The following is a 55939-nucleotide window of genomic DNA, read 5'->3' on the forward strand; positions in this document are numbered from 1 at the left end:
CGAACTCACAAAGGACCAGGAATGGACACTCCGACTTCACTGCTGATTTTCCAGATCACCTGCTGCATTGGCTTGAGCCTGTGGCTGAGTATCAGCCTGATCAACAACCTGCAGGCCTTTGCCAGCTCAGCCGGGGCGATCGGGGAGACCATGTCGATGGCGCCGCTGGCCCAACCTCCCGCAATCAGCCTCCCTCTGCTGGTGAGAGCGATGACCTCTCACGCCATCCATCGCTTGGCCTTGTCGATCATAGTGCTGACACAGGCAGCCGCCGCTCTCGCGGCTTGGGTTGGCTGCTATGAACTGCTGCTTGGCGCCGGCTTGGAGGTGGCGCGGCCCTGGTTGAACCTGGCCTTGAGCGCAGCGCTCGGGTTCCTGCTTGCGATGCTGCTGGGCGGGATATGGTTCGGCTACTGGATCCGCCAGGAAGGGTTGCAACTGACCCATCTGCTGTTGATGGTCTGGATCCTGCTGCACTTCGTCGTACTGAATGTTCGGTGGAGTTGAGCGGCCCAGGGAAGCTTGCAGCATTTCAGTTAAAAGGAGCAACAGATGAAGATGATGATCGTAGGCGCCGGAAGAGGGTTGGGCCGGGCTTTGCTCGAAGGGCTCGGCAAGCCAGGGGACACGCTGATCGGCGTATCACGCAAACAGCCGTCAGACTTGGCCCTTGCCCCGGGCATCGACCTGCAGTGGGTCGATGCCGACCTTGCCAAGCCAACGGCGGCTGTAGCACAGATCGCGGATCGGGCACCTGCCGATCTGGATGTCCTGATCTACAACGTTGGCATTTGGGAAGAACACGCCTTCAGCGAGCACTATGCCTTCCTTGACGACAGCGACGAATCGATCACCAGCCTGGTCGAGGTGAATATCACAGCCACGCTGCTTTTGCTCAAGCGCCTGGTGCCCAAGTTGCTTGGTGCGCCCCGGCCGCAGTTGATCCTCACCGGTTCGACCTCAGCTCTTCGCCAGAGTGGGCGCCCCGAGGTAGCGTTCGGCGCCTCAAAGTTCGCCCTCAACGGCATGGCTGATGCGCTGCGCGAAGGTTTCAGGGATGACAACCTGGCGGTGACCGTGCTCCAACTGGGTTATCTCAATACCGACGACTCCCTGAACACGCCATTGGCGCAAGCCGCAGCACGTGGCGAGCGGCGCCAGGTACCGGTGCATGATGTGGTCACTATGGTCGACGCGCTGTTGCGCTTGTCCGGGGCTTCGTTCGTACGGGAGCTGATCTTGCCGGCTATCGGTGATGAGCGCTTCTGACGCCAAAGCACCGGAGCCTTTGCGTGAGGGTTCGGCTTTGATGTCTCAGTCGATGGAACTGAATCTTGGACCGCGTCCAGCAAGAAAAGAGGCAAGGAGCTAGGTCGTTGGGTCGCCTTCAAAATCGGGAGTCGCATAGGTCTTGAAGGCACCCAGTCAATGATGAGTCATTCAGCGCATCATGCCCAGTTCAGCATCATCCATCAGCGCCTTGGCCAACGCGCAAAGGTAGTGCGAAGCCCAGATCAACTGAGGTTTATCTTCCATCAATCCATCCAGAGTCATGTCCCGTGCATAGCCCATCAGCTCGGACGCCTGTTCACGGGCGCTTTGGCAAGGGATGCCGGCTTCGATGCGGAACAGCGGATGGGTCTGGTTTTCACCTTGGTAGAAGGTGGTTTTGCCGACGGTGAATTTGGTTTCTTCTGTGGACATTGTTCAGTTTCCCCAAGATTGCTTCAGCCTGTACGGGCCTATTCGCGGGTGAACCCGCTCCTACGGGAGCACGGCAGTCTTCAAGGCTGAGGGAGTGCCGGTGAGGGGGTAACCGCGAAGAGGCCGGCCCAGGCAGTACATCAGCGAGACGTCAGTGCGTAGTGCGAGGTTCAGTGGGCATCTGCACCTGGGCTATTGCGGACTCGAGCAAAGCTCTCAAGGTCTCCAGTTCATGCATCGAGGTCATCATCAGAATCGACGCGGGTGACTTGGGCTGCAGCAGCATTGCCTGATGCACGACAGTTGCAGCGCAAAGCGCGTAATCCGTGGCCTGGATCAGGGTGTCTTCAAGGCAGAGGGACCGGTGGGGTGGATCTGGAACGATCTTGAGCATGGCGTAACTCCAACGTCGGAAAGTGGAGCTACCTCAACCTTGCTGTCAAACAAGATGGTGGCAGCTGTACGCGGGTTGACAGACCGAGACGTTGGCACTCGGCGCACCACAGGGTGCCCACACGTACAGCCGCCATGAAAGCGAGCACATGAGGACAACGTCAGCGGTCTGTCAAAACCGGTCGCTGAATTGGCAGCGACAGGCCGAGACTAGGGCTGACTATTTCCATGTGCAACGAAAATCAGGCGCGAGGAGTATCTTTGGGAAATGGCCTACAAGGAAGGGGTAATTTCTGATTTTTCGACCCGCTCCCATTCCCCAAAACGTCGACAGGAAACATGCGGGCAAAAGAAAGCCCGCCGAGGCGGGCTAAGTACTATCACGTAGGGATAGCTTCATCCTGCCCAAGCCACTGTGAAAATTGGGTGAAAGAAAGGTCCCCATAACGTGATCATCCAGAGGGCCCCGCGCCCTTCAAAGCTCGGTTTTCTGCCGCTGGTGGCGCTGAAAGCGGGTAACCGCGATCTGGACGGCAGCTGCAACGAGGCACAGTAGGCCGACTTTCCAGCTGCCCTCCAGGCCGTAATGCTCGGCGATCTTCCCTGTGATGATGACGCTAACGAAGATGGCGAAAGGCAGGATCAGTTTGTTCATCGGGTCTTCCAGCAGGCTGCAGATGGCTCGGGTAAACATACAGTTCACCCAGTGGAAAGGCCGCGATCTTAGCAAATCCGGTTGCGGCGTTGTGGTCACTTCCAGAGCGGTTGCAAGGTGTGTTGTCTGTATCGCGATAATGGCAAAGGGTCAGTATGGACTTGCGCGACCCAGCCCTCGAAACTGATCCATTCGCATCTGGACCAGGGCCGGTCATGAATAACCTGCAACGCACACTCTCTCTCATGCTGCTGCTGGCAGCCGCTTCATTGACCGCCTGCGTCCCCTGGAAACGCGAACGCGCCGCCTACGCGGACCTTTGCGAATCCGAGTTCCAGTTCAAAGTGCCAGGCCCGCAGGGGGAGACCACCCTCTACCTGGAAACCTACCTCTACGACCACGCCGCCCTATGGGGCGAAAAGCGCTATGAGCAAAGCCTGTACGTGCAGTACCCGGGCGAGAAGTACTCACGGCAGGAATTCTTTGTGCAAATGATCGCCTACAACAAAGACCGCCAACGCCCGTCGACCGATGCCAAGCGTGGCGAGCCGCCGATACCGGTGCTGTACGACAGCCGTCAGGCTTACATCACCTTTGAAGACGGCTCGCGCCTGAATGCGCGGCCCGAGGTGTACTTGGGCATCAACGAGACCTACGACTTTCCGTTGGTGAATGAGAAGACCGCCCGGCCATCGCCATACGACATCAACAGCGATGAAGTGCACCGGATGATTCCCAGGATGACCAACAACAAGCGCTATGGCTCGGCTTATGTGATCTTTCAGACGGACAAGTTCGAGGCAGATTCCAAGTGGACGATTCATCTGGGGGCACTGGATGTGCAGGGCCGCAAGGTGCAGATTCCGCCGCTGAAGCTCTGCTATCACCCCGTGAAGAAATGGATCGGGATCGAGCCGCTCATGCGGCCTTGAGTGGAAGGTGTCCGCCATGGGAGGTGTGGCGGCGCTCGATCTCACCGGCAACACAAACCCACCGGCGAACACCTCCCAGCCCCCCCATTGCGAATTTCCTGGTTTCAGCTAACTTATACAAAAACCTGTACAAGCATGAGAGGTTGTACATGTATTGTAAGTGGCCCTTCACCCTGTACTTTGACGGCGCCTGCCCGTTGTGCGCTCGGGAGATAGCCTTCCTGCGCAGGCAATCGACTGGGGGAAAGCTCATCCTGGTTGACATCAGTGCTGATGATTTCGATGCAGGGGCGTTGGGCTTGACGGTTGAGCAACTGAGGTCATGCCTGCATGGAAGGTTCGCGAGCGGGCAGTGGGTTACAGGCTTGGACGCCACCTTGTGGAGTTGGCGTGCTGCCGATGTGGGCCTGTGGGTCGCGCCACTGGCTTGGCGTCCGCTACGTCCCCTGTTTTCGGTGCTTTACAGGCTGTTCTGTCGATTGAGGCCACACTTGGCCTGGCTACCACATCCCGATGGCGGGCACCGTTGTAGCGGTGAGGAGTCCAAATGTCACATTCGTTAGCCGAGCACTATCATGAAATCCTGGTCGGTATTGGTGAAAACCCGCAGCGCGAAGGGCTTCTGGACACACCCCAGCGTGCGGCAAAAGCGATGCAGTACTTGTGCAACGGGTATGCCCAGGATCTTCACGAGGTCGTGAACGGTGCTCTGTTCGAGAGTGAAAACGATGAAATGATTGTGGTGCGTGACATTGAACTCTACTCATTGTGCGAACACCACATGTTGCCGTTTATTGGCAAGGCGCATGTCGCGTACCTGCCAACAGGACGCGTGTTAGGGCTTTCCAAGGTTGCACGCGTAGTGGATATGTTCGCCCGTCGTTTACAGATACAGGAAAACCTCACGCGGCAAATTGCGTATGCCGTGCAGGAAGTCACGGATGCTGCAGGGGTGGGGGTCGTGATCGAAGCCAAGCATATGTGCATGATGATGCGCGGTGTAGAGAAGCAGAACTCGGTGATGATTTCATCCGTGATGTTAGGTGCATTTCGCGACGCCCCCTCGACGCGGCACGAATTCCTTAACCTCATTGGACGACACAACTGACGTCCGGTCCTGAACCGTCGCGAAGGGGCGCCCAGATGAATACCGATGCTACTGCTTTATCTCCAAGCCGCTTCGCTGTCCTGGGTTACGGCGGTCTGCTGCCGTTTATTGGTTTGACGCTGCTCATCCTTTTTTGGGCTGAATATCGAGCGTTTTTCTCGATGATGATGGTTGGCTATGGCGCGGTGATATTGAGCTTCGTCGGTGCCCTGCACTGGGGGTTTGCCATGACGTTGCAGAGTTTGCCCGCGAAGCAGCGTCAAGAGCGACTGGTGTGGAGCGTTATACCGGCCCTGATCGGTTGGGTTGGCACGTTGCTGCCTGTGCCGGTGGGGTGTCTGGTGTTGACCTTCGGTTTTGTCGGCCATCTTTGGCAGGATCGCAAACTGGCGCAAGCCGTGCCTGGGTGGTATCTGCCGATGCGCGTGCATTTAACGGCTGTTGCGAGCCTCTGTTTGCTGGTCAGTGCACTTTCGGTATCCGTTCATTTTTGAAACCCCCAGTAACCACCGCCGAACGCTGACGATCACTGCCGGCCGTGCTGACATGGGTTTGTGCAACCGACCCTGCATTACAGCTGCCTTCAAGGCCGTAACGCGCGGCGATCTTCCTGGCGATGACGACGCTGACGGTGATTTGTTTCTCAATGTGTGATCTCTCCCGCTCAGTCTTCGTCAAGAAGACTGCCCCTCGCCGTCGTCTGGGGATTGATACAGGGCCTTCCATGCAAACGCTGTTGAACGAGATTCTCGAAGAAGTACGTCCCTTGATCGGCAAGGGCAAAGTCGCTGACTACATTCCCGCGCTGGCTGACGTGCCGGCGAACCAGCTGGGCATCGCTGTCTATGGCAACGATGGCAGTTACCACTGCGCAGGCGACGCGCAGGTGCCATTCTCGGTGCAGAGCATTTCCAAGGTGTTCAGCCTGGTTCAGGCCATTGGCCATTCGGGGGAAGCCATTTGGGAGCGGTTGGGGCATGAGCCTTCGGGGCAGCCGTTCAACTCGCTGGTGCAGCTGGAGTTCGAGCGCGGGCGGCCGCGTAACCCGTTCATCAATGCAGGGGCATTGGTGATCTGCGATATCAATCAGTCGCGCTTCGCTGCCCCCACGTTGTCGATGCGCGATTTTGTCCGACGGCTTTCAGGCAACCCCCACATCTCGATCAATACCCGGGTGGCTGATTCGGAATATCAGTTTCGCGCGCGCAACGCTGCCATGGCGTACCTGATGCAGTCATTTGGCAACTTCCATAACGAGGTCGAGACGGTGCTGCGCAGTTACTTCAGTTACTGCGCACTGCAAATGAACTGCCTGGACCTGGCGCGGGCATTCTGCTTCCTGGCCAATGATGGGTTCTGCAAGCACAGCGGTGAGCAGATCCTGACGCGGCGCCAGACCCAACAAGTGAACTCGATCATGGCCACCAGCGGGCTGTATGACGAGGCGGGGAATTTCGCCTTCAGGGTGGGTTTGCCTGGCAAGAGTGGCGTGGGTGGCGGGATCGTGGCGATCGTGCCGGGGCAATTTACCGTATGCGTGTGGTCGCCAGAGCTGAATGCGGCGGGCAACTCCCTGGCCGGGATGGCGGCGCTTGAGCTGCTCAGTTCGCGGATCGGATGGTCGGTGTTCTGATCTGCGAACTCAGGGGCCATCAGGCGTCGCCTTGGCGGGTCAGAACGCGTACACCAACGTGGCCGTGGCGCTGCGTGGGCTGCCATACCAGCCGCGCGCGCCAATCGCCGTGTAGTAGGTTTTGTCCAACACGTTGTTGAGGTTCAGTGAAACGCTGGTCTGCGGCGTGAAGGCATATTGAGCCATCAGGTCGACCACGCTGTAGGGGTCCTGGGTGAACGTTTCGTTGTTGGGCCCGGCGCTCTTGTAATACTCGGTACCCTGCCAGCGCACACCACCCCCTACCTTCAACTGTGGCAGGGTCGCCAGGCGGTAGCTGGTGAACAGTTTCAAGGTGTCTCGCGGTATTTCAGTGTTCAGGCGGTCGCCATCCGAATCCTTGCTCACCGCATAGGTGTAGCTGGCCGAGACCTGCCAATCAGGCAAAATCTCGCCCGCCATTTCCATCTCGAAACCACGTGTCTTGGTACCCGATTCGGCACGGTAGGCTTGGTTGCCGTCTGGCGCCAGGTTGCTTCCGTCGGCTACCGCCAGGTTGTCCTGGTGCACCTCGAAAACGCTGAAAGCCGCGGTCAGGCGCTGGTCCCAGAACTCACTCTTCAGACCGAGCTCGTAGTTCACGCCTTCCAGCGGGTCCAGGTAGGTACCGTTGATATCCTTGTTGCTCTGCGGCTTGAAAATGGTGGTGTAACTGGCATAGGCCGACCAGTGCTCGTTGAGGTCATACACCAGGCCAAGGTAGGGCGTGACGACCCCGGTTTCGCTACGTGAGGTGCGGCTTGTAGCGCCGGACGACAGGGTGGTAGAGGTTTCGTCGCGTTTCCAGTCGATCAGCCGCGCCCCGGTAACCAGCGACAGGTCATCCGCCAGGCTCCAGCGTACCGAAGCCACCAGGCCGTCCTGGGTTTCATCCAGCGCATCTTCCGAGGACTTGGCATGGATGGCGTCTGGTATCGCCAGCGAACCGTCCCAGGTGTAAATGTTGTCGATGGTCTGGATCGCCCACAGCGGGTAACCGTCGTTGCGGTAGTAGGCGCGGTAGTGACTGGCCCCGAGATAGGCCTGGTGCTCGCGGGACGACAGCACGAACGGGCCCGACGCCGACAGGTCGAACGAGGTCTGCCGGGGCTCGCCGGCCCAACGCCCCGTCCAGGTGCTGATGCCACTGCCATCGGGATTGACGGTGCCGCTGGCCGCGGTGGCAAAGGCGTCGTCATAGCTGCGACGGCTGTGTTCGGCATTCAGTCTCAACTGCCAGCCGTTGTCCAGTTGATGCTCCAGCGTAGTGAATACCGTCTTGGTGCGACGCTTGTGATAGCTCCAGTCCGAAGCTGAATTGAACGTGCGGGAGGGGCTGAAGTGACTGCCATCTGAATTGAACATCGGGAAGCCGTGGTTGCCTGCCCCGTCGTTGTCCATCTCCTGATATTCCGCACCTGCTGTCAGCATCGTGCTGTCGGTGATGTCCCACTCCAGCACCCCATAGGCCACCTGCCGTTCCAGCGACTGGCGGTCGACGTAGCTCTGGCTGTCGGTATTGGAGGCGACAAAGCGCCCGCGGACATTGCCGCTTTGCGTCAACTTGCCAGAAACGTCCAGTTCGGTGCGGTAGTTGTCCCACGAGCCCGCTTTCAAGGTCAGCTTGCGTTGTGTTTCCAGGGTCGGCTTCTTGCGGATCAGGTTGACGGTGGCGCCCGGGTCGCCGGTGCCGGACATCAGGCCCGTGGCACCGCGCACTACCTCTACCCGGTCATAGGACACCATGTCGGAGAGGTCGTCCCTGAAACCAAAGGTATCGGGGCGGTTGATGCCGTCCACCTGGATGCTGCCGACCTCGAAGCCGCGCACGTAGATATGGTTGGCGTCGCTTCCGGCGGGCCCCATGCTGTCAACGACCACGCCCGGTGTCTGTTCAAGCACCTGGGCAACATCGTTCAGGTTCTGGTCTTCAATCTGCTGGCGGGTGACCACGCTGACCGATTGGGGTGTCTCGCGTGCCGACAGCCGCAGCCCGGTTGCGGTATTGACCGAGCCGGTGGTGTAGCTGCCGGTGCCTTCGGTGGTGGCACCCAGGGCCATGCTGGAGACGGTGGTTGCCGCAAGCTCCATGGCACCATCCTGTTCAGCGCTAACCAGCATGAAGCGCTTGTCGTCCGCTGCCTGCACCTGCAAGCCACTGCCTTGCAGCAGTTCTGCCAACGCCTGATGCAGTTCGTAATTGCCGTGCAGCCCTTTGCTGTGTAAGCCAGCGACTTCTTCTTGGCTGAAACTGATGACTGCACCGCTGGCGTCGGCAAACTGGTCGAGTGCGTGAGCCAATGACCCTGCCGGGATGCTGTAACCCACAGGCTCGGCCCAAGCATGTGCAGTGCCCAGCAGCGAGCCCGCGAAGCCGACCGCTAGCGCGGTTTGGCGAATACGGGTGGCGGGGGAGGAAAAGCGAGCGGACATCCATTGACTCCTTGCTGATCGAATACAAGTGCTCCCAGTAACAAACGTGTTGTTGACGGAAATACTTAGTAGCAAGGTGCTGATAGGGCTGAGGATCTACTTTGACAGTAATATCCTCATCGCAGCACAAGGCTGCTCCTGCCAGTGCTGTACAGGCTTTGAAACCGACATGCAGGCTCTCGGTACTTGCCCAGGGCAGCGTACGGACGGCGCCCGTGAACCCGCGCTTTCACCGGAAATGGAACCTACCGAAGATGACCCGCGAAGCGTTTGCTCCTTATCAGTGCCTTGCCACTGACTTGCTGAAGTATCTGCCGTCTGACCAGAATGATGGCTCCCACGACTTGGCCCATATTCAGCGCGTGTGGGTCAATGCGCACCGGATTCAGCGGGTAGAGGGTGGCGACCTTGAAATCTTGCTTGCGGCGACGGTGCTGCACGACTGTGTGGCGGTGGAAAAGCATTCGCCGTTACGTGGGCAGGCCTCGACGTTGTCGGCGAACAAGGCTGCATCAGTCCTTGCTGAGATGGGCTGGCCGAGCGGGCGTGTTGAGCAGGTAGTGCATGCGATCAAAACGCACAGTTACTCGGCGGGGTTGGAACCGCTGACACGTGAGGCCTGCATCCTTCAGGACAGTGACCGGCTTGACGCCATAGGCGCGGTGGGTATTGCCCGGTGTTTTTACGTCTCCGGGCGAATGGGGTCGGCGCTCTATGACTTCGAGAATCCTTTCGCGCAGCAGAGGGCGTACCAGGACGGGGCGTATGCCATCGAGCACTTCCAGACCAAACTGCTCAAGCTCGCCTCGGGCTTTAAAACCCAAGAAGGGGCTCGCCTTGCTGCCGAGCGTCATACCCGGCTTGAAACCTTTCTTACCCAGTTCATGGACGAGATTACCGGGGCAGGTTAGTCATGCCGGGCTTGTGCCGTCCTTGAATTCAGTCCGCCCAGCGCCACAGCGGCTCATCCAGCAACCCAACCCCCCGCAGCTGGGTTTGCCCTTGTATTTTTTCCAGCTCTAGCACATTGCACCCGTCACAGGCTGCCAGCGCGTTGATTAATGGCGCACTGTGCGATACCACCCAAACCTGGCTACGGCGTGATGCACGAATGATCAGCCGCGCCAAGGCCGGGAGCAGGTCCGCGTGCAGACTGGTTTCCGGTTCGTTCAAGACCATCAGCGATGGCGGCCGTGGTGTGAGCAGGGCGGCCATCAGCAGAAGATAACGCAGGGTACCGTCCGACAATTCAGCACCCTCGAGCGGGCGCAAAAGCCCGTGCTGGTGCAGCCGTACACTGAACAGCCCGCCAGGTGGCGCATTGATCTCCAGACGGCTGCCGGGAAACGCGTCATTCAGCGCTTCCACCAGATCCTCCACATCGCCAATTTCGATAATGGTCTGCAACGCCGAGGCCAGGTTGCGCCCGTCGTGATGCAGCACCGGCGAGCGAGTGCCCAGTTGGGGTTGACGGCAAGGCGCGTCACGGTCAATCCGGAAGTGATCGTAAAACCGCCAGCTGTTGATGAACGCGCGCAGGTCACCGATTTCCGGTGCCTGGCGTGGCCGGCCGACGATGTTGAAAAAGCTCTCGCCGCTGTCAGCATGCTGATCGAGCACTGCCCAGCGGTTGCCCTCGCGGGCGCGCACCAGGGCGTTCTTGCGCTCGACCAGCAAGGAAGAGGGCCGATAGGCGCCAGCGCCCCAGATGGCCTCGCACTTTATTTCAGGGTCGAGCATGAACGCGCTCGGATACGGCAGGGGAATTGGCAGGCCGAGGGTGATGGCAAACCCGAGGTCCTCGGTGGCAAAGCCCAGGCGCAGGCGCCTGGCTTCGCTCGGATGCTGGCCTTGGATGGGCACTTCGCCGCGCCGCATTCGTGCGCTGGTTTCCGGGCCAGCCCACCAGGTCGAATCCAGCCCGCCCTCACGGGCGAGGGCTTCGACTACGCCGCCCTGTGCGGTTTCGGCCAGCAGGCGCAGCGCCTTGTATAGGTTGGATTTGCCGCTGCCGTTGGCACCGGTCACCAGGTTGAGTTGGCCCAGCGGCAGCACCAGGTGGTTGATCGAGCGGTAGTTGCCGATGGCGAGGGTAGTGAGCATGCAGTGCTTCCCAGCGTGGACCAGGCGACCGATTGTGGCCGAAGCGTGCCTGCCTTGTCAGCCACCCCTGCTGAGGCTGTTGCAAGTGAAGCAGGCGTGCGCACCGTCTATAGTGTGGGGCAACCTCTCGCGCAAAGGATGCTCACATGGCCAGATCAACAATCATGACAGCCATTGTCACCTCATTGGCGGTGGCCTTGGCCTCTGGCCCGGTGCTCGCCGACCCGGGTAATGGCAAAGGCCAGGGCCAAGGTCAGGGGCACGGCAAGGGTCAGGCGCCGCACGCCCAGGGCCAGGGTAATTCGGGCGGCCACAAGCAGAGTGCCGGCGGCAATGACTGGCACGGCGGCCCGTCCATCGACCGTGGCGATGTATTGGGCATCCTCGGAGGTCACCGCAACTACTGGAGCCCGGGCCCGGCATTGCCTCCAGGCATTCAGAAGAACCTGGCCCGCGGCAAGCCCCTACCACCTGGTATCGCCAAGAAACTGGATGGCCGTCTGCTGGGGCAGTTGCCTCACTATGACGGGTATGAGTGGATGCAGGCAGGCGCAGACCTGATACTGGTCGCCGTGGCGACCGGGATCATCTATGAGGTGTTGAACGGGGCGTTCGACTAAGGCCGCAGGTGCGAGCAGTCCGCCCGGTCCCTGCAGGCGCTGGCTTGCCTGCGATGGGCTGCGCAGCAGCCCAACCGCCTATCAACGCCGCCGTAACACTGCGGCCAGCCCAAGGGTCAGCACCACAGCGCACAGCATGGCCAGCCCGATGGTCACGCCAACGCCCCACGTTTCCAGCAGCCCCGCCAAGACCAGATAGAACGCAATCACCCCCACTGCGCCGATCGCATTCCCCCGCACCATCGCCGCCATCCCGGCTCGCCCGCCCTGCACATGGGCGAACACTACCAGCGGCCAGGCAATCACCGGAATCGGCGCCAGCATCCCGCTGGTCGCCGGGCCCAGCCAACTGGCCAGGCTGGTGGTGATCATCAGCAGGGAAGTGGCAGATACCATGCGCAACGGGATTTCCCAGTGCCGGTGCCGGGGGCGGGCCAAGGTATCAGGTTTGGGCTCGCGGCCGCTGGCGCGGATCAGCACGCCGATCAGCACCAACGCCACTGCAATCGACAGGTACAGGTTGCCCCAGTGGGTAAAGGCATAGGCGGCCAGGCCATAGAACAGCAACGCCAGCAGTACGGCCACGGCGATGCCGAGTGTGCGCGTGGCCAGCAGGTAGACGGTGTAGGTGGCCTGCACCGCCGCCAGGCCGCCCAGTGCGCCGGGCAATGCGCCCAGGGCAAAGGCCGTGCCCTGTTCCAGGCACAGGAAGGTCATCACCAGCGCCGAGGTGATCGGCAGGCCGGACAGCAATCCGCCTAACAGGCCGCCCCAGCGCCGGGAGGCGAGGGAGATGGCCCACATCAGTAGGGGTGTGATGGTGAGTTTCAGGTAAAACAGGGTCATTGCGGGTGCATCCAGGCTTGATGAAGGTGCGCCCGCCTTCGACATTGGGTAGGGCGCGGGTGAATCAGCCGCGGCTGGCCTCCAAGGCCTGGGCCAGGTCGGCGATGATGTCGTCACTGTGTTCGATGCCGATCGACAGGCGCACCATGTCCCGCGGCACGCCGGCCTTCTCCAGTTCCTCGTCGTTGAGCTGACGGTGGGTAGTGGAAGCGGGGTGGCAGGCCAGTGACTTGGCGTCGCCGATGTTCACCAGGCGTACCACCAACTGCAACGCGTCGATGAAGCGCGCGCCAGCCGCCTGGCCACCCTTGATGCCGAACGACAGGATCGATGCCGGCTTGCCGCCGGTGTAGCGCTTGGCCAGTTCATGTTCGGGGTGGTCGGGCAGCCCGGCAAACTTCACCCAGGCCACTTGCTCGTGGGCTTGCAGGTAATGGGCGACCTTTAGCGCGTTCTCGGTATGGCGCTCCATGCGCAGGGCCAGGGTTTCCAGGCCTTGCAGGATCAGGAAGGCGTTGAACGGCGACAGCGCGGCGCCGGTGTTGCGCAAGGGCACCACACGGCAGCGGCCGATGAAGGCGGCAGGCCCGAAGGCTTCGGTGTAGGTGACGCCGTGGTAGGACGGGTCGGGGGTGTTGAGCAGGGCGAAGCGTTCCTTGTTTTCGGCCCAGGGGAATTTGCCGGAGTCGATGACGATGCCGCCGATGCTGGTGCCGTGACCGCCGATGTACTTGGTCAGCGAGTGCACGACGATGTCGGCGCCGTGCTCGAACGGCCGGCACAGCACCGGGGTGGCCACGGTATTGTCGACGATCAGCGGCACCCCGTGGCGGTGGGCGGCCTCGGCCAGCGCAGCGATATCAACGATATTGCCGGCGGGATTGCCGATGGACTCGCAGAATACCGCTTTGGTACGCGCATCGATCAGCGCTTCGAGGGCGGCGATATCGTCATGGGCCGCGAAGCGGGTGTGGATACCCATGCGTGGCAGGGTGTGCGCCAGCAGGTTGTAGGTGCCGCCGTACAGCTTGGCCACCGAGACGATATTGTCGCCGGCTTCGGCGACGGTCTGGATGGCGTAGGTGATAGCCGCCATGCCCGAGGCTACGGCCAGCGCGCCAACCCCGCCTTCCAGGCCGGCCATGCGCTGCTCGAGCACGTCGTTGGTGGGGTTCATGATGCGTGAGTAGATGTTGCCGGCAACCTTCAGGTCAAACAGGTCGGCGCCGTGCTGGGTGTCGTCGAAGGCGAAGGAGGTGGTCTGGTAGATCGGTACGGCCACCGCCTTGGTGGTCGGGTCGGGGCTGAAGCCCGCATGGATGGCAAGCGTTTCCAGCTTCATGCAATCGTTCCTTGAGCGTGGGTGGAAGCGTTCGAGCATGCGGCGGCGAGCGCGCATGGGTCAAGGGTGTCGCTCTGGCGGATTACGGTTCGCGTGACAATTCGCTGATCGGCAGTTGATCCTGCTTCACGTCGGGTGCCTGAGGCGAGCGCACTCTGTTCGCCACCCCAAACGGTACATGCACCATCGGCAGGTTTCCCGCTGGCGATTGCAGGTGTGTGCGCTGGTCGTCGAAAAACACATGCGGCTTCAATATCGACAACACCCTGGGCTTATCCATGCCGCCTAGGAAAAAGCACTCATCCGGGGATACGCCCCAATCCTTCAAGGTCGTCACCACCCGCTCATGCGAAGGCGCGTTGCGCGCCGTGACGATGGCAATGCGCAGAATCCGCTGGTACGTCGGGTCCTCGGCCAGCTTGCGGTCCTCCAGCATGCGTATCCGCGAAAGCTTGCGGTAAAGGTCTGCCAGTGGCCCCGGCGAATGCGGGGTGCCCTTGTGCATGCGCTCGTGTTCCTGAAAGTCGTCCAGGTTGTCGTTGCGCTTGTAAACACTCTCTGCCTCGTCGTCGGCAATCACGCCATCGAAGTCGAAGGCCACCCGCAGCTCAGTGTCGATTTCATCATCGTAGATGCGCGTAGGCAGCACACGTCCGGCAGGGTAGTTGGCGTCGATGGCCTTTTGCACATCTTCCTCGTTGGCGCTGAGAAACAGCGAGGCATTGAACGCCGGGATGTATTCGTAGGGCGAGCGGCCCGACATGAATGCCGCGCGGGTGATGTCCAGCTGATAGTGGCTGATGGAGCGGAACACCCGCAGGCCGGTTTCCGGCGAGTTGCGCGAGAGCAGCACCACTTCCACCGGCAACTGGTCGGGGAACGCCTTGTTGATGCTCAGGAAGCGGCGAATGAACGGGAGCGCCACACCCCTGGGGAACGGCTCGTCCAGGTTCTGTTCCTGGTGCTGGCGGTAAGCCTCGACACCTTGTGTCTGGTAGATGTCATCGGAAACGGAGAGGTCGAACAGCGCACTCGAGGCAACGCCGATGACCAGTTTTTCTTCAATGGGGTAAGGCATGCAGCGGCTCCTGCGAGTGGCATGAAGGCAAGTGTACGCGCACGTTCTGACGAAAGCCGTCAATTGCGCGACTGATCAGTGGATCCGGTAGTGTCATTTTGATAGCTTCTCGCCCCTTACCGCAGTATCCGGACAGTGATTGATGAACCAGCTACATGAACACGGCACCCTGACTCCGCTTGCCGAGGCGAATGGGAACACGATGCACGAAAGCCACCTTGAGGCAGACGCGTCGGCCCAGCAGGCCACCGAGCACGAAGCACTGCTGGCCAGTATCGAGGGGCTGAACAAAAAGCTCGTGGCAACTACCCTGGCCCGTGTGCAGAAGGAAGGGGCGATCCACAAGCGTCTTGAGCAGTGCCAGCAGCAACTGGCCGCCAGCAATCAGGCTCGGGAAGGGATGTCCATCACGGTGACCACGGCGCTGAAGAAGCTCGCGCTGGCAGCGAGCACCCAGGCAGACCGCGTGGACAGTGTGGAGGCGCGCTTGACCCGCCTGGCTGAGCGCCAATGTGAATGCACGTCGCAGTCAGCAGCCGGTTGGCCCGCGTATCTGGAGCGTCATGCCGTGTCGTTGGTTGCCTTGGCCGTGGCTGTGTTTACGCTGGGGCTGCATTTGCTCGGATAGTGCAACTTCAAGGCTGCGCCGGGTTCAAGCGTTGAATTGCCAAAGCTTGAGGGTTGGCGACGTTCTTCGGCACCCCGTCGAAAAACGCCAGCACATTGTCGAAGGCGTCACCGAAGTACAGCTCGTAGCCGTTCTTCTCCACATACCCCAAGTGGGGCGTGCTGAGTACCCGTGGGTGGCGCAGCAGTGGATGGGCCGGGTCGAGTAACGGCTCTTCCTCATAAACATCCACCGCCGCGTAGCTCGGCCGCCCGGCATCCAATGCCTGCAGTAATGCGCCTGGTGCAATCAGCTCCGCGCGGCTGACGTTCACCAGCAAGGCGTCGGGCTTCATATGGGACAGGTCGTCGAAGGTCACCCCATGGCGTGTCTGATCCGAAAGGCGCAGGTTCAGGCTGACAATATCCGCCTCGGCAAAAAACGCCTCACGCGAGGCGGCAGCAGCGTGGCCATCGGCTTTGGCTGCGGCGCGGCTGTTGTCGCTGCCCCACACCAGCACGGGCATGTCGAAGGCCTGCGCATAACGCGCCAGGCGCTGGCCGATCTTGCCATAGCCCCAGATGCCCAGCGTCTGCCCGGCCAGCGCCTGGCCCAGGTTGACCTGCCATTGGCCTTGGCGGAAGGCATCAATGGCCGGCAGCAGTTGTCGGCGGGCATTGAGGATCAGCGCCCAGGCCAGTTCGGCAGGCGCTACCGGCGATCCGCGCCCCTCGGTCACGGCAATGCCGCGCGCGGTGCAGGCAGCCAGGTCGAGGTGGCTGGACACCTTGCCGGTCTGGCTGATCAGCTTGAGGTTGGGCAGGCGGTCGAGCAAGGCGGCGTCGATGCGTGTGCGTTCGCGGGTGAGTACCAGGGCGTCGGCATCGGCAAAACGTGCGGCAAGTTGTTCCAGCGTGGCAGGCGGGTGCTCATGAAGGACGCTGACAGCATGCCCGCTCAGCTTGCCGAAGCAATCGAGCGTACGGATTACATCTTGGTAGTCGTCGGGAATGACAATGCGCATGGTGGTCTGGCCCGGGCGGTACAGGGAAGCGTCGAAGATAACCTAACGGGGGGGATCGGTGTCAGATCAGGCTGCAGTCGCTGCACATCAGCACCGGCTCTGCCGCCCAGTGATGCAACCGCCATGCGTTGGCGGCCCTGTCGCGACACGAGGCCGGCCCTACTGGCCACCAGATAGCTGCTCCACCAGAAAATCCACAAACACCCGCACCCGCGCCGGCATCGCCGGGCCGCCGACGAACACCGCATGAATCGGTTCCCGATCACCCGGGTTGTAAGCCTCCAGCAACGGCACCAGTTGCCCGTTGGCCAGGTCATCGGCCACGGTAAAGGTGCCGATACGCGCCACGCCGGCGCCCAGCCTGGCCAGCTGTGCCAGTGCCTCGCCGCTGCTGCATTCGATATTCCCTTTAACCTTCAGTGAGAACGTATGCCCGTCGCGGTAAAACGGCCAGTCGGGCATCGCGCGGCGGAAATTGAAGCGCAGGCAGTTGTGCCTGGCAAGGTCTTCAGGTTCAAGCGGGGTACCGTAGCGTTGCAGGTATTCTGGCGAGGCCACCACTACCTGGCCGGTCTCGCCAATGGCGCGAGCGCTCAACGAGCTGTCCGGCAGGTGACCGAAGCGCAGCGCCACGTCGGCCTGGCCGCCAAGAATGTCGGCCACCTCGTCGCTGAGGGTCAGGTCAACCAGCACTTGCGGGTAGCGTGCGCTGAAGGCCGCCAGCAGCGGCACTACGGTCAACCGGGCATGGCCCAGCGCAGCGCTGACCCGCAAGCGCCCGCGTGGCACGCCTTGGTCAGTGATGGCTTCTTCCACTTCGAGCATGTCCGCCAGCACCCGCCGTGCGCCGCGCAGGTAGGCCTCTCCCTCGGGGGTGAGGGTGAGCGCCCGGGTCGTGCGCAGCAGCAGGCGGGTACCCAGGCGCTGTTCGGTGCGGGCGAGAATGCGGCTGACCGCCGAGGGCGTCAGGCCTAGCGCTCGGGCGGCAGCAGACAGGCTGCCCGCTTGCGCCACCTTGGCAAAAATCTCCATCTCGCCCGATCTGCCACTGAAGTCCATTTGTGCCTCTCAAGCAAAGGTGGTTCGCAAAAATGCAGTCTAGTGCGCATTTTAAACGGATCGTAGCATTTGCGGCATAGATAAGGAGCTTGCCATGCGTATCAATCCACCGCTTGTCGCACTCGCCATCGGTGCCTTCGGCATCGGCGTTACAGAGTTCGCCCCCATGGGCATGTTGCCCAGTATCGCTACCGACCTTGGCGTTTCCATTCCTGCTGCCGGGCTGCTGGTCAGTGCCTATGCCATTGGCGTGCTGATCGGCGCGCCGCTGATGACCCTGGCCACGGTGAAGATCCCGCGCCGTTACCTGTTGATCGGGCTGATGGCCATTTTCACCTTGGGCAACCTGATGTCGGCCCTGGCCAGCGACTACGCCAGCCTGCTGGTCGCCCGCGTGGTCACTTCACTCAACCACGGCGCCTTTTTTGGCATCGGCTCGATCGTCGCGGCCAGTGTGGTGCCGCCGGCGAAGCGCGCCGGGGCCGTGGCTGCAATGTTCATGGGTTTGACCCTGGCCACCATCGGCGGCGTGCCGTTGGCGACCTGGTTGGGTGAAATGCTGGGTTGGCGCACGGCGTTCTGGGGTATTGCCGGGCTTGGCCTGGTGGCGATGACCACACTCTGGTACGCACTGCCCAATGTTGCGTCGCCCAAGGGCGAGGGTGCCATGGCCGAGATCCGTGTGCTGGGCCGCAGGCCGGTACTGGCGGCCTTGTTGCTGACCGTGGTGGGCTCCAGCGCCATGTTCACGGTGTTCACCTACATTGCGCCGATCCTGCAGCATGAAGCGGCGGCGTCCACCCCCTTCGTGACGGCGATGCTGGTGCTGTTCGGTGTCGGCCTGACCTTGGGCAACGTATGGGGCGGCAAGGCGGCGGACCGCTCGATCGATCGCACCCTGCTCCTGTCACTGGCTGGGCTGATTGCCGTGCTGCTGGTGTTTCCGCTGGTACTGGACTGGCCGCTGCCGACCGCCTTGGCGATCCTGGTCTGGGGTGCGGCCAGCTTTGCCCTGGTGCCGCCGCTGCAAATGCGGGTCATGGAAGCGGCCAAGGATGCGCCCAACCTGGCCTCGGCGGTGAACATTGGCGCGTTCAACCTGGGCAATGCGATCGGTGCGGCGCTGGGCGGCGCGGTGATCAACGCGGGGCTGGGCTACCCGGCGATTTCCCTGGCGGGGGCTGCGATGGCGACGCTGGGGCTGGTACTGGTGCTGCTGTTTGCCTGGCGTGGGCGAGGGGGGCTAGCCGGGCGGCAGGTTGCGGTGTAACAGGTCGGAACCTTGGGGCGCCTTGCGCCCCTCGATACACTTCCTTGCGGGTACTACGGGGTACCGTTTCGGCCATGCAAGTGATAGGCAGGGCGCTCGCTCAGGCGCTCGTAATAATCGCGCACCGCGGGCAGGTGCGGGTGCTCGAACGGCGTTTCGAACCAGCGGTTGACCGACAGGCCGATCGGGATGTCGGCCAGGGTGAACTGGCTGCCGGCCACATAGGCACCGGTGCTGGCCAGCTGGCGGTCGAGGATGCGCATGTAGCGTGACCACTCGGCACAACCGGCAGCCAGTGCTTGCGGGTCCTGGTGAGCGGGCGAATGCCTGACCAGCGACATGAACGCGTAGCTCCAGGAGCGGTTCAGGTCCGAGGCCTGCCAGTCGATCCACTGGTCGATCCGCGCCCGCGCCTGGGCCTCGCCGGGATAGAACGCGGTGGCGCCGTAGCGGCTGGCCAGGTAACGGATGATGCTATTGGATTCCCACAGGGTGAAGTCGCCGTCCTGGATCACCGGAATCATGGCGTTGGGGTTCAGCGCGAGGAACTCGGTGCTGTCAGTGGCCTTGAAGCCAGAACCCCAGTCTTCGCGCTCGAACGCGATCTCGAATTCGGCGCAGGCCCACAGGACTTTTCGCACATTGATGGAAGAGGCTCTTCCCAGTATCCGCAGCATGGTGTTCGTCCTTGTGTGGGGGAGGTTGATCGTCCGCCACTGCCGGGGGCGGGTCAAGGGGGCTGAGCGGTGGCTTGGCGCTCCCTGTGCAGGGTTCTTGTAGTCCATTTCCTAAAGTGACCCTTTCCACCCCTTTGTCATTGTAATGGGGTAGGCAGCGGCCTAGCCTCGGCAAGCGCCTAACCTTGAGGAATGGACATGGACAGCGAAACGCCGAAAAACAGCAGCAAGCCCTATGTCGTGCAAGCCGCGAGCCGCTTTGGCAACAGCGATGCCGAACTGGTGCAAATGAAACCGCAACTGCCAATACGCACCGCACTGATGGAAGCTTCGGGCATCATGGGCTGCATCACCGAAATTACCCGCAAGGCCATCGACAGGCCTGAAGACCGCCAGGTGATGATGAAGGCCACGTACTACCTGGCCGGGATGGCCAAGTCACTGATCGACGGCCAGCTGCTGCAGATGCGTCAGGCGCGCGAAGGCGGGGGCGAAGCCTAGCCAGGCTTGCCTGGGGGGCGCGAACTTGGCACCCTTGGGCGGTTTTAATCGTCTGTAACACGACTGAAGGAAGCATGCATTGAGCTGGGACAAGGTGGGGAAGCTACTCGTCGCCGTGCTGATCGGCCTGATGGTCCTGTTGGCCGCCTACGCGTTGCTCAGGGGCAATCCGCGCCTTGAGGCGTCACTGACCTATGCCTACCTCACTTACCCCAGCCAGTTCAGCGAGCGGATCAGCAAGGCCAGCGAGCAGCTCAAGTACGAGCAGTTGCAGGGGCGAATCAACGGTATCGTTCAAGGCCAGCTGGCCCATGATCAGGTCGAGCGGCTCATCGAAATGGCACAGGCCCCTTATGCCCAGCTGTTCGCCAAGCCTTTCGAGGCCGGGCTGGTGGACCACCGTACCGGCCTGCTGATCGAACTGCACAACAGTGGTGATGCGCAGGTCCGGCAGGTGAAAGTCCGCCTGCCAGCCAAGGGCCTGGTGCAGGTGCGCGATGCTGCCGGCAACGACACGCTGCTGGAAACCGCCATCGCCCAGGTTGATATCCCGGTCATCGAGCCAGGTGGCACCTGCAAGGTGTGGGTGTATTTCGATGCCGACTACTCGCAGATCCGCCATGGCGGGGTCAGTATCAGCCACGCCGACGGTGAGGCCCATGTGCAGGTGTACCGCGAGGTCATCGGTTTTCCGGCCATGGTAGCCCGTTACAGCCGTGAGCTGATGATACTGCTTGGCATACTGGCGGCCAGTGTACTGGCCTTGGCCTATGCCTGCCTGGCACGTCGTGCGCCGCGGTAAAACAGCCTGCAGAAAGGTGCGTGCATTCGTTCTGCAATCAAGGGTCATTTGCGCAAAACTCAACACGCCCCCGCAGACGACGCTCTATAGTGCTCGGCATGACGAAACCCCTGCCGAGCCTGCCTGATGATCCCTTCTCTGGACGCCATTTTTTCTCGCCTGCGCCTTCGCCAGTTGCGCTTGCTGATCGAGCTGGACCGCTGTGGCTCGCTGCATAAGGCAGCTGAAGCCATGGCCATTTCCCAGCCCGGTGCCACCAAGGCCCTGCGCGAGGTCGAGGAGGTGCTGGGCGTACCGTTGTTCCAGCGAATGCCCAGCGGCCTGGTTGCCAACGACGTGGGCCGCTGCGTGGTGCGCTACGCGCGGCTGATCCACAGCGACCTGGGGCATCTGCGCGAAGAGGTGTTGGGCATCGTCCAAGGCCAGGGCGGGCGGCTGGCGGTGGGCAGTATCATGGGGGCTATGCCCACACTGGTCAGCGCCCTCGGGCGCTTGCGCCGCAAACAGCCGCAGCTGGCAGTGGAAATCGCCGAGAATACCAGCGCCAACCTGCTCGCCCAGCTGGACGAAGGGCGCCTGGACCTGGCCATCTGCCGGCCAGGGCTGGGCCGTAACGCGGCGGAATATGGCTTTGTCGAACTGGCCCAGGAGCCGTTGGCGGTGGTCGCGCATCCGCAGCATCCGCTGGCCGGGGCGGCGGCACTCAAGATCAGCGACCTTAGCCATTATCGCTGGGTGGTTTATCCGGCCAACATGCCCATGCGCCAAGCGCTGGAACGCGAGTTGAGCGAGGCGGGGGTGGAGGTGTCACGGTATCCACTGGAGACCTTTTCCACCTTCGCCACCTTCATGCTGCTTGAAGATGACCCGACGTTGGTGGCAGTCATTCCCCGTGCGGTGGCGGCCTTTGCCGAGCAGCGCGGGTTGCTGGTGTCGCTTGCGGTGCCGCTACGGGCGCTGAGCGAGCCGTTCGGCATCGTGCACCGGGTCGCGGCGCCGTTATCGCCTGCGGCACGATTGCTGGTGGAGGAACTGACGGCGGGTGAAGTGTGACGGTCCCCATTGATTTCCAGTCCGTTGCCGAAGCGCTGGCAGGGATAAGCGGCGGTTATCGGTGGATCAGTTCTTTTCATTATCGGTGGCCCTGTCCCGTCCTCTAAATTGCCCCGGCAGCGCCTGTCAGTCACCCTGTCACCCTGATTGCATCAAGGAGCAAACCAATGGATCTAGGCATCACCGGCCGCTGGGCCATCGTCTGCGCGGCCAGCCAAGGCCTTGGCAAAGGCTGCGCCGAAGCGCTGGGCAAAGAAGGCGTCAACCTGGTCATCAATGCCCGTACCCAAGCCACCCTGGAGCAGACCGCCAGCGAGTTGCGCAGGGCCTGCCCGGGCATCGAGGTCCATACCGTGGCAGGCGATGTTGCCGATCCCAAGGTGCGCCAGGCGCTGTTGGCGGCCTGCCCGCAGGTCGACATTCTGGTCAACAACGCCGGTGGCCCGCCACCGGGGGACTTCCGTGATTGGGGGCGTGATGACTGGCTGAAGGCGCTGGACGCCAACATGCTCACGCCCATCGAGCTGATCAAGGCGGTGGTAGATGGCATGGCCGAGCGTGGTTTTGGCCGGGTGGTGAATATCACCTCCGGCGCGGTGAAGGCACCGATCGACATGCTGGGTTTATCCAACGGTGCCCGCAGTGGCCTGACCGGATTCATTGCCGGCCTGGCCCGGCAGCAGCGCCTGGCGGGCCGCAATGTGACACTCAACAACCTGTTGCCTGGGGCGTTCGACACGGCGCGCCTGCAAAAGACCTTGAAGGCTGCGGGTGGTGATGTGGAAGTCACTGCCCAGGCGCGGCGCAAGGCCATTCCGGCGTCGCGTTTTGGCGATGCCGCGGAGTTTGGCGCGTATTGCGCATTTCTGTGCAGCGCGCATGCCGGGTACATCACCGGGCAGAACCTGCTGATCGATGGCGGGGCGTATCCGGGAACCTACTGACGCCGTTGGCGCTATTGCTTGCAGCCGCCTTCGCCCTCATGCAGCGCCAGGCTCTGGCGCAATTGTTCAATCATGGCCGCACGCAGCGCCTGCGGCGCCTGGATGCGGATCGACCCCGCCTGGGACAGCAGCCAGCCCATCAGCGCGCGGTTGTCGTCGACGGTGGCCACCAGCGCTGCGCCGCCGCCAGCCTGCGGCGTCAGTTGCATATCGACGGACAGGGGGGATTGCTCCAGGCGGCGGGCCAGCGCGTCATCGACCCAGGCATACAGTACGACGTGTGTCGGTGGGGCAAGTGCGTCGGGTTGCAGCTGCTGCGCTTCGCCCAGGCTCAAGCCCGGTTGCCAGTACCAGCCATAAGGCATGCCTTTACTGTTGCACTGTAGGGGGAACAGTGCGGCGAGCTCGACCAGGTCGCGCTCGACCGTGCGTTTGCTGGTGGTATGGCCCACGGTTGTCAGGGCAGCCTGCAACTGGGTGGAGCTCATTCCCGGGTGGCGGCCGGGCAGCAACTTGAGCAGTTGCCACTGGCGGGCGATGGTGTGGCGGGTCGGGTGGCTGGGCAAAGGCTCGTCCTTGAAGGCAGGCACCGAGCCTGCCTGGGTAGTGGCGTTTAGCTATTGCCTAGCATACCCCGTCACAAGATGGGATCCAAGTTGTGGCGTAAGGCCTCGGTCAAGTGGTCCGCCGCCAAGTCAACGACGAGCGTGTCGTTGTGGTAGTGGTAATCAGTTGGCAAGCGCGAATGCTGAGCGGTCTATCGAGCGGCTCAGCGCGTCAGGTGATGACCCGCTGCAACGCCTCGATAAACATCTCCTCCGCCCGGCTGAATCGCTGCTCTCTGTTCCACAGCAGGTGAATGTCCACATCGGCAATCCCTTCGTGCGGCGACAGCTTCCAAAGCAAGCCCGCGTCAACATCCGGTGCCACCACATGTTCGGGCAGGCAGCCGATGCCAAACCCGGCAATCACCAGTCGGCGCACTTCTTCAAGGCTTGGCGATGACGCCACTATGCGCCCGGCAAACCCTTGTTGGTCGCGGAAAATGGTCAGCGGCGACAACATGCCGCCAATTTGGTCGCTGGTGAAACTGACAAAGTTCTCCCGCTGTAAATCGCCTTCGGCCTGGCCGAACAAGGCATGGTGCTTGCCACAGAAGAATGCATATCGTTGGCGCAGAAACAGCCGCTGCTCCAGCCGTGGCTGTGCACGCCGGTTGAGGCTGAGGCCCGCTGTAGCGGTTTTCTCCTGTAGGGCGGCGACGATATCGGAGCTGCGCATCACGTCGATTTCCAGCTCGACCCTTGGGTGCTGGCGATGGAAGTTGGCCAGGAAGTCATCGAAACGTTCGCTGACGATGCGACTGATCATCAGCAGGCGCACTTTACCCACCAGCTCGTCCGCCGGTTGCTCCAGCAAGCCGCCGATCTGCGACATCTGCCCGTACACCTCGCCAGCCAGCTGGAACAGCTGCTCGCCCATTTCTGTCAATACGAAGCGCGGTCCGCGACGGGCAATGAGCTGGCGGCCAAGCTGCTCTTCAAGGCGTTTGAGCGCCTGACTCACTGCCGGCTGGGTGAGGTGCAGGCGGGCGGCGGCACGGCTGATGGACAGCTCCTGGCCGATGACCCGGAAGGTGCGCAGCAGGTTCCAGTCGAGGCGGTCGTTGAGCAAGCGGTCAGGCATGGCAGGGCTCGATGATAAGCATGGCTAATAGTGCGCATAATAAATAGAAAATTGACTAATCATAGCCTCCGGCCGATAAATCGCAGTCATCGAAACCTGTTGCATCGACGTTGCCCCTCTTCGCGGGTGAATCCCCGCCTGCAGTGATCGCGCAGACGCTGTGGAAGCGGGTTGTCCCGCTGAAAAGGCACCATCGAGTCAACAGGCCAAGCGCCAGCAGAGCGCCCCGTGACCCTTGCAACTCCTGCCAGAACAACAAGCAAAGGAGCCCCCATGAAGCCGACCGCTTCCGCTCAACCGCGTCGTGCCGCCGCCGCCGCATTCATCGGCACCATGATCGAGTGGTACGATTTCTACATCTACGCCACCGCCGCCGCGCTCGTCTTCGGTGCCTTGTTCTTCCCCTCCGACGACAGCCTGTTCAGCACCATGGCCGCGTTCGGTACCTTCGCCGTGGGCTTCTTCGCCCGGCCGCTTGGCGGCATCATCTTCGGTCACGTGGGCGACCGTATCGGTCGCAAGAAGTCGTTGGTCATCACCCTGCTGATGATGGGCATCGTCACTGTCTGCATCGGCCTGCTGCCGACTTACGCACAAATCGGCGCGGCCGCGCCGGTGCTGTTGATCCTGCTGCGCATCGTCCAGGGGATTGCCGTGGGCGGCGAGTGGGGCGGGGCGGTACTGATGGCCGGCGAGCATGCGCCCAAGGGCCGCCGCAACTTCTTCGCGTCGTTCGCCCAGTTGGGTAGCCCGGCGGGCCTTATCCTGTCGCTGCTGGCGTTTGGTGCGGTCACCCGTCTGCCTGAAGAGGCGCTGATGAGCTGGGGCTGGCGCGTGCCGTTCCTGGCCAGCGCACTGCTGCTACTGGTGGGGCTGGCTATTCGCCTGGGCGTGAATGAGTCGCCCGAGTTCATGGCCAGCCGCGAGCAGGCAGAAAAGGCCAGGTGCAAGGAGCAGGCTCCGGCCCTCGAGGTGCTGCGCACCGCCTGGCGCCCGCTGTTGCTGTGTATCGGCGCCAATACCCTGGGCATTGCCGGGGTCTACTTCACCAATACCTTCATGATCAGTTACACCACCCAGCAATTGCACCTGGAGCGCTCGTTGATTCTGGAATGCCTGTTCTTCGTGGCGATCATCCAGTTCTGTGTGCAGCCCCTGGCGGCCTGGCTGTCGGAGAAGATCGGTGCAACTCGCTTCCTGGCCCTGGTCGCCTTGCTGGCGATGGCCTCGCCCTACCCGATGTTTGTGCTGGTGAGCTCGGGCCACGGGCCCCTGATTGTGCTAGGCATCGCCTTGGCCGCTGCCTGCATGGCCTCTTTCTACGCGGTGATCGCCGGCTACGTCAGTGGCATGTTCGAAACCCGCGTGCGCTACACCGCCATTTCCCTGGCTTACCAGATCTGCGGCGCCCTTGCCGGCGGCCTGACCCCGCTGATCGGCACCTGGTTGGCCCACACCTTTAGTGGCCAGTGGTGGCCGATGGCAGTGTTCTACACCTTCATCGCCACCCTTTCGCTGGTCTGCGTGCTTGCCCTGGCGCGCCAGTACGCCCGTAGCCAGCACCTGGAACTGGCCTGATCCGATTGACTCTGGAGTACCCGCACATGTTGAAAAGCAATGGCGAACGCCTGTGGGCGAGCCTGATAGCCATGGCCGAAATCGGCGCCACCGCCCGCGGCGGTAGCTGCCGCCTGGCGCTCAGCGACGAGGACAAGGCGGGCCGTGAACTGTTCAGCCACTGGTGCCGCGAAGCCGGCCTGACGCTGACGGTGGATGCCATAGGCAACCTGTTCGCCCGTCGTCCAGGTAGTGACCCGAATGCCGCACCGGTAATGATGGGCAGCCATCTCGACACTCAGCCCGAAGGCGGTCGTTTCGACGGTGTCTATGGCGTGCTGGCCGGGCTTGAAGTGGTGCGCCGCCTCAACGAGCTGAACATCCACACTCGCAAGCCGCTGGAAATTGCCGTGTGGACGAACGAGGAGGGCGCGCGCTTCACGCCGGCCATGTTTGGCTCGGCAGTGTTCACCGGCAGCCTCGCGCTGGCCGAAGCGCTGGCTATCCGCGATGCCGATGGCCTCAGCGTCGCCGACGAACTGCAGCGAACGGGCTTCGCCGGCCAGCGCCCTTTAGGTGGCCCGGTGGATGCCTATTTCGAAGCGCATATTGAGCAAGGTCCGATCCTTGAAGACAACGCCAAGGCCATTGGTGTCGTCAGCGGCGGGCAAGCGATTCGCTGGCTGGACGTCACGGTCGAAGGCATGGCGGCTCACGCGGGTACGACACCGATGCCCCTGCGCAAGGATGCCCTGTATGGCGCGGCGCGGATGATCCAGGCGGTCGAGCAGTTGGCAGCGGACTTCGCACCCGAAGGGCTGACCACTGTGGGCGAGTTGTCGATTGCCAAGTCCTCGCGCAACACCATTCCTGGCCTGCTGCGCTTTACGGTCGACTTGCGCCACCACTGCGATGAAGCCATCGAAGCCATGGAGCGCGACCTGAGCCTGAAGCTGCAAACCATTGCCAGCCAGCGCGGCCTGCAGGTACGCATCGAACGCCACTGGGTCAGCCCGGCCACGCCGTTCGACCCTGCATGTGTGGCTGCCGTGCAGCAGGCGGTGGACGAACTGGGCTACGCCCAGCAATCAATCGTCAGCGGTGCCGGTCACGATGCCATCCTGCTGGCCCGATACTGCCCGACGGCCATGGTGTTCATCCCCTGCGTCGGCGGCCTGAGCCACAACGAAGCCGAAGACGTATTACCCGACGATGCCCGACAGGGTGCCGATGTGCTGCTGAACGCCGTGTTGGCCCGTGCGGGCCGTGTCGAACAAGGAGAAGGCTGATGCGTTGCTACTTCCACCCCGAACAACTGCTGCACCACCCACGCAGTTACTACTCGCGCGGCGCCATGCGCACCCCGCAGGAAGTCCCCGAGCGCGCCCAGCGCCTGCTGAAGGCGGCCAAAGACCTGGGTTTCGACATCCGCCAGCCCGACGATGCCGGCCTTGAACCGCTAAAGGCCGTGCATGGTGAGGCCTACCTGGCCTTTCTCGAAGAGGCCCATGCACGTTGGAAAGAAGTGCCCGAAGACTGGGGTGACGAGGTCATGTCCAACATTTTCGTGCGTGAGCCCAACGCTCTTCGCGGCATCCTCGCCCAGGCCGGCCGCTACCTGGCAGACGGTAGCTGCCCGGTGGGCGAACACACCTGGCACTCGGCCTATTGGTCGGCGCAAAGCGCGGTTGCAGCGGCCAAGGCCATCCTCGACGGGGAGCCCGCCGCCTATGCCTTGTGCCGACCACCGGGGCACCATGCGCGGTTCGATGCCGCTGGCGGCTTCTGCTACATCAACAACGCCGCCGTGGCCGCCCAGGCCCTGCGCAGCCGCTACAACCGTGTAGCGATCCTCGATACCGACATGCACCATGGACAAGGAATTCAGGAGATCTTCTACGATCGCCGTGATGTGCTGTATGTGTCGACCCATGGCGACCCGACCAACTTCTACCCGGGCGTGGCCGGGTTCGCGGACGAGCGTGGCAGGGGGGAGGGGGAGGGTTACAACCTCAACCTGCCGATGGCGCATGGGGCGAGCGAGGCGGACTTCATGGGGCAGCTGGAGGTTGCGCTGGCTGCAGTGACGGACTTTCGTGCCGAGGTACTGGTGCTGTCGCTGGGGTTCGATATCTACGAACTGGACCCGCAGAGCAAGGTGGCTGTGACCACTGAAGGGTTCGCTGCGTTGGGTGAGCGAATTCGGGCGTTGCGCTTGCCTTGCCTGATTGTCCAGGAGGGGGGCTATCACCTGGAGAGCCTGGAGGTGAATGCGCAGGCGTTCTTTGCTGAACAGGCGGACTGGCGATAAGTGCCAGAGGCCGGCATCGGTGGTTTGGCTGCCGGCCTTTTCGCGTGTGAACCCATTCCCATGGGCGCTTTGCAGCTTTCGAGTTTTTGCCCGCCATCGATAGGGGTCGACACCCCCTACATCCCACCCCGTCGCACGTGCTTCACCAACACCTTCTCCAACAACTCCCACATCGCCGGGTCCGTACTGAACGCCACGTTGAACCGCATCCACCCGGTCGCCTTGGCGTCGACCATGAACAACTGCCCAGGGCCTAGCATGATGCCTTTCTCCAGCGCATCGTCCAGCAACGCGGCACTGTCGGGAATCGCCGGGTGGCGGGTCCAGATGTACATGCCTTCATCCGATTCGGTGAACAGTTCGAAGCCCAATCGATGCAGATGCCGGCCAACTTCCTGATGCGCCTCGGCCAGGCGCTGGCGCAGGCGCTTGAGGTGCTTGCGCCAGCGCCCGTCGATGATCGCCGCATACACCACGCGCTCCATCACCTGTGAGGTGGTCAGGCCTGAGCGCATCTTCAGGTGCAGCAGTTTTTGCATCAGCTCGGGGTTGGCCAGCATGTAGCCGACCCGCACGTTGGGCGAAATGCTCTTGGAATAGCTGCCCACGTACACCACCTGCTGCAGATGGTCGAGGCTGGCCAGGCATGGCTGCGGCTCGGCGACCATGTCGGCGTACAGGTTGTTCTCCACCAGGCGGAAGCCATGCTGGCTGGCAAGCTGCAGCAGGCGGTGCAACTGCGGCAGCGGGGTGCGCGAGCACGTCGGGCTGTGCAGGTGCGGCTGGGTGAAGAACGCCGTCGGGCGGTGCTGGGTGAGCAGTTGCTCCAGCTGGTTCAGGTCGTAGCCGGCCGGTGTACGTGGCACGCCTACCAGGGTTGCGCCTTGGGTGCGCAGGATGCTCATGAGGTTCGGGTAGCCGGGGTCGTCCACCAGCACCACATCGCCTGGGCGCACCAGTGTGCGTGCGGCCAGGTCCAGCGCCTGGCTGGCGCCGTGGGTGAGCATCAGCTGTGCCGGGTTGGCGACGATCGACAGCTCTTGTTGCAGGTTCTGGGCGGTCAGCGCACGCAGCTCCATCAAGCCCATGGGGTCGCCGTACCCCGACAACTCCAGCGGGCTGCCGGCCACCTGGCGCAGGCCGCGGCGCAGGCCGTCTTCGTACATCCAGTCGTTGGGCAGCCAGCCGCACCCCGGTTTGTACGGCAACTGGCGGATTTCGAAAATCTGCTGCAGGTACCACTCGGAGTTGAACGTTGGTCGACTGGTGTCGGCCTCGGTGTTGTGCTGCTCCAGCAGTTCGCCCGCCGCACGGTTGACGAAGAACCCCGCATTGCCACGGCTCACCAGCAGCCCTTGGGCGACCAGGCGGTCGTAGGCCTCGACCACGGTGAAGGTACTCACCGAATAGCTTGCGGCAAAGGCGCGAATCGACGGGACCTTGGCGCCTGGCTTGAGGGTTTGGTTGTCGATCAGCTCGCGCAGCCCATCGATGATCTGGTTGACCAGCGGGGTTGAGGAGTCTGGATGTAATTCGAACATTCGGGGCCTTCAGGGTGCGTATCGCCTGGCGTCTGCAGGGTGTACTGCATGGGCGACCTATACAGTGCAGTGCGAGATTCATGCCACTGTGCATGGCTCTCTGCGTCGGACATTTTTACATTAGGTGTCGGATATCGCCACATAAAGCATGTTCAGTTCGCCTCAGGCAGTCGCCCTGGGGCGCGTCAGCAGGCCGCCATGGAAGGCCTGCGTGTGTAATTCACACCATCCTGCCCGCATTAGCACTGATGTACAGGTGAAATCGCCAGCCATCGGGGTTTCACAGTTTTCCTTGGATAAAAAGAAGCACGGGGTACACAACTGATGGACGCAACATCCACAACCACCACCGCGAAAAGCGGGCACGAGAGCAAGCTCAGTGCCTCGCTGAAGTCGCGCCACCTGACGATGATGTCGATCGCCGGGGTTATTGGCGGCGCCTTGTTCGTCGGTTCCGGCAGCGTGATCCACAGTGCCGGCCCAGCCGCTGTCCTGGCCTACCTGGCAGGCGGCATCCTGGTGGTGCTGATCATGCGCATGCTGGGTGAAATGGCGACTTCCTCGCCTGACACCGGCTCGTTCTCAACCTACGCCGACCGCGCCATTGGCCGTTGGGCCGGTTTCACCATCGGCTGGCTGTACTGGTGGTACTGGGTCATTCTCATGGCCTGGGAAGCCTATGTGGCGGGCAAGATCCTGCATGGCTTCTTCCCCGACGTCAGCGTCAACGTGTTCGTGCTGGCCACGACCCTGTTGCTGATCACCGTCAACTTCTTCAACGTCAAGCACTACGGTGAGTTCGAGTTCTGGTTCGCCTTGATCAAGGTGATTGCGATCGTCTGCTTCCTGATCGTGTGTACCGCTGCCGTGATGAACATCTGGCAGTTCGGTGAAGTGCGCGGCATCAGCCACCTCACCGCCGAAGGCTTCATGCCCAATGGCATCACCACTGTGATCGGTGCCTTGCTCGGGGTGATGTTCGCCTTCCTCGGCGCCGAAATCGTCACCATCGCCGCTTCCGAAGCCAAAGACCCGGCTGCGCAGATCGTCAAGGCGACCAACTCGGTGGTCTGGCGTGTGTGCCTGTTCTACGTCGGCTCGATCTTCCTGATCGTCTGCCTGGTACCGTGGAACGACCCGCACCTGGGTGTTTCTGGCTATGGCGCCTATCGCCGTACCCTGGAACTGCTGGGCGTGCCGTATGCCGAGCTGCTGATGAACTTCGTGGTGTTGACTTCGGTGAGCAGCTGCCTGATCTCGGGCCACTACACCGCTTCGCGCATGCTGTTCTCCCTGGCCCAGCGTGGCGATGCGCCGTCGTTCTTCAAGATCACCCGCGCCGGTACCGGTGTACCGGTGTACGCGATCATGGGCTCGTGCGCCGTGGCCGTGGTGTGTGCATTGATCAACTTCAGCGAGACCCTGCGCCCGAAAGACGTGCTGGACACCCTGATGAACACCACCGGCATGATCGCCCTGCTGGTGTACCTGGTCATCGCCTTCTCGCAGCTGCGCATGCGCCGCAAGCTGATTGCCGAGGGCAAGGAAGTACGCCTGAAGATGTGGCTGTTCCCGTGGCTGACCTACCTGGTGATCGCGTTCATCGTGGCTGCCCTGGTCACCATGGCCTTCATGCCTGACTACCAGATTCTGGTCATTTCCACCGGTATCGCTGCGGCGGTCGTGGTGGCGATGGGTGTGGTGCACCAGATCCGCTCTGGCAGCAAACAGCACTAAGCGTCACTCGCGTCTGGAAACGGCCGGCTCCCTTGGGGACCCGGCCGTTTCGCGTTGTTGGGCCTGGGCTTTTTCTGCAGGCATGTGGAAACGCTGGTTCATCCACGGTGAACCGAGCAGGGCGGCCGCAGCGATCAGGGCCAGGATGGCGAGGGCGATGTAGGTCTTCAAGGGCGTGCGCATGGAAGGACTGACTTCAAGCAGAGGTGATCAGTTCCGGGGTAATCCGTTCGCAACCGTCCCGCCGGGCGACAGATGGCATATGCTAGGCACATTGTCCGCCCAAAGGAGCCGCACATGGCCTGGTCCGCCAACCAGTATTCCCTGTTCGAAGACGAACGCACACGCGCCGTACGCGACCTGATTGCCGCCATCCCGCCACGGCCGGTGCGCCACGCCACCGACCTGGGGTGCGGCCCCGGTAACTCGACCGAAGTGCTGCTGCAACGTTACCCCGATGCCCAGGTGACGGCGCTGGACAGCGACCCGGACATGATCGACAAGGCCCGTGAGCGCAAGCGGCTGTGCATCCCGCGTGTGCGCACGGTCATTGCCGACATTGCCGGCTGGGCTGCCCCCGAGCCGCAGGACCTGATCCTGGCCAATGCCTCGCTGCAATGGGTACCTGACCACGCCTTGCTGTATCCGCACCTGGTGCGCCAGCTCAGCGAAGGCGCCAGCCTGGCCGTGCAGACCCCGGACAACCTCGACGAGCCGGCCCACCGGCAGTTGCGCGAGATCGCAAGCCAAGGCCCCTGGGCGGCGAAATTCGCCGACTTGCAGCTGCCGCCACGTCACAACGCGGCGTTCTACTACGACTTGCTCAGCCCGCTGTGCGCACGGGTGGATGTGTGGCGCACCACCTATCATCACCCGTTGATGGGGGGCGCCGAAGCGGTAGTGGAATGGTTCAAGGGCTCGGCGTTGCGGCCTTATCTGGCCAGGCTTGATGAGCAGGAGCAGGCCGACTTCCTGCAGATGTACCTTCAGGCCATGCAGCGCGATTATCCGCCGGCCTCTGATGGCAAGGTCCTGTTGCCCTTCCCGCGGTTGTTCGTGATCGCTACCCGCTAGGGCGGCGCCAGCGCCAGGCCACGTAGCTGTAGATGCCGAGGTTCAGCGCCAGCACGAGGCTGCCCAGCAGCAGCTGGATCTGCGGGGTCAGGCCGGCGGGGTAGATCAGTGGCCAGACGTAGTGCTCGACGAAGCTGCCCTGGTAACCGGCGTCACCGGCGGCATTGCGCATGCGGTTTTCCCAGGTGGTCAGCGGGCAGCCCAGGTGAAGGCACTCCACCGCCAGGCCCCAGGCCAGGGCCGGCAAGTGCAGCAACAGGGCAGGGCGCCAGCGCAGCACCAGCAGCCCGCCGAACAGCACCAGCAGGATGAAGGCCAGGTGCAGCAGCACCAGGGTGTCGGCGGCAAGGCGGTAGAGCATGGGTGGGGTGCCCACGGATAGAGGTTATCCCAGCATAGTTGGGTGGCCTGATCTGGCCCTTCGCGGTCTCGCCCGCTCCCGCAGCATCACCACAGGTTCCGGATGCTGCGTAGGATCTGTGGGAGCGGGCGAGCCCGCGAAGGGGCCAGCACAGGCCTACACCCCTTCCTCGACCATCTGCAGGAAAGTCGCCACCACCCGGCGTGTACGCTGCTCGCTCAGGCACACCAGGGTCTCGGTCAAATGCCGCTGGCAATCGACAATCGGCAACGCACACACCCGCGCATCGGCACCGAACTCCGCCGCCGACACCACACCCACACCAATCCCTACCACCACCGCTTCACGCGCCGCTTCCCGGCCCTCCACCTGGATCGCTGCGCGTATCCGCAGGCCGGCACGTTGCATCTCTTCTTCCAGCGTTTGCCGCGTTACCGAGCCGGGCTCGCGCAGCACCAGTGGCGTGTCGTCCAGGTCGGCCAGGCTGATCGAGCCACGGCTGGCCCATGGGTGGTGGTGGGAAACGAACGCCACCATCGGGTCACGACGCAGCGGCAGGCAATGCAGGCGCTCATCGTCGACATCCCGCCCCAGCAGGGCCAGGTCGGCCTGATAGCTGAACAGCCGCGCCAGCGATTCGTCGGTATTGCCCGTTTCGATCTTCACCTGGATACCCGGATAACGCTGGCAGAAGCGGGCGATCTGCGGCAGCACGTGCACCGGCGCATCCACTGCCAGCACCAGGCTGCCGGTGTGCAGCGCACGCGAGTCGTGCAGCAGCTCTTGTGCCTCGGCCTCGCAGGCGAACAGGCGCTGGCTGATGCCCAGTAGCCGCTCGCCAAGGTCGGTGAGTTGCACCGAGCGTTTGTTGCGGTGGAACAGCAATACGCCGAAGCGCTCCTCCAGTTTGCGCACCTGATCGGACACCGCAGGCTGGGTAAGAAACAGCCTTTCAGCGGCGCGGGTAAAGCTGCCGTGTACGGCCACCGCGTGGAAAGCCTTGAGTTGAGCGTGGGAAACCGACATGACGACCTCAGTAACAAGCTGGGCTTATGTGTGTAATACGATAAATCGATTTTATTTATCTTACAGCAACTGTTTCCATGGATTTCAGCCCGACGCTGGCACCACGAATGCCGCCAGGGCCATGGCGCTCACACGGCGCCACCTGACCCGATGACAGCTTCGTCATCGCTGTGCGTAACACAAGAACAAGACAGGCGTTTCTTCACATTCTGCCGGCACACTTGAGCAAGAGGTCAGACTTACATGAATCAATCCCTAGCCGCGTTCAAACGCTGGCGCATCCAGATTTTCGCCATCACCTGGCTGGCTTACGCCGCCTTCTACTTCACCCGCAAAGCCTTCTCGGTGGCCAAACTAGGCATCGCCGAAGACCCAGGCTTCATGCTCGACAAGGCCGCCATGGCCAACCTGGATGCCATCTACCTGGCCGCCTATGCCGTGGGCCAATTCACCTGGGGCATGCTTGCCGACCGCTTCGGCCCGCGCGTGGTCGTGCTGGGCGGGTTGCTGATTTCTGCGGCGGCGGCAGTGGTGATGGGCAGTTACGCAACCTTCCCGATCTTCGCCACCTGCATGCTGGTACAGGGCCTGGCGCAATCCACCGGCTGGGCCGGCTTGTGCAAGAACATCGGCAGCTTCTTCCCGGCTTCGCAGCGCGGGCGGGTGCTGGGCCTGTGGAGTTCCTGCTATGCCTTCGGCGGCCTGGTGGCCTCGCCGTTCGCGGGCTGGTGGGCCTACACCCTGGTGGGCACCTGGCATGCGGCGTTCTTCTCCAGCGCGGCAGTGGTGGCGCTGGTGGCGGTGCTGTTCTTCTTCCTGCAGCGCAACAAACCCGAGGACGTCGGCTTGCCGGCGGTTGAGCCCGAGCCGCAAAGCATGGCCCCGGCCGACAACCTGTGCAGCGTGTGGGCACCCCTGCGGGAAATCTTGCGCAACCGCACGGTGTTGACCCTGGGCCTGGCGTATTTCCTGCTGAAGCCGGCGCGCTACGCCATCTTGCTGTGGGGCCCTGTGATCGTCTTCGAGCAGATGCCCTCGGTGGGCAAAGTGGGCGCGGCAATCATCCCGACTGCTTTCGAACTGGCCGGGCTGCTTGGCCCGATCATGATCGGCCTGGCCTCCGACAAACTGTTTGGCGCCCGGCGCATGCCGGCCTGCGTGATCAGCCTGGTGCTGCTGACCGTGACACTGGCGGCGTTCATGGCGGCCATGCACACCGGCAGCGTGCTGCTGGTGGTGGCCTTGCTGTTCGTCATGGGCCTGACCCTGTACGGGCCGGACTCGATGATCAGCGGCGCTGCAGCCATCGACTTCGGCACCGCCAAGGCCGGCGCCACCGCAGCAGGTTTCGTCAACGGCTGTGGCTCGGTGGGCGCGGTGCTGGGTGGGCTGCTGCCGGGTTACTTCGACGGCGTCACGGTGTTCATCGTGTTCGCGGGCTGTGCGCTGTTCTCGGCGCTGGTGTTGCTGCCGCACTGGAACAGCCGCCCGGCCAGAAACGCGCAATGCACCGACGTGGCACCGAACACCAGCATGGCAATCAAGCCACTGCGTACTTAAAGGAAAGCGAGCGAATGAGACCCTTCTGGCTGCAACAGGCCCTGGATTCGGCGCAGGAGGCGGTATGCCCGCCGCTGCAAGGCGATACCCGTTGCGATGTGTGCATTGTCGGCGGCGGCTACACCGGCCTGTGGACGGCACTGATGCTCAAGGAAGCGGTACCGGCCCTGGATGTGGTGCTGATCGAGGCCGACATCTGTGGTGCCGGTGCCAGCGGCCGCAATGGGGGGTGTGCGTTGTCCTGGTCGGCCAAGTACTTCACCCTCGAACGCCTGTTCGGGGCGGCGGAGGCGGTGCGGCTGGTGCGCGAGTCGGAGCGCAGCATCGCAGACATCGGTGTGTTCTGCGCGGCCAATGGCATCGACTGCGACTACCGCCTGGACGGCACGCTGTACACGGCCACCAACGCAGCGCAGGTCGGTGCCACCGACGCGGTGATCGCCGCGTTGGAGCACAAGGGCATCAACTCGTTCCGCCGCTTGCCGCTGGAGCAGGTGCAGCGCCTGGCCGGTTCGGCACGGCACCTGGAGGGCTGGTTCTCGCCGTCCGCCGCCACCGTGCAGCCTGGCAAACTGGTGCGCGGCCTGCGCCGGGTGGCCTTGCAGCGCGGCGTGCGCCTCTACGAAGGCACCGCCATGACCGGCCTGGAACACGGCGCCCCGGTGCAGGTACGCACGGCCCACGGCACGCTGCGCGCCGACCGTGTCGTGCTGGGCCTCAATGCCTGGATGGCGCGCGTCTTCCCGCAGTTCGAGCGCAGTGTGGCGATCGTTTCCAGCGACATGGTCATTACCGAACCGTGCCCCGAGCTGCTGCGCCAGATCGGCCTGGACAGCGGCATCAGCGTGCTCGACTCGCGTATTTTCGTGCACTACTACCACAACACCTCCGATGGCCGGCTGATGCTCGGCAAGGGCGGCAACACGTTTGCCTATGGCGGGCGCATGTTGCCGGTGTTCGACCAGCCGTCGCCGTATCGGCGGTTGCTGCGCGAAAGCCTTGGCGGCTTTTTCCCGGCCTTGGCCGAGGTGCCACTGGCGGCCAGTTGGAACGGGCCGTCGGATCGCTCGGTAACCGGCCTGCCGTTCTTTGGTCGGTTGGACGGGCAGGGCAACGTGTTCTACGGCTTTGGTTACTCCGGCAGCGGTGTTGGCCCGTGCCACATGGGCGGGCAGATTCTTTCGTCGCTGGCGCTGGGGCTGGACAACCCGTGGACCCGGTCGCCGCTGGTCAAAGGGCCGCTGGGGCTGTTCCCGCCCGAGCCGATCCGCTACCTGGGCTCGCTGATGGTGCGCAATGCCATCCGCCGCAAGGAGCAGGCCGAAGATCGTGGTGTGCGCCCGCGAAGGCTGGACGTGCGGTTGGCGCGGTTTGCCGCGGCGGCGGGCAAAGCCGATAAAGGCTGATGAGATTTCTTGTCGATCCCATGCTCGAGGGCGTATAAAATGCACCCACTTTTGGCCGGTCGCTTCCTGAACCGGCCGCTGAAACAAGAGAGTCGACATGGGCGCACAGTGGAAAGCCAAACATAGAGAAACAGCGGCCAATGCCAAAGGCAAGATCATGGGCAAGCTGTCCAAGGAAATCCAGATCGCGGCCAAGTCGGGTGCCGATCCCGACATGAACCCGCGCCTGCGCCTGGCCATCGTGCAAGCCAAGAAGGCTTCGATGACCCGCGAGACCCTGGATCGGGCAATCCGCAAGGGTGCAGGCCTGGACGGTGATGCCGTGCAATACCATGCGGTGAGCTATGAAGGTTTCGCACCGCACCAGGTACCGCTGATCGTCGAGTGCCTGACCGACAACATCAACCGCACCGTCGCGCAGATCCGCGTGCTGTTCCGCAAGGGCCAGCTGGGTGCCAGCGGTTCGGTAGCGTGGGACTTCAACCATGTAGGCCTGATCGAAGCCACGCCTGCGAGCGCTGACGCTGATCCGGAAATGGCCGCGATCGAAGCCGGTGCCCAGGACTTCGAGGACGGTGAAGAAGAGGGCTCGACCCTGTTCATCACCGACACCACCGACCTGGACGCGGTGCAGAAGGCCCTGCCAGAGCATGGTTTCACCGTGACTGCGGCGAAAATCGGTTACACCCCTAAAAACCCGGTAAGCGCGGCCAGCCTGAGTGCTGAAGCGTTGGCCGAGGTCGAAGCGTTCCTCGAGGCGATCGACGAGCACGATGACGTGCAGAACGTCTATGTTGGCCTGACCGAGTAATCGTCGGGGCCGCGTTGCGGCCTGTTCGCGGGCAAGCCCGCTCCCGCAGGTTTTTCACGATGCTGAACCGTGTGAGAACCCTGTGAGAGCGGGCTTGCCCGCGAGAGGGCCCTTGAATTCCACCGCAGGGAGCCTGCATGAACCCCACCTTCGCCTCCCTAAGCCTCGCCCACCTGCGCACCCTCGACCACCTGTTGCAGCTTAAAAACCTCAGCCACGCGGCCGAGCGCCTGGGTGTCAGCCAATCGGCCCTGAGCCGGCAGCTGGCCCACCTGCGTGAAGCTTTCGATGATCCGTTGCTGGTGCGCCAAGGGCGTGGTTATGTGCTTAGCGAACACGCCGAAGCCTTGGTCGAGCCTTTGCGCCAGGTGCTCGAAGAACTGCACGCGCTGCGCCAGCCCGCCATCTTCGACCCGGCGCGTTGCGAGCGGCGGTTCTGCCTGGCCGCTTCGGACTATGTGGCCGAGCACATGCTGCCGCTGCTGGTGGCGGCGCTGGAGCGCGAAGCGCCAGGTGTGTCGCTGGAGTACCGCACCTGGCAGGCCGGCCAGTACGCCTTGCTGGCCAGCGGAGAAATCGACCTGGCGACCACCTTGTTCGACGAGTCGCCGCCCAACCTGCACGGACGGCTGTTGGGTGAGGACCGCGCGGTATGCCTGATGCGCCAGGATCACCCGCTGGCCGCGCAGGCCGCGCTCAGCCAGGCCGACTACCTGGCGTACAAGCATGTGCGCATTTCGGGCGGTGGCGACAAGGACAGCTTCATCGACCGGCACTTGCGTGCACAAGGCCTGCAGCGGCGGGTCAGCCTGGAAGTGCCGTTTTTCTGCGCCACGGTACAAGTGATTGCCAACAGTCAGGCAGTGGCCACGGTCCCCGAGCATATTGCCCGGCAGTTGTGCCGTTTACATCACCTGGCCTGGCGGCCACTGGGCTTCATTGACCACAGCCAGCGGTACTGGGTCGTGTGGCACCAGCGCCTGCAGGCCTCGGCCGAGCACCGCTGGTTGCGTAACCGGGTATTCGAGTTGTGGCGCCAGTCGCAGTTCGGGGTGCAGGGCGGGCATGCGGGTTCGCCATAGCAGCTATGCGGGAAGCGGGGTTATTCGGCTGGGGATAGGTGCCTAGACTGGGGCATTGTGTTGATTGTGCGGTTTCTTCGCGGCTGTAGGCGCGGGTTTACCCGCGAAAGGGCCAGCACAGGCAATGGATAACCCCCAGGAGAGCTAGCGTGACCCCCGAACAATTCCGCCAGTACGGCCACCAACTGATCGACCTGATTGCCGACTACCGCCAGACCGTGGGCGAACGCCCGGTCATGGCCCAGGTCGAACCTGGCTATCTCAAGGCCGCCTTGCCCGCAACTGCCCCTCAACAAGGCGAACCTTTCGCGGCCATTCTCGACGACGTCAATAACCTGGTCATGCCCGGCCTGTCCCATTGGCAGCACCCGGATTTCTATGGCTATTTCCCTTCCAATGGCACCCTGTCCTCGGTGCTGGGGGACTTCCTCAGTACTGGTCTGGGCGTGCTGGGCCTGTCATGGCAATCCAGCCCGGCCCTGAGCGAACTGGAAGAAACCACCCTCGACTGGCTGCGCCAGTTGCTTGGCCTGTCTGCCCAGTGGAGTGGGGTGATCCAGGACACTGCCTCGACCAGCACCCTGGTGGCGCTGATCAGTGCCCGTGAACGCGCCACTGACTACGCCCTGGTACGTGGTGGCCTGCAGGCCGAGCCCAAGCCTTTGATCGTGTATGTCAGCGCCCACGCCCACAGCTCGGTGGACAAGGCTGCACTGCTGGCAGGTTTTGGCCGCGACAATATCCGCCTGATTCCCACCGACGAACGCTATGCCCTGCGCCCAGAGGCACTGCAGGCGGCGATCGAACAGGACCTGGCTGCCGGCAACCAGCCGTGCGCCGTGGTTGCCACCACCGGCACCACGACGACCACTGCCCTCGACCCGCTGCGCGCGGTGGGCGAAATCGCCCAGGCCAATGGGCTGTGGTTGCACGTTGACTCGGCCATGGCCGGTTCGGCGATGATCCTGCCCGAGTGCCGCTGGATGTGGAACGGCATCGAGCTGGCCGACTCGGTGGTGGTCAACGCGCACAAATGGCTGGGTGTGGCCTTCGATTGCTCGATCTACTACGTGCGCGATCCGCAGCACCTGATCCGGGTGATGAGCACCAATCCCAGCTACCTGCAGTCGGCAGTGGATGGCGAGGTGAAGAACCTGCGCGACTGGGGGATACCGCTGGGCCGTCGGTTCCGTGCGTTGAAGCTGTGGTTCATGTTGCGCAGCGAGGGTGTCGACGCATTGCAGGCGCGGCTGCGGCGTGACCTGGATAATGCCCAGTGGCTGGCGGGGCAGGTCGAGGCGGCGGCGGAGTGGGAAGTGCTGGCGCCAGTACCGCTGCAGACCTTGTGCATTCGCCATCGACCGGCGGGGCTTGAAGGGGAGGCGCTGGATGCGCATACCAAGGGCTGGGCCGAGCGGCTGAATGCATCCGGCGATGCTTATGTGACGCCGGCTACACTGGACGGGCGGTGGATGGTGCGGGTTTCGATCGGTGCGCTGCCGACCGAGCGGGAGGATGTGCAGCGGCTGTGGGCACGTCTGCAGGACGTGATCAAAGGCTGAAGCCTTCGCGGGCAAGCCCGCTCTCACAGCATCGCATCAGGGCTGAAGCCTGTACGGTACCTGTGTGAGCGGGCTTGCCCGCGAAGGGGCTGCAAAGCAGCCCCTGCAATCTATCAGTGGCTCACCGCCTGAAAGCTACCTTTACGGCTGGCTTCATAGGCTGCCTTTTCCATCGGCTTGGCGTCCGGGTTGCCCAGGTCGTCCATCGCCAGGCGGTGGGTTTCCGGGGCAATGTAGGCCGCCAGGGCGCACACGCCGGTGATGAAGAAAGCCAGCCCACCGACTACCAGCGGAATGTTGTCCGAGCCGGGTGGGGCAACCATTGCGAACAGCGCAGGCAGCATGGCGGTCAGCATGGTGCCGATGTTCTGCGCGATGGCCATGGCCGTAACGCGGTAGCGGGTGTGGAACAGCTCTGGGTAGAAGCTTGGGAACACCGCGTTGTAACCCTGGTAGACCATGCCCCACATGACGATCGAGGCGGCGAACGCCATTGGCACGTTCTGGATGCTGATCGCATACAGGTAGACGAAGGCCAGCAGGCCAGAGCCCAGGCAGCCGGCGATCATGGTCGGGCGACGGCCGATCTTGTCCGACAGGTTGCCCACGAACGGGATCACCAGCACCGCGACGATGTTGCCGACCACCGGAATCCACAGGTACACGCTCTTGTCGAAGCCGATGCCATACGCCGGCTGAACCGCGTAGGCCGCACCGAAGATGGTGGCCACGACCGGGATCACGTTCATCAGGGCCATGAACATCACCAGCACCATGTGCTTCCAGCTGTGGCGGAAGGCCTCGCTGATGGGCGACTTGGCAACCTTGTCCTGTTTCTCTTCTTGAACGAACGCCGGGGTTTCGTGCACTTCCTTACGGATGATGAAGCCGGCAATCAGCACGATGGCGCTCATCAGGAACGGAATGCGCCAGCCCCATTCGGTAAAGGCTTCGCTGGGCATGAAGTAAGCCAGTGGCAGGAATACCGCCGCCGCCAGGACCTGGCCCGCTTGCACACCTTGCAGGGTGAAACTGGCGTAGTAGCCTCTTCGGCCAAACGGCGCGTGCTCCATGATCATCGAGCTGGCACCGGAAATTTCCCCGGCCACGGCAAAGCCCTGGATCAGGCGCAACACCACCAGCAAGGCCGGTGCGAGGTAGCCGATGTCGTGGTAGGTGGGTAGCAGGCCGACAGCCATGGTCGACAGGCCCATCAGGAACATGCACAGCAGCAGGACGTTCTTGCGACCGCGGGTATCACCCCAGTGGCCCAGTACGAAGGCGCCGATCGGGCGTGCCAGGTAGCCCACGCCATAGGTGGCCAACGAGGCAATGATGGCCATTTTCGGGTCGGTGTTAGGGAAGAAAATCTGCGGGAAAATCAGCGCAGCGGCCTGGGCGTAGATGAAGAAGTCGTAGTACTCGAGTGCCGAGCCTATCCATCCACTGGCGGTCGCTTTCTTTGCTTGCGAGCTGGAGTGAGCCATCGTTGTCTCCGTTGTTATTGTTGTTTGCGCAGGTTCCGCCAGAGGTTATGCCAAGGCAGGAGGCAACGGTCGGTGTGCCTGCGTCTGTGGTCCATGTTGACCACGGGCCCGCGGTCTAGCAATTCGCTAAAACGGGTTTTGTGCGATAATCGAACGCAAAACTAACCATTCCGTACAAAGAGATTGAAGCGACGACTTTACCTGCGAATAATCGATCGTGCCATAAACTGTGACAGGGGTTGTTTGCCCGAATGGCACCGTATTCCTCCAACAACAAGGAACTCCCGCCATGCAGCGTTCGATCGCTACCGTGTCCTTGAGCGGCACTCTGCCGGAAAAGCTCGAAGCCATCGCCGCCGCCGGTTTTGACGGCGTCGAGATCTTCGAGAACGATCTGCTCTATTACGCTGGCAGCCCGCGCCAGGTGCGCCAGATGTGCGCCGACCTGGGCATTGCCATCACCTTGTTCCAGCCTTTCCGCGACTTTGAAGGCTGCCGCCGTGACCGCCTGCAGAAAAACCTCGACCGCGCCGAACGCAAGTTCGACCTGATGCAGGAGCTGGGTACCGACTTGGTGCTGGTGTGCAGCAACGTCCAGGCCGATGCCCTGGGTGACGAGCAACTGTTGGTCGACGACCTGCGCCTGCTGGGCGAACATGCCGGCAAGCGTGGTCTGCGCATTGGTTACGAAGCGCTGGCCTGGGGCCGCCACGTCAACACTTACCAGCAAGTGTGGAACCTGGTGCGCCAGGCCGACCACCCGGCACTCGGGGTGATCCTCGACAGCTTCCACACCTTGTCGCTCAAAGGTGACCCCAGCGCGATCCGCGACATCCCCGGCGACAAGATTTTCTTCGTGCAAATGGCCGATGCGCCGATCCTGGCCATGGATGTGCTGGAGTGGAGCCGCCACTTTCGCTGCTTCCCAGGGCAGGGCGAAATGGACATGGCCGGTTTCCTGGCGCCGATCCTCGCCACGGGTTACCGTGGCCCGCTGTCGCTGGAAATCTTCAACGATGGCTTCCGCGCCGCACCGACCCGGCAGAATGCCGCCGACGGCTTGCGTTCGCTGCTGTACCTCGAAGAGCAGACCCGCTTGCGCCTGGAGCAGGAAAACACGCCGATCGAACCTGGCGTGCTGTTCTCCCCGCCGCCAGCCAGCGCTTATGACGGCGTGGAGTTCCTGGAGTTCGCGGTCGACGAAGCCGTCGGCGCGCGCCTGGGCAACTGGCTGAAGCGCCTGGGCTTTGCCGAAGCCGGCAAGCACCGCAGCAAAGAAGTGCAACTGCTGCGCCAGGGTGATATCAACATTGTGCTGAACGCTGAACCGTATTCCTTTGGCCACAACTTCTTCGAGGCCCATGGCCCATCGCTGTGCGCCACTGCGCTGCGGGTCAAGGACCAGCAAGCGGCCCTGAAGCGTGCCACCGCCTTCCGTGGCCAGCCGTTCCGCGGCCTGGTCGGCCCCAACGAATGCGAAGTGCCGGCGGTGCGTGCGCCCGATGGCAGCCTGCTGTACCTGGTGGAGCAGGGCACTGCCGGCCACACCCTGTACGACACCGACTTCAGCCTGGACAACAACGCAACCGCTACCGGCGGCCTGCGCCGCATTGACCACATGGCCCTGGCCCTGCCGGCCGAGTCGCTGGACAGCTGGGTGCTGTTCTACAAGAGCTTGTTCGACTTCGCCGCCGACGACGAAGTGGTGTTGCCCGACCCGTATGGCCTGGTCAAGAGCCGCGCCCTGCGCAGCCAGTGCGGCACCTTGCGCCTGCCGCTGAACATCTCGGAAAACCGCAACACCGCCATCGCCCATGCGCTGTCAAGCTACCGTGGTTCGGGCGTGCATCACATCGCTTTCGATTGTGACGACATCTTCCGCGAAGTGGCGCGGGCCAAGCTGGCAGGGGTACCGCTGCTGGAAATCCCGCTGAACTACTACGACGACCTGGCGGCGCGTTTCGATTTCGACGACGAGTTCCTCAGTGAGTTGGCGTACTACAACGTGCTGTATGACCGCGATGCTCAAGGTGGCGAGCTGTTCCACGTCTATACCGAGCCGTTCGAGGAGCGTTTCTTCTTCGAGATCATTCAGCGCAAGGCGGGGTACGCTGGTTACGGCGCTGCCAACGTTGCGGTGCGCCTGGCAGCCATGGCCAAGGCCCGTAGCGGGGCGGCGCGCAAGCCGGTGCTGTAGTCGCCTGCACCGGTCTGTCTTGTGGGAGTGGGGTGAACCCTGCTTCCACAGGATTATTGCGGCCCGATTCAGTGATGCTCAGCCACCATCAACAACGACTGCGGCACCGCGCTCTGCGGATGCTGCGGTTCCTGCAGACTGACCAGCCTCAACCCCGCCATGTCCAGCGCATTCAGCCAGCTGGCCAGGGTGCGGAAATACCAAGGCATCGGTTGCCAATCCCCGGCGAACCCGGCAAAAGACTCCTCTCGCCAGCCATCCTGATAATCCCCGCCGGCCACGCTCCACGGGTGCAGGGTCTGGATCACCAGCGCACCGCCTGGCACCAGCAAAGTACGCATGGCCGACAACAGTTCAATGATGTCCTGGTGCAACAGCGCGAAGTTGGCGCAGATCAGGTCATAGTCCTTGCCAACAGGCACCTTCGCCTCAGCCAACTGCGCATAGCTGGCCAGGTGCACCTCACCCGCGCCCGCAACTCGCGCTGCATCCACCAGGGTGCTGTCGCCGTCGACGCCCACGGCCTCGATACCCCGGTCGGCCAGCGCGCGCAGCAGCCAGCCCTCACCGCAGCCCAGGTCGAGCACCCGTTCGGGCTGGCGGCCAAGGATGGCCAGCAGGATGGCCTGGTCAGTGACCTGGCGACGGCTCTCGATGGCGCTGTTGCGTACGGCGTCGATCCAGACTTGGGCGTTATGGTGCCAACTGTCGAGCAAGGCGTCTTCAGGGTTGCGCATGATCGGCTCCATCAGCGGAAAAGATGAAGGGCGAGCCCGGCAACGGCGCAGCCGATCAACACGTGTATCACCCCGCGCTTGTAGCGGAACAGCGCCACAGCCGCCGCGAGCGCTATCACAGCCGAGGACCAGTGGAACGCGCCATCGAACCCGTTCGGCCACAGCACGTGGTAGCCGAAGAACAGCGCAAGGTTGAGGATTACCCCCACCACCGCCGCAGTGATCCCGGTCAGTGGGGCGGTGAACTTCAGTTCGTTATGGGTCGACTCCACCAGCGGGCCTCCGGCGAGGATGAACAGGAACGAGGGCAGGAAGGTGAACCAGGTCACCAGGCTCGCTGCCACTGCGCCCGCTAGGAACGCCTGGTGGGCGCCGAACATCGGCTGCAGGTAGCCACCGACGAAACCGACGAAGGCCACCACCATGATCAGCGGCCCGGGCGTGGTCTCGCCCAGCGCCAGGCCATCGATCATCTGCGTGGGCGACAGCCAGCCATAGTGGCCGACAGCCCCTTGATAGACATAGGGCAGCACCGCATAGGCACCGCCGAAAGTCAGCAGCGCCGCCTTGGTGAAGAACCAGCCCATTTGCGTCAGTGTGCCGTGCCAGCCAAAGGTCGCCATCAGCAGGCCCATGGGCAGAAGCCAAAGCGCCGCAACCGTCAGCAGCAAGGTCACCAGGCGGCCCCAGCTGAAGCAGGCGTGCGCGGGTATCGGGGTATTGTCGTCTATCAGCGCCGGGCACTGGCGGGCCCTGACTGCGCTGTGGCCCCCACCGGGCGCGAACTGTGCTGGCCGCAGCCGGCCGCCGACATAACCCAGCAGTGCGGCCGCCAGCACGATCAGCGGGAAGGGGACGTCAAGCGCGAAAATGGCCACGAACGAGGCCGCGGCAATCGCCCATAGCCAGGCGTTCTTCAACGCCCGCGTGCCAATGCGGTGGGCGGCATGCACGACGATGGCGGTCACGGCCGGCTTGATCCCTTCGAAAAGCCCGGCGACCACCGGAACTTCGCGCCAGGTCAGGTACACCCACGACAGGCCGATCAGGATGAACAGCGACGGGAGCACGAACAGAGCGCCGGCAATCACCCCGCCCCAGGTGCGGTGCATCAGCCAGCCGATGTAGGTGGCCAGTTGCTGGGCTTCGGGCCCGGGCAGCAACATGCAGTAGTTGAGGGCATGCAGGAAACGCCGCTCACTGATCCAGCGGCGCCGCTCCACCAGCTCCTGGTGCATGATCGCAATCTGCCCGGCCGGGCCGCCGAAACTGACGAAACCCAGCTTCAGCCAGAACAGCAATGCCTGGCCCAGGCCGACAGAGGCGGGTGTTTGCCCGGCAGTTTCTTGCAGGTGTTCAGCCATGCGGTGTGCCCTTGCTTTCAGCCAGTCGCAGCGCGTTGGCGCTTGATTCGGTACATGTGCCCGTCAGCATGGCGCAGTAACATGTCGGCATCGTTGCCGTCTTCGGGAAAGCGGGCCACGCCAATACTGCAGGACGGTGCATCGATGCCGGCAAACTCGGCGTCGAGCGGTTCGGCCATGACCGCGAGAATGTGCTGTACGTGCGTGGCAATGGCCTCCGGCGACGGGCAGTCGGGCAACAGTACGGTGAATTCGTCGCCGCCCATCCGCGCTACCGTGCCAGCCGCCCCTACGCAGCGTTCCAGGCGGCGGGCCAGCGTGCACAGTACCCGGTCACCCACGCTGTGGCCGTGGTTGTCGTTGATCTGCTTGAAGTCATTGATATCGAGGAACAGCAAGGCCAGCCTGCGGTTGTGACGCCGGGCCGCGGCCAGGGCGGTGTCCAGCCGTTCATTGAACATGGCGCGGTTGGCCAGCCGGGTCAGCGGGTCATGATGGGCGAGGAAGCGCAGTTCGTCTTCGGCCTTGCGCTGGGCGGTAACGTCCCGTGCCACGCCGATACGCGCCTGGGCCTCATCAGACCAGCAGGCCGACCACAGAATGTGCACCACGCTGCCGTCCTTGCGAAGGTAACGGTTGCAAAAGTCGTAGTGCGGCTGGCCGTTCATCACCCGCATGATCGAGGCGCGCGTGGCCGCGAGGTCGTCAGGGTGCATGTAGCGGGTGATCGGCGTACCGATCAGTTCGCAGGCCTCGTAGCCCAGCAGTGTCTTGCAGGCATCACTGACGAACACGATCTGGTTGTCCCTGTCGACCACGAATACCGTATCCAGCATCAGGTGGATCAGCCTGGGATACAACGCTTGCAGGTCTACGGGCATGGCTCAGGGTGTCCGCGGCAGGGTGACCGATCATAGCCTGAAGGAATACGTCGCAGCTACGGCAGCCTTCAGGGTTGGTACCACCTTCCTTGAAACCGTGAACGACCGCATCGAAAAGGGCGGTCTGTACAGCGGTGGTTCGGGCCTAGGCAGGGGCAAAATGAACCAGGTAAATGGCATGGCACCTGACAAAACTGCCAGTTGTAGCGAAATCCGTCTGCACATCAAATGAAGCGCGAGTGTTCTGAACAGCCGCTCAAGTATTTGGCTCCCGCAATGTACAAATGGAGAGTGCCATGGATTATTCAACCGAAGAACTGGTCAAGTGGTTAGGTGAAGAATCACGTCTGTTGGGCTGGGACATGGTTTTCTTCTTTGATGGAGGAAAGATTAATGCGCTATTGAAGCAAACATCCATCCGGCGCTTCAATACAGCGGATCGTTTACCGCCCATTTCCGGATTCATCAGCAACGGGCCTGACTATCGTTTTGCCTTGTCCAATTGTAATCTCACTTTGCCTAGGTTGATTTTCGATGTGAACCTTGCCGGTAACAGGGCGCACCTGCTGATGACAATTGCTGAAGCCAATGTGTACTCGCTGATGTACAAGAGTCAACAGTGGCAAGTGCGCCAGTTGGATGTGCTAGGGGGTGTGCAACACGCTGATCTGAGTCTGGACATTGATCTGGAGGCGTCTGGTGGCCACGTGGATGAAACTGACACGATCAGTCTGGATCTCAGTGAAACGGAAAATTTTTCCATGCCGTGCTACACCGGCGAGACGCGCTTGTTGACCGAGTTTTTCAGGCAGAAATTTTCGGCGCTGCCTGATGAACAGCGTCAGTTTCCGATTGGCCATTTGTCAAAGCTCAATGTCGATTTGCATCGCCCCGTCTCGTTTAGCCTGCGTACCCAGGCCAGGGGAAGGGGGCCCACCGATGTGGAGGGTGCAGTCGTGCTGTTTGTCGATATGAAGGATGGAGCGGGAGGGAATTTTCCTGGCGCGGATTACAAGTACGCAATACCCAATGACGGTGACTATTCGGCAACCGTCCTGTTCAACACGGAACGGTTGTTGCTCGCGCAGTTCGTAAGCGCCTTGAGCCGTGTGATCAAGAATGCTGAGTTTGAGTTGCTCCGGCGTGATGGTGATTTACCGAAAGTTGTCTGCAAGGCGGGATATATTACACTGCCGCACCAGTGGGTTGACGAGACGGTAGCGATTCCTGCGTTTGGCACTCATTGGACAGTGACGGGGACTTTTGAGTTTTTGGAAGCCAACATAGACATGGCCGATGCGTTGACCATCAGCAATGTAGATGATCAGTGGAAGATGAGTCTGTCCATGCGTGGCAACCTGACGGTCGGGTTTAGTAATATCGATGACGCCACGGGTGAAATACGAAACAGACTGGTCTTCGAAGACTTTGACCTGGATGACTTCCTGGCGCGTGTGCAAGCAGATTTTCACTATGAAGCAGAGTTGACATACAGCTTTGATCCCGAAGGCGTGACACAACTGGTGTGCGAATCCTATGAATTTTCCGAGCGGGTTGGCTTTCAACCGGTTTTTGGCGACATAAAGCCTCCGCCTGCACGTGATTCTTCCGGCTCCGCGAGCGAGTTTCTCGCGTATTTGGTAAAGCCGGCGATGGGCTTGTTAAGGCAGTCGCTCAGGAAACGTCTTACCAGTTTTGGTACTTCGGGGTTTGTCTCGCTTCAGGATGGTTTGGTGGAAAACCTGAAAACCAATCTGATTTTCGAGTCTCGCACAAGTAAAATAGCGAGCGATGTGCTGAGGTTAAATTTTCAGAGCATTTTTACGGGGACAAAACTCTTGGCCCCGCACGATATAGCTTTTTTCGGCAAGGTAAATCCCGCTGCTGGTTATTTCAACGTCAGTCCGATGGAAACTACCCTGCTCGCAGGTAAAACCACGAAATTCGAGGCCGAGCCTGCCTGGGCGCGGGTACGTTGGTCCGTTGAGGCCGTTTCCGGCATTGCAGAAGGTGTTCCTCTTTCTATCAACGGAGGCTTCTTTACCGCACCCAGTGCCAGCGACATGACAAAGTCATGCGCACACCTGCTGGTAACAGCCACCAATATTTTGATTCCGGCAATTCAAAGCAAGGCCTTGATCACCGTGGTTCGCGAAATGCTGCAAGCCAACCCTGCGGTTGTGGTTGCCCAGGCAGGCAGAAACGTCGATTTCAATGCCTGGACGCTCGGCAATCCTGCGACCTTGCAATGGCGTTATCAGGACGAACCTGTGGGCACGGGGCAGGCAGTGACGGTCACCAGCCCAGCCGACACGGGCACGGTTGCTTATGTCGTCGAAGAAATCCAGGTGACAGACCCTGAAAGCCAACAAACCAGTACCTGTGTACTGATCACCGAGATGGGGCAGTTGACGCCCATGACGCTGAGCGCCACTGTTGACCCGGCTGGTACGAAAGCGGTGTTGGATGTCAGTCAAACCCCGTTCCCGCCGGAGGGCTTCAACTGGGAGGTGCGCTACGGACCCGGTAGCGTTTCGGCAGGAGTTTATACACCGGGTATAGACGAGACAGCCCGCTTCGCATTGATAAGCGCAACCTTCGATAGCGGTGATTACGGTGTTTTCGAAGGGTATGTCCTGCTAGTCCTGCCACTTGCCGAACACCGAAATATCACAAGCGTTCAGGCAGATTGAACGATGGGTAGATGGTATCAACCCCCACTGCGCCAATGAGCGTTGACCAGGCCCTGGCGCCACGCGTAATACTCCGCGCCCACCGGCGCGCTGCTGATCAGCCTTGGGGACCGTTGCCACCGGTCAGGCCTTGCTGGCCTGTTCGCAGTTCAAGGCTGCTCGTGCAGGGACACTGCATGGCTTGAGGTGGCTATCAATTGCTGACTATCAGCTCCGGCCCCAGGTAATCATTGATCTGCTCGATATCATCATCCCCCAGGCTGCCCACCGACGAGGCCAGCCGCAGGCGCGACATCAGGTAGTTGAGCTTGGCCTCGAACAGGTCATGGCGGGCGTCATACAGCAGCTCCTCGGCATTGAGCACATCCGAGTTGGTGCTGGTGCCACCTTCCTTGAAGCCCTTGCGGGTCGAGGTCAGCGAACGTTCGTTGGAGGCCACGGCCTTTTCCAATGCTTGAATGCGCAGGGCGCCACTCTGTACGCCACGGTATTCGCGGGTCGTGTTGGAAATCACCTCCTGGCGAGTGGCGTCCAGCTCATCCAGGGCCTTGGAGCTGTTGGCGCTGGCCTGGCGGGACAGGGCACTGGTGCTGCCACCGCTGTACAGCGGGATGTTCAGCTCCAGCCCGATCGAGCTGTAGTGGTTGCGCTGGTTCAGCTCGGAAATCGACTGGCTGCTGCCCGCGGTGTAGCCCGCCACGAAATCCAAGGTCGGGTAATGCCCGGCGCGGGCGCGGTTGACTTCTTCCTCGGCCAGCGCGTAGCTGTGCCGGCGTGCATGAATCAGCGGGCTGTCAGCCTGGGCCTTGACCAGCCACTCCTGCAGGTTGCCCGGCATCAGCGGCGGGGTGCTGAAGCTCGCCTGCAGGGTGGTCAACGCCTGCGGGGTTTCACCGATGTATTCCTCCAGCTTGCGCCGGGCGTTGACCAGGTTGTCCTGGGCGTCGATCAGATCGGCCTCGGCCAGGTCGCGCCGGGCCACCGACTCGTCGACGTCGGTGATGGTGCCGGCGCCCAGTTCCTTGCGCCGCTTCGCCGATGCCAGCTGTTCCTCGAACGCGTTCAGCTTGGCCTTGGCCAGGGTGATGGTTTCGCTGGCCAGCAGCACGTCGAAGTAAGCGTCGGCCAGGCGCACCGCTGCGTCCTGGCTCTTGGCATCGAACACCGCCACGCTGTAGTCGGCGCGTTGCTGGCCCTGGCGGTACTCGGCCATCTTCTGCTTGTTGAACAGCGGCTGGCGCAGGCGCACGTTGGCGCCCTTGGAGTCATAGTCGAGGTCATTGTCCTGGCCATTCTGGCGCTGGCTGCCATTGACCTGGTTGAAGTAGGCCGAGGCGTTGATCTGCGGCAGCAGGCCGGCCTCGCCGATGGCGCGGTTTTCGCCACCGGCTTGTTTCTCATGCACGGCAGCGCGGTAGATCGGGCCCTGGTACTGCAACAGGTCCCAGGCTTGCTTCAGGTCCATGGCACTGGCCTGTACGGCAACTCCCAGCAGGCACACCATCAGGCATGGGCGTTTCATGTCATTGCTCCTTGAACGCAGCGTCCACACGTTCGAGCATTGGTTTGAGCAGGTAGCTGAGCAGGTTGCGCTCGCCGGTCTTGATGGTGACGGTGGCAGGCATGCCGGGGCGGATGTGGTTGCTGCCCAGCAAGCCCATGCCGGCCGGCGTCACTTCGACCTGGGCCAGGTAGAACGGCTGCTTGCTTTCTTCGTCGAGCAGCCGGTCGGCGGAAATGGTTTTTACCCGGCCGGGAATGTTCGGTGTCTGCGCATGGTTGAAGGCCGGGAAAGCGATGTCCACGGCAAGGCCTGGGACCATCTTGTCGATCGCCTGCACCGGGATCATCGCATCGACCTGCAGCGGTTGGTCGAGCGGCACCACTTCCATGATCTTGGCGCCGGGCTGGATGATGCCGCCGACCGTGGCGATGCTCAGGCCCTGGACCATGCCGTCGATCGGCGAGCGGATCACCGTGTGGGTCACTTCATAGTCCAGTGCGCGCAAGCGGTCGGCCAGGGTGGTGTTTTCCTTGGCGGTATCGGTCAGTTGCGACTCCACCTCTTTCAGGTAGTCGTGCTGGCGCTGCAGGATGCGCAGCTTGATCTCGGTGGCCTGGCTGCGCGCCCGGGCAATGTTATTGAGGTTTTCGGCCTGGCCGGCGGACAGGTCGGCATTGCTGCGTTCCAGCTCCAGCAGGCGGTTGCGGGGTACATAACCTTCGGCGGCCAGTACCCGAGTGCCTTGCAGTTCCTGGTTGAGGAAGCCGATCTGCGAGGCGCGGGCGCCGTACACCTGCTGCAGGCCCTTTAGTTGCACTGCCGAGGCCGTGAGGTTTTCTTCAAGGATGCTCAGTTCACCGGCAAGGCCCGCGCGGCGGGTATCGAGCAGGCGCTGTTGCAGGTCCATGGCGGCCAGCAGGCGTGGGTCATTGGCGTAGTGTTCAAGCAGGGCAGGGTCGAACGTGACGGTATCGCGGCCATCGCGCTCGGCTTCCAGGCGGTTTTCCACGGTCTTGCTGACGATGTACTGGGCGCTGAGTGCGCCTTGTTCGGCCACTGCACGCAGGGCATCGAGGCGCACCACTTCCTGGCCTTTCTTCACCACATCGCCTTCGCGCACCATGATCGCTTCAACGGTGCCACCGCTCAGGTGCTGGACCGCCTTTCGGTTGCTGGTGACCTTGACCGTACCGGTGGCGACCACGCCGGCGTCCAGTGGCGCCAGGCAGGACCACAGCAGGAAGCCGCCGAAGCCGGCAATGACCAGCCATACGCCCCAGCGTACCGGGCGGCCCGCGTCCAGGTCGATCAGGTGGCTGCTCTCGGCGGGGATCAGTTCGGCATGTTGAGTCATCTGCATGGTCGGTTACTCCCGTACTTTGACCGAAGCCAGCGGTGCCGCAGCCGTTGCCGGAATCACCGCGGCCTTGCGCAGCGCGGCGAACACTTCGTCGCGGCTGCCAAGCATGTGCACACCGCCGTCGCGCAGCATCAGTATCTGGTCGACTGCGCACAGCACATTGGGCCGGTGGGAGATCAGCACCACCGTGGCGCCGCGTGCCTTGAGCTCGGCCAGGGCATCGACCAGGGCTTTCTCACCCACGTCATCGAGGTTGGCGTTGGGTTCGTCCAGCACCACCAGGTTGGGCTCGCCATACAGGGCGCGGGCCAGCGCGATGCGTTGCTTCTGGCCGCCAGACAATGGGCTGCCATCGGCGGCCAGGCGGGTGTCGTAACCCTGCGGGAAGCGCAGGATCATGTCGTGTACACCGCTGCTGCGGGCGGCAAGGATTACCTTGTCGCTGTCCACCTCGGCAAAGCGGGCGATGTTTTCGGCGATGGTGCCTTCGAACAGCTCCACGTCCTGCGGCAGGTAGCCCAGCCACGGGCCCAGTTCGGCCTTGTTCCAGGTGAAGATATCGGCGCCGTCCAGGCGCACCTTGCCGGCCTGGGCCGGCCACACACCTACCAGCAGGCGGGCGAGGGTGGACTTGCCCGAGGCCGAAGGGCCGATGACACCCAGGCTGTCACCCGGGGCCAGGCTGAAGCTCACCCCGCGTACGATGCTGGTGCTGCTGCCAGGGGCGCCGGCGATCACGTTCTCCACGGCCAGCATGCCCATTGGCCGCTGCAGCGACATGCTCGGTGGCCGTTGCGGGTAGTCCTGCAGCAGGTCATTGAGCCTGCCCCAGGCCAGGCGGCAGCCCAGCAGTTGCTTCCACGCGGCGATCACCTGTTCCACCGGGCCCAGGGCTCGGCCGGTCAGGATCGAGCAGGCGATCATCATGCCGGGGGTGATCGTGCCCTCGATCGCCAGCAGCGCGCCGGTGCCGAGGATCAGCGATTGCAGGGTGATGCGCACGAAGCGCCCGGTGCTGCTGATCAGCGCCGCGCGGTCGGAGGCCAGGGTCTGCATCTGCAGGATGCGCAAGTGGCCCTGGTACCAGCGCTTGCCGATTGACGGCAGCATGCCCATGGCTTCGATCACTTCGGCGTTGCGCAGGTTGTTGTTGGCGTAGCTGGCCGACGACATGGCTGCCTGGTTGGCTTCGGCCAAGGGTTTTTGCGTGGCCTTTTCAGTGAGGTAGGCCAGGCCGACGAGGATCAGCGAGCCAATCGTGGTGACCAGCCCGAGCCACGGATGGATCAGGTAGCAAACCAGCAGGTAGATCGGTGTCCAGGGGGCGTCGAAGAACGCGAACAGGCCGTTGCCGGTGAGAAACTGCCGAACCTGCGCCAAGTCCTGCAGGGCCTGGGCCGGGTTACCGCCGGCACGGCTCAGGTTGCGTTCGAAGGCAGCGCTGAAGAGGCGCCGGTTCAGGCTCATGTCCAGGCCGTTGCCGACCCTTATCAACACCCGGGTGCGAACCATCTCCAGCGCCGACATCAGCAGGAACAGCCCGACCACCAGCAAGGTGAGCATTCCCAACGTCGTGACGTTGCGGCTGACCAGGGCGCGGTCATACACCTGCAACATATAAATGGCTGGCGTCAACATCATGACGTTTATCACGCCGCTGAAGGCGGCCAGGGCGTAGAAGCTGCGGCGCAAGCGAAACAGCACGTCGGCCAGTTCGGAGCGGGTGCGTGGTGGCTTAGGCATCGGAGGCCTCCCTTTATCACAAAACGGGAAGCCCTTGCGGCGCCCCGTACAACGGCTGTTGTGGCTTCTTGGTCGGCTCGCAGGCGGGTCGCACTGATGGCGATATTGCCCAAACGCTGCGTTGCTCCCACAGACAGCAGCGTAGGTTGCAACGAAACATCCAGTAATATCATTTCGCTCTATAAATACTTTGAACTTTTTATAAGTTGCAGAAAAACAGTGAGTTGCATCGCATTATCATCGCCTAACATTTTTTTTGACGAAATATTGACAAGCTTTTGGCCTACGACTTTAGTCTGAAGTATTCGGGCCCTGTGCGAGCTGGGATCGATGCACGTGCGTTACACCTGTTGCGCACGGTTTACAGGGGCCCTCCGCAACGGGGTGCCTGCTTGCCAAGAAGAGGCCAGAGGTTTCAGCACACGAGTGCTGGGCTACTGAGCCCGGTACACCCAACCAGATTCTGCGCACGTCAACACTGACTGGGCGCGGGAAGGACCCTGTTGCCCTGTGTCATCTCCGGACAGATCGAGGGCAACTGCAATGGCCAATTTCAGCAAGTCGGACCTTGAATTCATCCTCAAACAGATCTTCATCGCTGAGGCACACGCCGATGGCGCCAGCCTGATCGACCTGTTGCCCAACAGCCAGGTACCCTTTGGCCTGCGCACGGTGGATGGCAGCTACAACAACCTGGTCACCGGGCAGAGCGAGTTCGGCGCAGCCGACAACTCGTTCCTGCGCCTGCTCGAAGCGTCTTACCGCGCCAACTATGTCGGCACCGGCAATGTCGTCGATTCGCAACCGCGCACCATCAGCAACCTGATCGTCGACCAGACAGCCAACAACCCGGCCGCCGTCGAGGCCAACGGCGGTGCCGCGCCGGTGATGAGCCCTGGTATCGATGGCGTGTTCGGCACCGCTGACGACAAGCCTGTGTTCTTCATCCCGAACGTGTCGCCAGACGCCGGGCTGACCGCCGGCTTCAACGCCTGGATGACTTTCTTCGGTCAGTTCTTCGACCACGGCCTGGACCTGGTCAGCAAGAGCAGCACCGACATCGTGTTCATCCCGCTGCGCCCGGACGACCCCCTGTTCGTGGCCGGCAGCCCGACCAACTTCATGGTGCTGTCCCGCGCCGTGCGCACCGCTGGCGCCGACGGCGTGGTGGGTACCGCCGACGATAGCCAGCCCAACACCACCTCGCCCTTCGTCGACCAGAGCCAGACCTACAGCTCGCACCCCTCGCACCAGGTGTTCCTGCGCGAATACACGGTCAACGCCGCAGGTGACCCGGTGGCTACCGGGCGCCTGATCACCAACCGTGATCTGGGCGCCGATGGCAAGTTCGGCACCGCCGACGATGGCAACGGCGAAAGCGGTGGCATGGCCACCTGGGCGGTGGTCAAGGCCCAGGCCCGCGACCTGCTGGGTATCAACCTGACCGATGCCGACGT

Annotated in this window: 53 protein-coding genes (1 of these 53 only partly in view); 29 read left to right on the forward strand and 24 right to left on the reverse strand. The window is 62.4% G+C overall.

Translation table 11 applies throughout. From position 1 onward, the window contains the following. Window positions 1–21: 21 nt before the first annotated feature. Both V7787_RS10090 and V7787_RS10095 read left to right on the forward strand, forming a co-directional pair. Entirely contained in the window at window positions 22–507 is a 486-nt protein-coding gene (locus tag V7787_RS10090) for a DUF2165 domain-containing protein (RefSeq protein WP_064490813.1), read from the forward strand. 45 nt (window positions 508–552) lie between these two features. Further along, window positions 553–1269: an SDR family NAD(P)-dependent oxidoreductase gene (locus V7787_RS10095; RefSeq protein ID WP_003250689.1), complete on the forward strand. Its 717-nt coding sequence runs from the start codon at window positions 553–555 to the stop codon at window positions 1267–1269. Between the two features lie 171 nt (window positions 1270–1440). Here V7787_RS10095 and V7787_RS10100 read toward each other — a convergent pair whose 3' ends face one another. From V7787_RS10100 to V7787_RS10110, 3 genes are all read right to left on the reverse strand, one after another. After that, window positions 1441–1704: a DUF3077 domain-containing protein gene (locus V7787_RS10100; protein WP_003250694.1), complete on the reverse strand. Its 264-nt coding sequence runs from the start codon at window positions 1702–1704 to the stop codon at window positions 1441–1443. Window positions 1705–1855: 151 nt separating this feature from the next. Continuing rightward, window positions 1856–2098 (reverse strand): hypothetical protein, encoded by a 243-nt coding sequence (locus tag V7787_RS10105; RefSeq protein WP_014860884.1) that lies wholly within the window; start codon window positions 2096–2098, stop codon window positions 1856–1858. 474 nt (window positions 2099–2572) lie between these two features. Continuing rightward, window positions 2573–2791, reverse strand: a complete 219-nt coding sequence (locus V7787_RS10110; RefSeq protein WP_047603968.1) for a hypothetical protein — start codon at window positions 2789–2791, stop codon at window positions 2573–2575. A 176-nt stretch (window positions 2792–2967) separates the two neighbouring features. Between V7787_RS10110 and V7787_RS10115 the strand changes: the two genes are divergently transcribed. The 5 genes from V7787_RS10115 (at window position 2968) to glsB (ending at window position 6425) form a co-directional block, all read left to right on the forward strand. Then, entirely contained in the window at window positions 2968–3684 is a 717-nt protein-coding gene (locus V7787_RS10115) for a hypothetical protein (protein ID WP_014591527.1), read from the forward strand. A 149-nt stretch (window positions 3685–3833) separates the two neighbouring features. Beyond that, window positions 3834–4247: a thiol-disulfide oxidoreductase DCC family protein gene (locus V7787_RS10120; protein ID WP_081273128.1), complete on the forward strand. Its 414-nt coding sequence runs from the start codon at window positions 3834–3836 to the stop codon at window positions 4245–4247. Next, window positions 4232–4792, forward strand: a complete 561-nt coding sequence (gene folE / locus V7787_RS10125; RefSeq protein WP_064490812.1) for a GTP cyclohydrolase I FolE — start codon at window positions 4232–4234, stop codon at window positions 4790–4792. The genes V7787_RS10120 and folE overlap by 16 nt, the downstream gene beginning before the upstream one ends. A 35-nt stretch (window positions 4793–4827) precedes the next feature. Continuing rightward, the gene (locus V7787_RS10130; RefSeq protein WP_064490811.1) at window positions 4828–5286 is read left to right on the forward strand and encodes a DUF3429 domain-containing protein; all 459 of its coding nucleotides are present in this window, start codon (window positions 4828–4830) and stop codon (window positions 5284–5286) included. A gap of 230 nt (window positions 5287–5516) precedes the next feature. Then, window positions 5517–6425: a glutaminase B gene (gene glsB / locus V7787_RS10135; RefSeq protein ID WP_014591518.1), complete on the forward strand. Its 909-nt coding sequence runs from the start codon at window positions 5517–5519 to the stop codon at window positions 6423–6425. 39 nt (window positions 6426–6464) lie between these two features. On the opposite strand, the gene V7787_RS10140 is transcribed toward glsB, so the two are convergent. After that, entirely contained in the window at window positions 6465–8876 is a 2412-nt protein-coding gene (locus tag V7787_RS10140; RefSeq protein ID WP_064490810.1) for a TonB-dependent siderophore receptor, read from the reverse strand. A 254-nt stretch (window positions 8877–9130) separates the two neighbouring features. Between V7787_RS10140 and V7787_RS10145 the strand changes: the two genes are divergently transcribed. Continuing rightward, entirely contained in the window at window positions 9131–9787 is a 657-nt protein-coding gene (locus tag V7787_RS10145; RefSeq protein WP_336087791.1) for an HD domain-containing protein, read from the forward strand. Window positions 9788–9815: 28 nt separating this feature from the next. Here the strand turns inward: V7787_RS10145 and V7787_RS10150 are convergent, their stop codons facing one another. Beyond that, window positions 9816–10979 carry an AAA family ATPase gene (locus V7787_RS10150; RefSeq protein WP_336087793.1) on the reverse strand — a complete coding sequence of 388 codons (1164 nt, stop codon included), beginning with the start codon at window positions 10977–10979 and terminating at the stop codon, window positions 9816–9818. A gap of 146 nt (window positions 10980–11125) precedes the next feature. Between V7787_RS10150 and V7787_RS10155 the strand changes: the two genes are divergently transcribed. Further along, window positions 11126–11599: an anti-virulence regulator CigR family protein gene (locus tag V7787_RS10155; RefSeq protein ID WP_029380671.1), complete on the forward strand. Its 474-nt coding sequence runs from the start codon at window positions 11126–11128 to the stop codon at window positions 11597–11599. Window positions 11600–11680: 81 nt separating this feature from the next. On the opposite strand, the gene V7787_RS10160 is transcribed toward V7787_RS10155, so the two are convergent. The 3 genes from V7787_RS10160 to V7787_RS10170 form a co-directional block, all read right to left on the reverse strand. Further along, a complete protein-coding gene (locus V7787_RS10160) occupies window positions 11681–12445 on the reverse strand; it encodes a hypothetical protein (protein ID WP_064490806.1) in 765 nt (254 codons plus the stop codon). A gap of 64 nt (window positions 12446–12509) precedes the next feature. Then, window positions 12510–13787, reverse strand: a complete 1278-nt coding sequence (locus tag V7787_RS10165; RefSeq protein ID WP_336087798.1) for a bifunctional O-acetylhomoserine aminocarboxypropyltransferase/cysteine synthase — start codon at window positions 13785–13787, stop codon at window positions 12510–12512. 82 nt (window positions 13788–13869) lie between these two features. Beyond that, window positions 13870–14865, reverse strand: a complete 996-nt coding sequence (locus V7787_RS10170; RefSeq protein WP_104962043.1) for a 5'-nucleotidase — start codon at window positions 14863–14865, stop codon at window positions 13870–13872. A gap of 142 nt (window positions 14866–15007) precedes the next feature. Here V7787_RS10170 and V7787_RS10175 point away from each other — a divergent pair, with 142 nt between their 5' ends. Beyond that, a complete protein-coding gene (locus V7787_RS10175) occupies window positions 15008–15493 on the forward strand; it encodes a hypothetical protein (protein ID WP_064490803.1) in 486 nt (161 codons plus the stop codon). Window positions 15494–15500: 7 nt separating this feature from the next. On the opposite strand, the gene V7787_RS10180 is transcribed toward V7787_RS10175, so the two are convergent. Together V7787_RS10180 and V7787_RS10185 are read right to left on the reverse strand one after the other, a co-directional pair. Then, window positions 15501–16496 carry a D-2-hydroxyacid dehydrogenase family protein gene (locus V7787_RS10180; protein ID WP_336087801.1) on the reverse strand — a complete coding sequence of 332 codons (996 nt, stop codon included), beginning with the start codon at window positions 16494–16496 and terminating at the stop codon, window positions 15501–15503. 159 nt (window positions 16497–16655) lie between these two features. After that, on the reverse strand, window positions 16656–17555 hold the full coding sequence (locus tag V7787_RS10185) for a LysR substrate-binding domain-containing protein (protein WP_336087803.1): 900 nt from the start codon (window positions 17553–17555) through the stop codon (window positions 16656–16658). 94 nt (window positions 17556–17649) lie between these two features. On the opposite strand from V7787_RS10185, the gene V7787_RS10190 reads away from it, so the two are divergent. Further along, complete coding sequence (locus V7787_RS10190) at window positions 17650–18825, forward strand: MFS transporter (protein WP_070095716.1); 1176 nt, start codon at window positions 17650–17652, stop codon at window positions 18823–18825. Window positions 18826–18878: 53 nt separating this feature from the next. Here V7787_RS10190 and V7787_RS10195 read toward each other — a convergent pair whose 3' ends face one another. After that, window positions 18879–19502 (reverse strand): glutathione S-transferase family protein, encoded by a 624-nt coding sequence (locus V7787_RS10195; protein ID WP_010953466.1) that lies wholly within the window; start codon window positions 19500–19502, stop codon window positions 18879–18881. Window positions 19503–19700: 198 nt separating this feature from the next. Between V7787_RS10195 and V7787_RS10200 the strand changes: the two genes are divergently transcribed. From V7787_RS10200 to V7787_RS10215, 4 genes are all read left to right on the forward strand, one after another. After that, entirely contained in the window at window positions 19701–20003 is a 303-nt protein-coding gene (locus V7787_RS10200) for a DUF3077 domain-containing protein (RefSeq protein ID WP_020189919.1), read from the forward strand. Between the two features lie 79 nt (window positions 20004–20082). Next, entirely contained in the window at window positions 20083–20805 is a 723-nt protein-coding gene (locus tag V7787_RS10205) for a hypothetical protein (protein ID WP_064490798.1), read from the forward strand. Window positions 20806–20931: 126 nt separating this feature from the next. After that, window positions 20932–21858 carry a LysR family transcriptional regulator gene (locus V7787_RS10210; RefSeq protein ID WP_020189917.1) on the forward strand — a complete coding sequence of 309 codons (927 nt, stop codon included), beginning with the start codon at window positions 20932–20934 and terminating at the stop codon, window positions 21856–21858. A 167-nt stretch (window positions 21859–22025) separates the two neighbouring features. Beyond that, entirely contained in the window at window positions 22026–22802 is a 777-nt protein-coding gene (locus V7787_RS10215; protein WP_129931936.1) for an SDR family oxidoreductase, read from the forward strand. Between the two features lie 11 nt (window positions 22803–22813). Here V7787_RS10215 and V7787_RS10220 read toward each other — a convergent pair whose 3' ends face one another. Then, on the reverse strand, window positions 22814–23368 hold the full coding sequence (locus tag V7787_RS10220) for a WYL domain-containing protein (RefSeq protein WP_041167176.1): 555 nt from the start codon (window positions 23366–23368) through the stop codon (window positions 22814–22816). Window positions 23369–23579: 211 nt separating this feature from the next. Next, window positions 23580–24488: a LysR family transcriptional regulator gene (locus V7787_RS10225; RefSeq protein WP_014591500.1), complete on the reverse strand. Its 909-nt coding sequence runs from the start codon at window positions 24486–24488 to the stop codon at window positions 23580–23582. Between the two features lie 273 nt (window positions 24489–24761). On the opposite strand from V7787_RS10225, the gene V7787_RS10230 reads away from it, so the two are divergent. Genes V7787_RS10230 through V7787_RS10240 form a run of 3 tightly spaced genes read left to right on the forward strand, consistent with a single transcriptional unit; the run spans window position 24762 to window position 28356 of the window. Further along, entirely contained in the window at window positions 24762–26066 is a 1305-nt protein-coding gene (locus tag V7787_RS10230; RefSeq protein ID WP_064490797.1) for an MFS transporter, read from the forward strand. Between the two features lie 26 nt (window positions 26067–26092). Further along, window positions 26093–27334, forward strand: coding sequence for a Zn-dependent hydrolase (locus V7787_RS10235; RefSeq protein WP_064490796.1), 1242 nt, complete (start codon window positions 26093–26095; stop codon window positions 27332–27334). Further along, window positions 27334–28356 carry a histone deacetylase family protein gene (locus V7787_RS10240; RefSeq protein WP_064490795.1) on the forward strand — a complete coding sequence of 341 codons (1023 nt, stop codon included), beginning with the start codon at window positions 27334–27336 and terminating at the stop codon, window positions 28354–28356. Before V7787_RS10235 ends, V7787_RS10240 begins: the two co-directional genes overlap by 1 nt. Window positions 28357–28472: 116 nt before the next feature. On the opposite strand, the gene V7787_RS10245 is transcribed toward V7787_RS10240, so the two are convergent. Beyond that, window positions 28473–29897, reverse strand: coding sequence for an aminotransferase-like domain-containing protein (locus V7787_RS10245; protein ID WP_064490794.1), 1425 nt, complete (start codon window positions 29895–29897; stop codon window positions 28473–28475). Window positions 29898–30221: 324 nt separating this feature from the next. On the opposite strand from V7787_RS10245, the gene V7787_RS10250 reads away from it, so the two are divergent. Next, window positions 30222–31634: an amino acid permease gene (locus V7787_RS10250; protein WP_004575400.1), complete on the forward strand. Its 1413-nt coding sequence runs from the start codon at window positions 30222–30224 to the stop codon at window positions 31632–31634. Window positions 31635–31637: 3 nt separating this feature from the next. Here V7787_RS10250 and V7787_RS10255 read toward each other — a convergent pair whose 3' ends face one another. Next, window positions 31638–31817, reverse strand: a complete 180-nt coding sequence (locus V7787_RS10255) for a hypothetical protein (RefSeq protein WP_003250772.1) — start codon at window positions 31815–31817, stop codon at window positions 31638–31640. A 114-nt stretch (window positions 31818–31931) separates the two neighbouring features. On the opposite strand from V7787_RS10255, the gene tam reads away from it, so the two are divergent. Continuing rightward, on the forward strand, window positions 31932–32708 hold the full coding sequence (gene tam / locus V7787_RS10260; protein WP_003250773.1) for a trans-aconitate 2-methyltransferase: 777 nt from the start codon (window positions 31932–31934) through the stop codon (window positions 32706–32708). On the opposite strand, the gene V7787_RS10265 is transcribed toward tam, so the two are convergent. Then, window positions 32698–33069, reverse strand: coding sequence for a DUF2784 domain-containing protein (locus tag V7787_RS10265; RefSeq protein WP_319901665.1), 372 nt, complete (start codon window positions 33067–33069; stop codon window positions 32698–32700). The genes tam and V7787_RS10265 overlap by 11 nt on opposite strands. 156 nt (window positions 33070–33225) lie before the next feature. After that, a complete protein-coding gene (locus tag V7787_RS10270) occupies window positions 33226–34095 on the reverse strand; it encodes a LysR substrate-binding domain-containing protein (protein ID WP_003250776.1) in 870 nt (289 codons plus the stop codon). 243 nt (window positions 34096–34338) lie between these two features. Between V7787_RS10270 and V7787_RS10275 the strand changes: the two genes are divergently transcribed. The 5 genes from V7787_RS10275 (at window position 34339) to V7787_RS10295 (ending at window position 40516) form a co-directional block, all read left to right on the forward strand. Beyond that, window positions 34339–35655: an MFS transporter gene (locus V7787_RS10275; protein ID WP_336087824.1), complete on the forward strand. Its 1317-nt coding sequence runs from the start codon at window positions 34339–34341 to the stop codon at window positions 35653–35655. Window positions 35656–35669: 14 nt separating this feature from the next. Next, entirely contained in the window at window positions 35670–37061 is a 1392-nt protein-coding gene (locus V7787_RS10280; protein ID WP_336087826.1) for an FAD-dependent oxidoreductase, read from the forward strand. 97 nt (window positions 37062–37158) lie between these two features. Then, window positions 37159–37872, forward strand: a complete 714-nt coding sequence (locus V7787_RS10285; RefSeq protein WP_003250781.1) for a YebC/PmpR family DNA-binding transcriptional regulator — start codon at window positions 37159–37161, stop codon at window positions 37870–37872. A 137-nt stretch (window positions 37873–38009) separates the two neighbouring features. Next, the gene (locus V7787_RS10290) at window positions 38010–38954 is read left to right on the forward strand and encodes a LysR family transcriptional regulator (RefSeq protein WP_014860856.1); all 945 of its coding nucleotides are present in this window, start codon (window positions 38010–38012) and stop codon (window positions 38952–38954) included. A gap of 149 nt (window positions 38955–39103) precedes the next feature. After that, window positions 39104–40516 (forward strand): DOPA decarboxylase, encoded by a 1413-nt coding sequence (locus V7787_RS10295; protein WP_064490789.1) that lies wholly within the window; start codon window positions 39104–39106, stop codon window positions 40514–40516. A gap of 113 nt (window positions 40517–40629) precedes the next feature. On the opposite strand, the gene V7787_RS10300 is transcribed toward V7787_RS10295, so the two are convergent. After that, complete coding sequence (locus V7787_RS10300) at window positions 40630–42003, reverse strand: MFS transporter (RefSeq protein ID WP_014860854.1); 1374 nt, start codon at window positions 42001–42003, stop codon at window positions 40630–40632. A gap of 289 nt (window positions 42004–42292) precedes the next feature. Here V7787_RS10300 and quiC point away from each other — a divergent pair, with 289 nt between their 5' ends. Beyond that, window positions 42293–44200, forward strand: coding sequence for a 3-dehydroshikimate dehydratase QuiC (gene quiC / locus V7787_RS10305; RefSeq protein WP_003250790.1), 1908 nt, complete (start codon window positions 42293–42295; stop codon window positions 44198–44200). A 68-nt stretch (window positions 44201–44268) separates the two neighbouring features. On the opposite strand, the gene V7787_RS10310 is transcribed toward quiC, so the two are convergent. The 3 genes from V7787_RS10310 to V7787_RS10320 are packed head-to-tail and all read right to left on the reverse strand — an operon-like array spanning window position 44269 to window position 47182. Further along, window positions 44269–44937, reverse strand: a complete 669-nt coding sequence (locus V7787_RS10310) for a class I SAM-dependent methyltransferase (RefSeq protein ID WP_064490788.1) — start codon at window positions 44935–44937, stop codon at window positions 44269–44271. Window positions 44938–44948: 11 nt separating this feature from the next. After that, window positions 44949–46301 carry a chromate efflux transporter gene (gene chrA, locus V7787_RS10315; protein ID WP_336087837.1) on the reverse strand — a complete coding sequence of 451 codons (1353 nt, stop codon included), beginning with the start codon at window positions 46299–46301 and terminating at the stop codon, window positions 44949–44951. 17 nt (window positions 46302–46318) lie between these two features. Next, a complete protein-coding gene (locus tag V7787_RS10320) occupies window positions 46319–47182 on the reverse strand; it encodes a sensor domain-containing diguanylate cyclase (RefSeq protein ID WP_104887408.1) in 864 nt (287 codons plus the stop codon). On the opposite strand from V7787_RS10320, the gene V7787_RS10325 reads away from it, so the two are divergent. Further along, entirely contained in the window at window positions 47181–47414 is a 234-nt protein-coding gene (locus V7787_RS10325; protein WP_064490785.1) for a hypothetical protein, read from the forward strand. The two genes, V7787_RS10320 and V7787_RS10325, sit on opposite strands and share 2 nt — an antisense overlap. 64 nt (window positions 47415–47478) lie before the next feature. Then, the gene (locus tag V7787_RS10330) at window positions 47479–49875 is read left to right on the forward strand and encodes a hypothetical protein (protein WP_336087840.1); all 2397 of its coding nucleotides are present in this window, start codon (window positions 47479–47481) and stop codon (window positions 49873–49875) included. 193 nt (window positions 49876–50068) lie between these two features. Here the strand turns inward: V7787_RS10330 and V7787_RS10335 are convergent, their stop codons facing one another. From V7787_RS10335 to V7787_RS10345, 3 genes are read right to left on the reverse strand one after another with little or no spacing between them, the layout of a single operon-like run. Then, window positions 50069–51397, reverse strand: coding sequence for a TolC family outer membrane protein (locus V7787_RS10335; RefSeq protein ID WP_064490783.1), 1329 nt, complete (start codon window positions 51395–51397; stop codon window positions 50069–50071). Window position 51398: 1 nt separating this feature from the next. Beyond that, window positions 51399–52739, reverse strand: a complete 1341-nt coding sequence (locus tag V7787_RS10340) for an HlyD family type I secretion periplasmic adaptor subunit (RefSeq protein ID WP_010953486.1) — start codon at window positions 52737–52739, stop codon at window positions 51399–51401. 6 nt (window positions 52740–52745) lie between these two features. Continuing rightward, complete coding sequence (locus V7787_RS10345) at window positions 52746–54482, reverse strand: type I secretion system permease/ATPase (protein ID WP_198747225.1); 1737 nt, start codon at window positions 54480–54482, stop codon at window positions 52746–52748. Between the two features lie 543 nt (window positions 54483–55025). Between V7787_RS10345 and V7787_RS10350 the strand changes: the two genes are divergently transcribed. Next, window positions 55026–55939 carry the start of a peroxidase family protein gene (locus V7787_RS10350; RefSeq protein WP_336087845.1) on the forward strand. 9913 nt of this gene lie beyond the right edge of the window, so only the first 914 of its 10827 coding nucleotides appear in the window; the start codon lies at window positions 55026–55028; its stop codon lies off the right edge, out of view.

The sequence above is a fragment of the Pseudomonas sp. CGJS7 genome (genome assembly GCF_036961695.1).

Excerpts from the sequence above, each read along its gene's own strand:
- V7787_RS10090 (WP_064490813.1), top strand. The coding sequence starts at position 22 with ATGGACACTCCGACTTCACTGCTGATTTTCCAGATCACCTGCTGCATT.
- V7787_RS10095 (WP_003250689.1), top strand. The coding sequence starts at position 553 with ATGAAGATGATGATCGTAGGCGCCGGAAGAGGGTTGGGCCGGGCTTTG.
- V7787_RS10100 (WP_003250694.1), bottom strand. The coding sequence starts at position 1,704 with ATGTCCACAGAAGAAACCAAATTCACCGTCGGCAAAACCACCTTCTAC.
- V7787_RS10105 (WP_014860884.1), bottom strand. The coding sequence starts at position 2,098 with ATGCTCAAGATCGTTCCAGATCCACCCCACCGGTCCCTCTGCCTTGAA.
- V7787_RS10110 (WP_047603968.1), bottom strand. The coding sequence starts at position 2,791 with ATGTTTACCCGAGCCATCTGCAGCCTGCTGGAAGACCCGATGAACAAA.
- V7787_RS10115 (WP_014591527.1), top strand. The coding sequence starts at position 2,968 with ATGAATAACCTGCAACGCACACTCTCTCTCATGCTGCTGCTGGCAGCC.
- V7787_RS10120 (WP_081273128.1), top strand. The coding sequence starts at position 3,834 with ATGTATTGTAAGTGGCCCTTCACCCTGTACTTTGACGGCGCCTGCCCG.
- folE (WP_064490812.1), top strand. The coding sequence starts at position 4,232 with ATGTCACATTCGTTAGCCGAGCACTATCATGAAATCCTGGTCGGTATT.
- V7787_RS10130 (WP_064490811.1), top strand. The coding sequence starts at position 4,828 with ATGAATACCGATGCTACTGCTTTATCTCCAAGCCGCTTCGCTGTCCTG.
- glsB (WP_014591518.1), top strand. The coding sequence starts at position 5,517 with ATGCAAACGCTGTTGAACGAGATTCTCGAAGAAGTACGTCCCTTGATC.
- V7787_RS10140 (WP_064490810.1), bottom strand. The coding sequence starts at position 8,876 with ATGTCCGCTCGCTTTTCCTCCCCCGCCACCCGTATTCGCCAAACCGCG.
- V7787_RS10145 (WP_336087791.1), top strand. The coding sequence starts at position 9,131 with ATGACCCGCGAAGCGTTTGCTCCTTATCAGTGCCTTGCCACTGACTTG.
- V7787_RS10150 (WP_336087793.1), bottom strand. The coding sequence starts at position 10,979 with ATGCTCACTACCCTCGCCATCGGCAACTACCGCTCGATCAACCACCTG.
- V7787_RS10155 (WP_029380671.1), top strand. The coding sequence starts at position 11,126 with ATGGCCAGATCAACAATCATGACAGCCATTGTCACCTCATTGGCGGTG.
- V7787_RS10160 (WP_064490806.1), bottom strand. The coding sequence starts at position 12,445 with ATGACCCTGTTTTACCTGAAACTCACCATCACACCCCTACTGATGTGG.
- V7787_RS10165 (WP_336087798.1), bottom strand. The coding sequence starts at position 13,787 with ATGAAGCTGGAAACGCTTGCCATCCATGCGGGCTTCAGCCCCGACCCG.
- V7787_RS10170 (WP_104962043.1), bottom strand. The coding sequence starts at position 14,865 with ATGCCTTACCCCATTGAAGAAAAACTGGTCATCGGCGTTGCCTCGAGT.
- V7787_RS10175 (WP_064490803.1), top strand. The coding sequence starts at position 15,008 with ATGAACCAGCTACATGAACACGGCACCCTGACTCCGCTTGCCGAGGCG.
- V7787_RS10180 (WP_336087801.1), bottom strand. The coding sequence starts at position 16,496 with ATGCGCATTGTCATTCCCGACGACTACCAAGATGTAATCCGTACGCTC.
- V7787_RS10185 (WP_336087803.1), bottom strand. The coding sequence starts at position 17,555 with ATGGACTTCAGTGGCAGATCGGGCGAGATGGAGATTTTTGCCAAGGTG.
- V7787_RS10190 (WP_070095716.1), top strand. The coding sequence starts at position 17,650 with ATGCGTATCAATCCACCGCTTGTCGCACTCGCCATCGGTGCCTTCGGC.
- V7787_RS10195 (WP_010953466.1), bottom strand. The coding sequence starts at position 19,502 with ATGCTGCGGATACTGGGAAGAGCCTCTTCCATCAATGTGCGAAAAGTC.
- V7787_RS10200 (WP_020189919.1), top strand. The coding sequence starts at position 19,701 with ATGGACAGCGAAACGCCGAAAAACAGCAGCAAGCCCTATGTCGTGCAA.
- V7787_RS10210 (WP_020189917.1), top strand. The coding sequence starts at position 20,932 with ATGATCCCTTCTCTGGACGCCATTTTTTCTCGCCTGCGCCTTCGCCAG.
- V7787_RS10215 (WP_129931936.1), top strand. The coding sequence starts at position 22,026 with ATGGATCTAGGCATCACCGGCCGCTGGGCCATCGTCTGCGCGGCCAGC.
- V7787_RS10225 (WP_014591500.1), bottom strand. The coding sequence starts at position 24,488 with ATGCCTGACCGCTTGCTCAACGACCGCCTCGACTGGAACCTGCTGCGC.
- V7787_RS10230 (WP_064490797.1), top strand. The coding sequence starts at position 24,762 with ATGAAGCCGACCGCTTCCGCTCAACCGCGTCGTGCCGCCGCCGCCGCA.
- V7787_RS10235 (WP_064490796.1), top strand. The coding sequence starts at position 26,093 with ATGTTGAAAAGCAATGGCGAACGCCTGTGGGCGAGCCTGATAGCCATG.
- V7787_RS10240 (WP_064490795.1), top strand. The coding sequence starts at position 27,334 with ATGCGTTGCTACTTCCACCCCGAACAACTGCTGCACCACCCACGCAGT.
- V7787_RS10245 (WP_064490794.1), bottom strand. The coding sequence starts at position 29,897 with ATGTTCGAATTACATCCAGACTCCTCAACCCCGCTGGTCAACCAGATC.
- V7787_RS10250 (WP_004575400.1), top strand. The coding sequence starts at position 30,222 with ATGGACGCAACATCCACAACCACCACCGCGAAAAGCGGGCACGAGAGC.
- V7787_RS10255 (WP_003250772.1), bottom strand. The coding sequence starts at position 31,817 with ATGCGCACGCCCTTGAAGACCTACATCGCCCTCGCCATCCTGGCCCTG.
- tam (WP_003250773.1), top strand. The coding sequence starts at position 31,932 with ATGGCCTGGTCCGCCAACCAGTATTCCCTGTTCGAAGACGAACGCACA.
- V7787_RS10265 (WP_319901665.1), bottom strand. The coding sequence starts at position 33,069 with ATGCTCTACCGCCTTGCCGCCGACACCCTGGTGCTGCTGCACCTGGCC.
- V7787_RS10270 (WP_003250776.1), bottom strand. The coding sequence starts at position 34,095 with ATGTCGGTTTCCCACGCTCAACTCAAGGCTTTCCACGCGGTGGCCGTA.
- V7787_RS10275 (WP_336087824.1), top strand. The coding sequence starts at position 34,339 with ATGAATCAATCCCTAGCCGCGTTCAAACGCTGGCGCATCCAGATTTTC.
- V7787_RS10280 (WP_336087826.1), top strand. The coding sequence starts at position 35,670 with ATGAGACCCTTCTGGCTGCAACAGGCCCTGGATTCGGCGCAGGAGGCG.
- V7787_RS10285 (WP_003250781.1), top strand. The coding sequence starts at position 37,159 with ATGGGCGCACAGTGGAAAGCCAAACATAGAGAAACAGCGGCCAATGCC.
- V7787_RS10290 (WP_014860856.1), top strand. The coding sequence starts at position 38,010 with ATGAACCCCACCTTCGCCTCCCTAAGCCTCGCCCACCTGCGCACCCTC.
- V7787_RS10300 (WP_014860854.1), bottom strand. The coding sequence starts at position 42,003 with ATGGCTCACTCCAGCTCGCAAGCAAAGAAAGCGACCGCCAGTGGATGG.
- quiC (WP_003250790.1), top strand. The coding sequence starts at position 42,293 with ATGCAGCGTTCGATCGCTACCGTGTCCTTGAGCGGCACTCTGCCGGAA.
- V7787_RS10310 (WP_064490788.1), bottom strand. The coding sequence starts at position 44,937 with ATGCGCAACCCTGAAGACGCCTTGCTCGACAGTTGGCACCATAACGCC.
- chrA (WP_336087837.1), bottom strand. The coding sequence starts at position 46,301 with ATGGCTGAACACCTGCAAGAAACTGCCGGGCAAACACCCGCCTCTGTC.
- V7787_RS10325 (WP_064490785.1), top strand. The coding sequence starts at position 47,181 with ATGGCTCAGGGTGTCCGCGGCAGGGTGACCGATCATAGCCTGAAGGAA.
- V7787_RS10320 (WP_104887408.1), bottom strand. The coding sequence starts at position 47,182 with ATGCCCGTAGACCTGCAAGCGTTGTATCCCAGGCTGATCCACCTGATG.
- V7787_RS10330 (WP_336087840.1), top strand. The coding sequence starts at position 47,479 with ATGGATTATTCAACCGAAGAACTGGTCAAGTGGTTAGGTGAAGAATCA.
- V7787_RS10335 (WP_064490783.1), bottom strand. The coding sequence starts at position 51,397 with ATGAAACGCCCATGCCTGATGGTGTGCCTGCTGGGAGTTGCCGTACAG.
- V7787_RS10340 (WP_010953486.1), bottom strand. The coding sequence starts at position 52,739 with ATGCAGATGACTCAACATGCCGAACTGATCCCCGCCGAGAGCAGCCAC.
- V7787_RS10345 (WP_198747225.1), bottom strand. The coding sequence starts at position 54,482 with ATGCCTAAGCCACCACGCACCCGCTCCGAACTGGCCGACGTGCTGTTT.